The following is a 55,730-nucleotide window of genomic DNA, read 5'->3' as shown; positions in this document are numbered from 1 at the left end:
GCGCGGGCTTCTGGGCATCCGGCACGACTGGACCGGCCAGGACACGATCAACCGTCTCACGAACGTCGAAGCGGACCAGTCGTCGCAAGCGACCACATACCGGGCGGGCCTTCTCTACCTCTTCGACACCGGCATCGCGCCTTATGCGAGCTATGCGACATCCTTCGAGCCGGTGGTCGGGGTCAATGCAACCGGCACCGCGTTCGACCCGACCGAAGCGGAGCAGTTCGAGATCGGCATCAAATACGAGCCGACGTTCCTCGATGCGCTGTTCACAGTGTCGGCCTTCGACATCCGCCAGGAGAACGTCCTGACACCCGGTTCCGCGCCCGGCTTTAATATCCAGACGGGAGAGATCCGTTCGCGCGGCCTGGAGTTCGAGGCGCGCGGCAACGCCACCGACAATCTGGAGATCATCGCCGCGCTGACTCTTCTGGACACGGAGGTCACGCAGACCTCCGTGACGGATGCGCGGGGCAAACGCCCGCAGGCCGTGCCGAACCATTTCGGATCGCTCTGGGCGAACTACACATTCGACCGCACGGCCTTGGAAGGGTTGCAGTTCGGTGCCGGCCTGCGTTTCGTCGGGTCGAGTTTTGCCGACGATGCCAATCGGGTGAAAGCCGACGGATATACTCTGGTCGATCTCTCGATGCGCTACGATCTGGGAAGCGCGGATCCGAAGCTGGCGGGCACCATCGCGACGCTCGACGTGAAGAACCTCTTCGACGAAGACTACTATTCGAGCTGCTCCTTCAACATGTACTGTCAGTTCGGCAGCGAGCGGCAGATCCTCGGCGGGCTGCGGAAGATATGGTGAAGTGGGGCATGGGCATTGATCGTCGCGCCTTTTTAGCGGGCGCGGCTGCCGCCATCGCGGCACCGGAAGTGCGGGCGGCGGGCTCTTCGTTCACCGTCACCGACATGATCGGAAGGCATGTCGCCCTCGTCGGGCGGCCCTCCCGTATCGTGCTTTTGGAAGCGCGCGACGTCTTGACCATGGGCGTCATCCACCCGGAGCCGGCAAAGCTCATCGTGGGTTGGGCGGCGGTGGACCGGATCGATAGCGACGCGCTTCGACAGGCCTACGAACATCAGGCTGGTCACTCCATCGCGGTCGTCGGCAAGCTGGAGCCGGGCAGCGTATCCCTCGAAGCCGTGATCGCGCTTCAGCCGGACCTCGTGGTCGCAAGCGCCTATGCCGATGGCGGCGACGATCTTTTCGTCCAACGGCTGGAGTCGCTGGGCATTCCCGTCGTCTTCGGCAGCGCTGTGACCAATGGGGACGACAAGGGGCATGGCGACGACCTGTCGAACCTGATGCGGTTCTGGGGCCGCATCCTGGGACGTGAGGAGCAGGCGGAAGTCTATCTGTCCTTCTTCGCGGATCGGCTTTCCGCCGTGGGGCGGTGTCTCGAAGGCGCCGAACCGGTCAAGACCTATCTGGAGGTCCAGTCAACTTACGCGGATTGCTGCTGGGCAGCCGGCAAGATCGTCTGGGGCACCTTGCTGGCCCAAGGCGGCGGGCGCTCGCTTGACGCCGTGACCTCCCCATGGTTCCAGCAGATCTCCGCCGAGCAGCTGATCGCAGAGGCTCCCGGCCTCTACATCGCTTCGGGCGGCGGATTCTCGATCAAAATCCGCCCGGCCATTGCGCCGGGTCTTCCCGTCGAGACCGCAAGGCAAGGGCTCCGGCTCCTTGCCGAACGACCCGCGCTCTCGATCTTGGAGATGGTCCGGCAGAAGCGCGTGCACGGCATCTGGACCGGACTGGTCACGGTGCCGCCGCTGAACATCCTGTTCGTCGAACTGGTCGCGAAATGGGCCCACCCCGACCGATGTGCCCAAATCGATCCCGCCGGCACGTTGGCGGCTTTGAACGAGCGCTTCCTGACCATCGGGATCGAGACGCCATGCTGGGTCAGTCTGCGAGACGACCAGCTGTGACGCTCCGCGCTTCCAGCCATATCGCGTTTCCGCGTGTCGCCGTCTTCACCGACATACTCGTTGAGGCGCTGGCCGCGCACGACATGCAGGTGCGCCCCGACGAGAACGGCTTCGTCGCGACGTCACCCTTCGGCACGGCCTGGATGGTGCCCGGCGACGGGTCCCTGGACCTGCGGGTCGAGGCGGAGACCGCCGTCGGTCTCAATCGCGTTCGGCATTCACTGACAGGGCTGATCACCTTCAACGCGCGGTCCGAGACTCTCTCGATCGAATGGCAGGGCGATGTCGTCGGCCCGACGCTTCCCCCCGATCTCAGAGTTCTGACGGTGGCTAATGTCCGCGACGTCACGCCCCGCATGAGGCGCGTCTCCTTCACGGGCGAGGACCTATGGCGATTTGCTCCGCTGGATCAGTTGCATGCCCGTCTTCTGTTCTCGCCCAAGGATGCCGGCGATCCCGAATGGCCGCGGCTCGACGACGATGGCGGCATCCTCTGGCCCGGCGGGCGACAAACGATCGGCTCGCGTGTCTATACGATCCGAACCGTAGATCCCGTGGCCGGCACGATGGCCATCGACTTCGTCCTGCATCCCCACGGCGGCGGGCCTGGAATCGAATGGGTGCGGTCAGCCAGGGTTGGCGACATCGTCGGCATCCTCGGCCCCGCCGCCCATGGTCTAAGGCCCGCGTCCCATTACCTTCTAGCGGGCGACGAGACGGGGTTGCCGGGCATCGCGCGGATTCTGGAAGCGCTTCCTCCTCATGTCGGCGGCGTCGCGATGATCGAGGTCGAGGACGCGCAAGAGGAACAGACCCTTGCGGCACCCGGCGGCGTCGAGCTTCGCTGGCTGCATCGCAATGGCCGCTCTCCCGGAACGACGTCTTTGCTCGACGAGGCCGTGCGCGCCACGCCCGGGATGCCGCCTGATACGTTCGTATGGGCGGGTTGCGAGTTCCAGGCCTTTCGCGCCATCCGGTCCTACTTGCGCGAGATCGGCCTCCCCCGAGCTCAACAGGTTTGCTTCCCGCATTGGCGGGCCGGGATGAGCGAGGAGGACATCGTTGAAGTCGGCGCACAAGCGGTTGCGGAATAGATCAGGAAGATCGCCCGGGATACCCGCCGATTCGCAGAGCATGTGATGCAGATCCGTTTTAGGTATGCCTTCGATGAACCATCGATGCAGTTGGTTCAGGATCGTCGTTGATTTCCAGTCAAACTGTACCGCCGTGCTATGAACCATGCAAAAAAGACCATAGCGGCTATCGAGTTCGTTCGCGCCTATCTCCCTACATCCAGAGGCGGCTAAAGGAGGTTCGGAACCGTACGCTTAGCCCGCAACCGTCCCGATTGAGAACGGCTAGCAAGACGGCGCAAGCGTTCTCGTAAACGAGGGTGTTTTGAGAATGGCCGGGGCGAAAGCGGATGGACCGCTTCCGAGCGTCCGCTTCGTCTGCCGCCTGAGACCGAACGGGTTGGGAATTGGTAGGTCCGCTTTCGGTGTGCTGTAGCCTATTGCCGTCCTCCCACGCACCTTTCTCATCATATTCATCAGCGCCCGCGCTCCGCAATAATTTTTTCAGCTACGCGCCAGGCGTTCGCCATGATGGTCAGGGTAGGATTGGCGCCGGTGCCGGTCGGGAAGGGCGAGCCGTCGACGACGTAGAGATTGTCCACCTCGTGGGCCCGGCACCAGCGGTTGAGGACCGACAGGCTCGGATCGTCGCCCATACGGGCCGTCCCGTGCTGATGCGAGCAGTTGCCGGTCACGCGATCCGCATAGACCTTCGTGATCGACTTCGCGCCGCTGGCCTGCAGGATGTCGGCGCCGCGGTCGATCAGGTAGCGCCCCTGCGCCAGATCGTTGGCATGGGGCTTCAAGGTGACGCGCGCCACCGGAAGGCCCCAGGCGTCCCGCACCTCGTCGTCGAGATCGATGCGGTTGTCGTGCTGGGGCATGTCGTGCAGCACCATCGCGATCGCCAGGCTGTGGCTGAACTCTTCGCGGTCGATGCGCTTGGCCTCCGCGCCCCAGGACGGCGCGCCCGGCAGGCGCCAGTTGATCGGCAGCGGAATGCCGACGCCGGCCACCGCGATGTGCCCACCCGAGACGAAGCCGCGGGCGTCGTCGTGCTCGTAGTGCTCGAAGGTCGAGGCGCTGACATAGCCGCCGCCCGCCCAGGCATAGACAGGGTCCTCGTAGGTGCCGACGGCGGCGGAATATTCGTGGAAGGTGACGTTGCGCCCGACGAGATCGGAGCCGTTGGCGAGCCCGTTCGGAAAGCGTCCCGAGCGCGACAGGAGCATCAGCCGCGCCGTCTCCACCGCGCCGCAGGCGAGGATGAAGAGATCGGCCGCCTGCTCGAAGACCTCGCCATCGGCATCCTCGTAGACGGCGGCCCGGATGCGGCCGGCACCGTCGAGGACGAGTTCGCGCACGTAAGAGTCCGGGCGCAGGTCGTAGTGTCCCGTCGCCACGGCATCGGGCACGAACACGTTGAGCGCGGACGAGCGCGTGCCGGTGGGATCGCCGTGCTGCTGCGCGAAGGCGCTGACGACGGTCGCCCTGCGACCGTTGAAGGGCCGCGAGAGCGCGGCCTGCGGCGTCGGGAAGGCGTTCCAGCCGAGCGCCGAGCAACCCTCGTGGAACTTCTGGGCGTAGCGCGACATCGGCATGGGCGGACAGGGGTAGCCGCCGGAGCGCGGGCCCTCGTAGCGGTTGGCGCCCGCCTCGCCGGAGACGCCGAAGGCCCATTCGACCTTCTGGTAGTAGGGTTCGAGCTCGTCGTAGGTGATTGGCCAGTCGGCGAGCGAGGCGCCGGGCAGATCGCCCGCGACCGTGCGCAGCCGGAAGTCGTTCGGCGTGAAGCGCGGCAGCCAGCCCTGCCAGTGGACCGTGCCACCGCCGACCATCTGGGGCACCGGGCAGAAGAGATCGACGCGCGCCTCGTCGGCCGCGCTCTCGCGCCAGGTGCGCGGGTTGAGCATCGGGTCCGGCCAAAGATTGTAGCGGTTGATGTTGGCGAGCTCGTCGCCGCTGAAGCTCTCCTTCTGGCGCCACGGACCCTTCTCCAACGCGACGACGCGCACGCCCGCCTCGCAGAGGACCTTGGCGGCGGCGGCCCCGGAGGCGCCCGCGCCGATGACGACGACGTCAGTCCGTGTCGGCTTGTTCCTAGAGACCATCGTGGAACTCCTTCACCTTCTCCGCCTCGCCTTCGGCGAACCATTGCAGCGTCGTGTAGCGGCCCTCTTGCACCTCCTTCAGCGAGGCGGGGCCGGGAAAGCCGATGACCTTCCACCCCATCGCGTCACGGTTTCCGCCGTAGATCGGGTCGGCGTAGAAGCCCTGGCGGGTGTGGGTGACGAGAAGGGGAAAGAAGTCGAGATCGACCTCGGTCGAGGTCTGCTGAAGGGCCGGCTCCCCGAGCGGGCCGGCGAGGCCGTCGGAGACGGCGAGCGTCGTCGCGGCACCCGAGCCGTCCGCCTCGAGAGCCCTCAGGACGTCGTCCTGATCCGCGGGGGAGAGGTCCTGGAAGGGTGCGGCGAAACGCTGCCGCGCCCGCGCGTCGAGATCGCGGATGCCGTCGGCATACTTGCCGCGCATGATCTCGATGCGACGCATCCAGGCCTCGGCGAAACGGCCCTCCAGCACCTCGAAGCCGGAGCCGTCCGGCTTGGCGAAGATGAAGTCGAGGCCGGAGAGGTAGCGCTCCAGAAAGTCGATGCAGCCGGCCTCGCGGGCGCCGGGCGTCCCGTCGTCGGAGGGAATGATGCGGGCCATGGCGGCCTCGATCGTGGCGCGCTGGTGCGGGTCGAAGACGGTGTCGGTCATCGGCTTGTCCTTTGTTCTCAGCGCCGTCGCGCCTGGCTGATGGCGACCGCGAGAATGATGATCGCGCCGCGGGCGATGAGCTGCTGCGAGAATTCCAGCCCCATCAGCACGAGGCCGTTGTTGATGAGCCCGATCATCAGCGCGCCCATGATCGAGCCAACGACGGTGCCCGCGCCCCCGAAGAGGCTGGTGCCGCCGAGCACGGCGGCCGCGATGACCGAGAGTTCGTCGCCTTCGCCGAACTGGAACCGCCCGGACCGCAGGCGGCCGGCATAGAGCATTCCGGCAAGGGCCGCCGCGAGCGAGGAGATCAGGAGGACCTTGAACTTCACCGAGGACGTATCGATGCCGGAATAGCGCGCGGAGGTCTCGTTGCCGCCCGTCGCCAGCACCCGGCGCCCGAACGTCGTGCGGCGCAGGACGACATGGCCGAGGATGCCGGCCGCGGCGACCCAGAGAAGAAGGCTCGGAACGGGACCGAGATTGCCCGCGCCGAAGATCGAGATGTAGGGCTTCGAGAGGATCGGGATCGCGGCCGTGCCTGAGATCCACATCGCCACGCCCCGCGCGATGCCCATCATGGCGAGCGTCGTCAGGAAGGACGGGATGCCGACGGAGGTGGTGAGCCAGCCGTTCATCGCGCCGCAGACGAGGCCCGTCCCGAGCCCGTAGAGAATACCGCCGGGAATGCCGAACTGGTCGATCCCCATGGCGGTCGCGACCGAGGCGAGACCGGCCACCGCGCCGACGGACAGATCGATCTCGGCGGTACCGAGAACGAAGGTCATGGACACCGCGACGATCGCGATGATCGCGGTCTGGCGGATGATGTTGAGAAGGTTGTTCGGGTCGAGGAAGCCCTTGTCGCCGAGCGTCGCGGCGAAGATCAGGAAGATCGCCACGAAGCCGATGTAGATGATGTAGTCGCGCCAGTCGGCGAACCGTGAAGGTGCCGTCTTCGGCGCTTGGCTGGATTCGCTCATCGGGCCATCTCCCTCGGCGCTTGCGACCGGGTTTGTTGCATCAGGGTGTTCAGGGTCTGCTCGGCGTGGAGGAGCGCGTCGACCTCGCCCGCCTCGGTGCCGGGGTCGAGGTCGTGGCGCGAGACTTCGCTGACGATGCGCCCCTCGGACATGACGAGGATGCGGTCGCAGGCAGCGAGCAGTTCCTGGAGTTCGGAAGAGAGCACGAGGATCGCCTTGCCCGACCTGGCGAGATTCCGGATCAGCGTCACGATCTCGGATTTCGAGCCGATGTCGATGCCCGCAGTCGGCTCGTCGAGAATGAGGATGTCCGGCTCGGTGGCGAGCCATTTGGCGATGACGACCTTCTGCGCGTTGCCGCCGGAGAGCGAGCGCACCGGCGCCCGGCGGCCGTCCGTCTTGATGCGCAGGCGCTCGATCGACGCGTCGGCGAGCCGCGCGGCCTTGACCCCGTCCACGAGGCCGCCGCGCGACAGGCTCGCGAGGTTCGGCAGGGCGATGTTGCTCTCCACCGTGTGGAAGGCGACGAAGCCCTGGCGCGCCCGGTCTTCGGGCACGAGCGCGATGCCGGCGGCGATCGCGTCGGAGGGCTTGCCGATCGCGACGGCACGGCCGCCGACGCGGATCTCGCCGGCCTTCGACGGCGCGACGCCGGCGAGCACCCGAGCCAGCGACGAGCGCCCGCTCCCCAGAAGGCCCGCGATGCCGACGACCTCGCCGCGGTGGAGCGTCAGGTCGACGCCCGCGGGCTTGCCCTCGCCGACGAGGCCGCGCACCTCGAGCAGCGCCTCGCCGACCTCGGCGGTCTCGCGCACGACGTCGGAGAAGCCGCGCGAGCGCCGCCCGATGATGTGGGCGATCATCGAATCCAGCGTGAACTCGGCGAGCGGCGCCGTGACGATATGGCGCCCGTCACGCAGGACGGTCGCCCGGTCGGCGATGCGGAAGATCTCGTCCATCCGGTGCGAGACGTAGACGACGGCGACGCCCTCGGATTTCAGTTGGCGCACGTAGTCGAAGAGGCGCTCGACCTCGTTGCCCGAGAGAGCGGTGGTCGGCTCGTCGAGGACGAGGACCTTGCAGGGCGCGGAGGTCGCCTTGACGATCTCGGTCAACTGGCGATGGCCGGCGGGAATGTCGGAGACTTTGGCGAGGGGATCGACAGCGACGCCCATGCGCGCGAAAAGGCGGCGTGCCTCCTCCACCGCCGCGCGATCGTCGAGAAAGGCGCCGGACCGGATCTCGCGGTTGAGGAAGACGTTCTGCGCGACGGTGAGCGTCGGGACGAGGCTCATCTCCTGGAAGGCCATGGAGACGCCGAGCCGGCGGGCCGCCTCGGCCGAGAAGCTCGTCATCGCCACGCCGCCGATCTCCACCGTCCCGGCGCTCGGCGGCTGCACGCCGCGCAGGATCTTGAGGATGGTGGACTTGCCCGCGCCGTTCTCGCCGAGCAGCGCATGGACCTCGCCCGGCCGGACGTCGAGATCGACGCCGTCCAGCGCGCGCACGCCGCCGAAATGCTTGGACACGCCGCGCATGCGCACGGCATCGGGGATCGAGGACGAGGGGCTCATGGACGAGACCTTCCGGACGGATCGTGGCGACGGGGATGCGGGCGACAGGGATGCGACGGGGAGACCGTCGTCGGCATCGATCGAAATCTGGTCATCGTCCGTCAGGACGCGCGAAGTCTCGCAAGCGGTCGCGCCGATCGAAGCGCCCGCACCCCGAGCTTGTCGCGGACGCCGCGCCCTCTTCGAAGGAGGGGCGGCGCCGGCGGATGGGCCTACTCCATGCTCTGCTTAATCTTGTCGGTGACCGGCTTGTGGTAGACCTGGCTCCAGGCCTCGGCGAGATTGGCCTTTGTCACCGGCAGAGCGGGCAGCGCGACATAGGCCGGCGCCGGCTTGTTCAGGAGGCCGTAGCCGGCGAGCATGGCTTCGGTCACGCCCTGGTCGAAGGGCCGCTGGGCGGAAAGGCCCTTGATCGGGCCGTCGCCCGCCATGTTGATCGCCGCGTTCTCGCCGAGGTCGCAGTTGACGATCACGAGATCGTCGCGGCCGTTGTTCAGCGCGGCGTTGACGACGCCTTCGGCCGGCACGTCCCAGACCGCCCAGATGCCCTTGATGGAGGGGTTGGAGACAAGCAGCGCGCCCGCCGCCTTCTCGGCGTCGCCGGCGAAGTCCGGTCCGCCGATGCCCTGTTCGGCGACGACCTTGATGTCGGGATAGTTTTCGGCGAGCGTCTTCTTCACCGCGTCGTAGCGCTGCTTGGTCACGAAGAAGTCGGCCGCGTGGAAGACCAGTCCGACATCGCCCTTGCCGCCGAGCGCCTGGGCGAGGAGATGGGCGGTCGCGACGCCGTTGCCGTAATTGTCGGCCGAGACGGACGAGACGTAGTCGGTGCCCGCCTTGAAGCCGGCCGGCACGTTGTCCATGAAGACGAGCTTGGCGCCCGCCTCCCCCGCCGCCTTGTAGGCCGCCGCCGTCGCGGTCGGATCGGTCGGGATGGAGACGATGATGTTCGGCTTCTGCGCCATCACCGTCTCGATGTCGGCGACCTGCTTGTCGGGCTTGAAGCCGGCATCGGTTACGGCGACGACCGATATGCCCATCTTCTCGAACTGCGACTTGAGGCCCTCGATCTGCGCCTGGCTCCAGTCGTTGCCGGCATAGTGCATGACGATCGCGGCCTTGGCGTTCATGCCCTTGATCTCGGCGAGTTCCGCGTCCGTCAGCGAGACCGCCGAGGCGGGCTCGGGCTTCTCCCCGTTCGGGCCGACGCTGAGGACGGTCTTGCCGACGTCTGCCAGGGCCTGCGCCGGGTCGGCCGCATGGACGGACGGCACGACGGACAATGCCAGAGTGGCAGCCAGCGCCGTCGAGCGCAGAAGCAGGGTGATGCGCATAGGTAGTCTCCTCCCAGAATGAAATTGTCGGCCGGCCTCTTCGAGCCGGATTGTCAGGCCTTGGCGGCCTCTGCCCTCACGAAGTCGAGGCTCTCCCGCGCCCCGGCCGCCGGATCGGCCCATGCGTCCAGCTCGTTGCAGACCCAGCCCTCGTAGCCGATCTCCTTCAGCGCGCGGATCACCGCGCCATTGTCGCAGTCGCCCTCACCGACGGGCGTGAAGGCGAAAGGTTCGCGCTGCCAGCCCTTGAGATGGACGTAGGAAATCCGGGCGGCGTGCGCGCGCACGAGCGCGGCCGGGTCGCCGCCGGCGGCTGCGAGATGCGCCGTGTCCGGGCAGAAGCCGATCGCAGTCGTCTCGAAGATGCGCGCCACCTGATCCGGCGTCTCGACGATGGTGGAGAGATGGGGATGGTAGTGGGCGGCCAGCCCATGCCGCTCGGCCAGCGCCACGACCTTGTCGAGACCGGCCGCCAGGGCATCGTAGTCTCCGTCGCGAACGCCCGCCAGCCGCCTCGCTCCGCCGCCGACCACGAGATGCTCTGCACCGAGCGACCGGGCGGCCTTCGCCGCGCGCTCGATGCGGCCGAGTTCCTCGTCGAGAATGTCGGCGAAGATGAAATTGGCGCCGGAATAGACGGCGACGAGATCGAGACCGGTCGCGGACAGGATGCGGCGAACATCTTCGGATGGCTCGCCGGCATCGTCCAGCACGTTGCCGTCGAAGAACTCGATGCCCTCGTATCCGGCCGCCGCGATCTCGCGAGCGGCGCGCTCCATGTCGCCGAACGTGCGGTAGGCGAGCCGTCCGATCGAGGTCACGCCGACGGCATCGCCGCCGAGCGGACCCCAGCAATTGGCGTGATACGCCATTTTCCAAGCGGCCATACCGTCCCTCCCGACAGATGACGACACTTTTGGTGTCTTGCGCAATTGTTATGTCGATAAAATGCAGAAGTCAACTCCAATCTGTCGATGGGCATCAAAACGGGTTGCATGGCCTCCTCCGCCCCGGCATGTTGGCTCGTGAGAAGGAGTCACTCCCTTGCCGAACCAACGGGCCGCTATTGTATCCCCTCGACCTGTGGACGCACCGCCCCCCCTCGGAGCGGAACGCATGCGCGCTCTCGAAGCAGAACGTCAGAGTCTGGTGTCGATTCTCTCCATCCTACGCGCCAACGGCTCGGCGACCCGCCTCGATCTCGAACGGGAGGCGCATCTCGGCCGCGCCGTCGTCGCCGACCGGCTAGCGACCTTGTCCGGTTTCGGCCTCGTCGAGGAGGGCGGCACGGGACGCTCGATCGGCGGGCGCGCGCCCCGCCTCGTGCGATTTCGCGCCGAAGCCGGCCGCCTCCTCGTCGCCAATCTCGACGGCAGCACGATCGGCATCGGGCTCGCCGATCTCTCCGGCCGGCTCCTGATCGAGCATTACGAGGGTATCGAGACGAACCCGGCGGGTCATGTCCTGTTCGATCGCTTGGCGGCCTTGTTCCAGTGGGCGCTAGCCGACAGCCCCGCCCCCTTGTGGGGCTTTGCGCTCGGCGTGCCAGGCGCCGTCGATTTCGGAGCGGAAGCCGAGCTTGCGGTGCCTCGGTTCACCACCTTTCCGAGCTGGAACGAGGCGAGGCTCGTCGAGCGCCTCGCCTTGCGCTTTCACGCGTCCGCCTTCGTGCGAAGCGCCGTGCAGACCGCGACCCTCGGCGAGACGACCACCCTTGCGCCCGAACAGGGCGCACAAATGCTGTTCGTTCATCTTGGCACGAGCATCGAGGCGGGGATCGTGGCGGACGGGCGCCTCCTGCGCGGCGCGCAGGGGATTGCGGGGCAGATAGGCCATGTCTACGCCGGCAACGAGCACATGCTTGTCTGCGGCTGCGGGAATGTCGGATGCCTGCAAACCGTCGCGGGCTGTACGGCCGTTGCCGCGGAGGGGCGACGCGCCGCCGAGGACGGCCGCAGCCCTGCGCTCGCCGCCACGCTTGCGCGCACCGGCGCCGTGGAGATCGCGGACATCGGCACCGCAGCACGCCTCGGCGATCCTTTTTCGGCCGATCTTCTGGCAAAGGCGGGACAGGCGATCGGAACGGTCCTCGCCAGCCTCGTCAATCTCTTGAATCCTGCAACCCTCGTGGTCGGCGGGGACCTCGCCGAGACCGGCGATATTTGCCTCGCCGCCATTCGCGAGGGCGTTTACCGTCACGCCCATCCCCTGGCGAGTCGGGACCTGACGATCGCGCGCTCGCGCATGGGCCGCTCGGCCGGCCTCGTCGGCGCGGCCTCGATCGTGGCGCGGGAGCTCTTCGCTCCCGGCTTTGTGGAGGACTGGATCACGACCGGAACGCCGCTTCTCCATCCGCGAACGATCGTCTCTCTGGCGCAATCGAAGCGTTCGGTCGATGGCGACTCATGAGCCGAGATGCTGCAAGATCGAACCCGACGCTTCAAACGACCGAGGTGACGAGGCTGGAGGCGAACCGCTCATGACGCACATGGAGGAGGCCGTCGTCCCCGCGGAAACTGGCCTCGGCCCCCATGGCGAGCGTCCCGCCGGTTCCGAGCTCGCGCGGCTCACGCCGGAGGTCTGCGCCGAGGCGGCGATGTGCGGGTTCAGGATTGCGGTGCTCCTGCACACCCAGGCCTCGGACTGGTCGCAGCGCCAGATCGCCGGCATCGGGACGCGCTTGGCGCAAGCGGAGGCGCATCTGGCCGACATCATCGATTGCGACTATCGGCCGGACTTGCAGGTCGCGGCCGTCGAGCGGCTGATCACGGCACGCCCGGACGCGGTGATTGCTATTCCCGTTGGCGGCACGGCCGTCGCGGATGCGTTTCGCCGTCTGTCCGCCGCCGGCATCCGCCTCGTCCTCCTCGACAACGTCCCCTCCGGCCTCCTGCCGGACCGCGACTATGTGAGCGCCATCTCCGCCGACAACTTCCGCCTCGGGCAGATCGCCGCGCAACTGCTGGCCCCCCATATGCCGCGCGAAGGCCGCGTCTGCGTCGCCGCCTACAATGTCGACTACTTCGCGACGGCCCAGCGCGACATCGCCTTCTGCAAATGGATGCGGCGAGAGCGCCCGGACATCCACCTCGACCACATCAAGTTCGAAGCACCCGGCCGGGCCGGCGAAGCCGTGTCCGCCTATCTTGAATGCGGCACCGTACCGGACGGTTTTTTCATCGTCTGGGACGAGCCGGCTGTTGCGGCTTTGCCGGTCCTGGCCACCTGCCGACCGACGCCGTCGATGACGACCGTGGATCTCGGCAGCGCCGCAGCGCGAGCCCTCATCGAAGGCCGGCTTCTGCGCGGTGTCGCAGCGCAGCGTCCTTTCGAACAAGGGCTCACCGCAGCATCAGCGGCGATCCTGTCGCTGACGGGCCGATCCGTGCCTCCGTGGATCGTCATTCCCGGACTTGCCGTTACGAAGGAGAATGTCGCAGCCGTCTACCGCGACGTTGGCGGCACCCCGAGCGCTCCGCCCCGGCTGCGCGAATAATAAGTCCCATCGCTTCGAGAAAGGTCTGATCTAAGCCTGCCTGCCGCTGTCCGGCATCACCGTGTCCGGTAAGATCTGGAACATCATCGTGGACGGCTTCAACGCGATGGGAAGCATGGGTTACGGTTGAACCTATTCATCCCACCCGCTCGCGCGAAAGCTGGTGTCGCTAATTTCGAACTGATCGACGATCTCGACTTTGTCCACAACGCCAAAGATTTTGAAGCTTGATTCCGAGGGCCTTCAGGATGCGCTTGGCAATCTCAAGATGGGCGGCAAGGTGGAGTTGCTTTGCATTAGTGAAGAGCGTTTTGGTTATGCGACGGCCGGCTATGTTGCAAAGATTCTTCGGGTGCTGGAACGTTAGAAAATCCGTCCAGACCGAGACCTGTCCGCATTCGATTGAGCCAGTTGTTGTAGGTCCAACCAATCCGTAGAGCCAAGTTTTAGACGCAGTTGCCGGTCGATGGCTGGAAGCAGTAGCACAGGTTTCTACACGCCAAAAACTTTGTAACAGAGCCGTCTGAGATCGTGCGGATGTTTGGATGGTCAGTTTCGCTTGATGGACGACAGTCTCGCCGGCGGATCGGAAGCGCGATTCATTCGACGGCTGTTCCAGGTGTCCGGCGCTTGAAATTGGAACAAAAGGGATCTCTGCTGAGGATCATGCAGCATCACGGCCTGACGCTGGAGCGCCATACCGCCCGGCGGCCTGGCCGAACGCATGCTCGAAATCTGCCGACTGAACAATGGGCGAGATAAGCTCTGGTGTTCAGTGCATCGACAAGCGGTATGTCACCCTATTGGCTGCATTCGAGCCTATCGATGCAATCGGGCATCCTTCCGAACGTGCTCTCATCGCGACGGAGAACTCTCTGCGCCGGCCGCTAAAACATGCCGTGTCACAGCTGTCACCACAAGGTCCGGTCGCTCTCGGAAGGGAGAATGACCGCAATCGGCAATGATGATGGCCTTCGCTGAGGAGACAAGGGCCTCGATCCGCCTCATCTGGTCGATGCTAAAATAGGTGTCGTCCTGACCATGAAACAACAAGGTCGGAGCGCGAACCGCTTGGAGGCTGCCCTCGATCGACCAGTCCCGGAAGTGCGGGTTCAGCCAGATCCCGGCCCAGTTCCAGAAGACGGCGTCTGGATTATCATGGTGCCGTGCGAGTCGTTCGCGTAGATCGCCAGTGTCGAACCGCTCGCGCATCCGTTCGATCGCTTGGAGCGCACCAGGCTCCACCGTCACGTGTGGTGCTTCCAGAACGAGGCTTTTAACGCGCTCGGGAGCGCTCGCGGCGACGAGGAGGGCGATCGCAGTGCCGTCGCTGTGTCCGTAAAGATGCGCTTCATCAATGCCCAAAGCATGCATGAGCGCGAGGGTCTGGTCTGCGGCCCGTTCGAGAAAGTCCGTGCCCGGCGGTTCGGGCAACGGGTCGGATCGTCCGAAGCCCTGACGGGACCAGACGATCACGGGATGACCCGTCGCCGCCGCGAGGCGCTCGGGAAACGTGTCCCAGAGTGAGAGGGAACCAAGCGCCTCGTGGAGAAGCAGGATCGGCGTCCCGGCGCCCGCAACCTTGCGCAGTTCGATCCGGGCGCCGTCGATCCGGATGAACTTGACGTCCCGAACCATGGGTCTTCGCTCCATCCAACCATGGCTCCGGTAGATCACGGGACCGCTACAGCCGTTCCAGATTGCCCCGCGTCTCCTGCGTAAGGAAGGCGCCGAGAAGATAGACGAGCGTGACGGCGACCGTGAAGATGGCCAGGGTCGTCGGAATTCCGGACGGACCGCCCGCCGCGAGGGACACGAAGGTAGGCAGAATGCCGCCGAGCGCGAAGCCGATGTTCCAGGACAAGCCCGTCCCGGTCGCGCGGATCGCGGTTGGAAAGCGCTCGTTCAGATAGATCAGGAGCGGGCCGTAGCTGGCATTGGCCAGGAACGACAGAGCAAAACCACAGAGGGCGATCGTCCAGAGCCCTGTGGCGCCTCCCATGAGAAGGAAGAGCAGCGGGAACGCTACGAGCCGAACGATCCCCATCCCGATGAAGGCCGGGCGGCGGCCGACGCGCTGGCTGAGTTCACCCCCGCCGCAGGCGCCCAATGCGGCACCCAAATTGGCGAAGATCAGCATGAGCGACGCGGATGGTCCGGGAACCCCGTTCACGACGTTGTAGAAGGTGGGAAGATAGCCCGACGTCAGATAGTAGGCCGAGCCGCCGCCGAACGACAGAAGCAGGGTCAGCAGAAAGCCGTTGAGCTGCGGACGCGAGAACAGCGTCCTGACAGGAGAGGCCTCCCTTTGTGCGGTCGCCCTCGTCGAGGCCTTCCTTGCCTGCAGCTGCTTGAACAGCGGCGATTCCTCAAGGTTCCGGAAGATGACGAGGCCGATCACCGAGGTCAGGAGACCCGAAAAGAACATCACGCGCCAACCGGTTTCGGCGAAAGCGTCTCCGGGGAATAGAAGCGAGACAACGAAGAAGACGAGCGAGGCCAAGAGGCCGCCGACGGCCGAACCGCCGCCGCCGATCGCCCCGGACATGAACCCGCGCCAGCGCTCCGGGACCGTTTCCGTCCCGATCGTATGGGAGGACGCGACGACGCCGCCGACGAAGATGCCCTGTATGAGGCGGAAGAACAGAAACAGCGCAGTGGCGAGCCAGCCGATCTGCCCGACCGTGGGCAGGAGGCCGAAAATCGCGGTCGAGATGCCGACGCCCGTGACTGCGACCATCAGGGCCCGCTTGCGCCCGAAGCGATCGGCGTAGGAGCCGAAGATCGCCGAGCCGAGCGGGCGCACTAGAAGCGTGACCGCGAAGGATGCGTAGGCGCCCGCCAGCGACAGCATCGGCTGTTCCGACGGGAAGAACAGGCGCCCGACGATCGGCGCGACGTAGAGGAGGATGAAGAGGTCGAAGAGGTCGAGACCCCAGCCGAACAGGGACGCCGAGGCGGCCGTGATGATCTGGCGCCGGGTGGGCGGCTCTGGTGCAAGCCGATCGGCCGGATCGTTCGTCGACATGATGGTTTCCTCCACGAAAGCCGGTCTTAGATGCCGGTGTTGATAAAATCGGACACGCCTCTGCCAGTCCGCTCCGGAGACCGGGACGGAGGCGCAGCACTGGTTCGCAATCGGTGGATCGAGGCCGAACGCGGGCCTCCGCCGCCTCAGGCGCCCCGGAAGGTCGGCTTGCGCTTGGCGTGGAAGGCTTCGACGCCCTCGCGGAAGTCCTCAGACATGCGAAGACGCGAGTAGTTTAGCCCCTCCAGCTCGATGGCGGTCGTCAGAAGCGCGTCGTCGCTGTCGTTGAGGAGCTTCTTGGCCGTGCGCTGGGCGAGCGGCGAGAAGCCGCGCAACTCGTCGACGAGCGCGGCGACGGCTGCCTCAAGCGCGTCGTCGGCATGGCATTCCGTGGCGATGCCCCAGTCAAGGGCCTGCTGTCCGGAAATGCGCCGGGAGCGCATCACGATATCCTTGGTGCGCGTGACACCGACGATCTTCTGCAGGCGCGCGGAGCCGCCTGATCCGGGGATCTGGCCGAGCTTCTGTTCGGGAAGGGCGTAGAGCGTCGTCTCGGAGGCCAGACGGAAGTCGCAGGCGAGCGACAGTTCGAAGCCTACCCCGAAGCAGTAGCCGCGGTTCATCGCGATCACCGGCTTGTCGCAGCGCGCCGGGGCCGCCACGTTCCAGGCGAGCTTGGAGACATGTTCGGGGCTGGCTTCGAGGAAGCCCCGGATGTCGCCGCCCGAGGAGAAGTGCTGGCCCGCGCCCGACAGGACGATCACGCGCACGCGCGGGTCCGCGTCGAGGGCTTCGAAGGCGAGGCGCAACTGGTCGCGCGCGGCCATCGACACGACGTTATAGGGGGCGCGTTCGAGCACGATGTCGGCGCGCTCGCCAGACGGGTCGATCGTCACCTTGAAGCCGTCGAGGGCGTGAAGCTGCGGATGGTCGAAGCGATGTGGTTCGCTCATGGTTCTGGATCCTTCCGGGGGAATGTTAGGCGCCGACGCGGGCGGGAGCGACGGCTTCGGGTTCGTAGTCCCCGGCCACTAGAAGGCGCCGCAGGAGCTTGCCGACGGGGCTCTTCGGAATGGCGTTGACGAAGACGTAGGCGCGTGGGCGCCGGAAATTCGCGAGGCCGGAGCGTTTGCAGTGCTCGTCGAGTTCGGTCTCGCTCACCGGGCCCGAACGCTTCACGAAGGCGGTGACGACCTTGCCCCAGCGCTCGTCGGGAAGGCCGACGACGGCCACCTCGTCGACGGCGGGATGGAGCGACAGGCAGCTCTCGATCTCGACCGGCGAGACGTTCTCGCCGCCGGTGATGATCATGTCGTCGGTTCGCCCGGTGACGAACAGGTCGCCGTCCTCGTCGAAGAAGCCGGTGTCCCCCGTGAAGTACCAGCCGTCGCGGATCGCCTTCGCGTCAGCCTCCGGCCTCTTCCAATAGCCCTCGAAGCTTTCGTCCCCCTTGAGGAGGACGGCGATCTCGCCCTCCTCGCGCGGTGCTGCGCGCCTGGAGGCGTCGCGCTCTCCAAGCGTCACGACCCGAACCATCTGGTTGATGCCAGCCCTGCCTGCCGATCCCGGCTTGTCGGCGGCCCTTTGGTCGATCGTGAACGTATAGACTTCGGACGAGCCGTAATGGTTGACGAAGAGGTCCGGCTGGAAGCTCTTGCCGAGGTGGCGCATGAGGCCATCGGTCATCGAGGCGCCCGCGAAGCCGAGCTTGGTAACGCTGCGGACGCGGTCGGGCGCAAAGGACGGATGGTGTACGATGTCGTGGTAGAGCGTCGGCACCAGATAGAGATTGGTGATCGCGTTCTCCTCGATCGCCCTCAGCGCGCCTTCCACGTCGAAGCGCGGAAGGCAGACGAACGCACCGCCGATCAGCGAGGTGGAGAGAAGCGAGCGGACGCCCATCGTGTGGTAGAGCGGCATGACGCCGAGCGTACGTTCGCCGTGCCGATAGAGGTTCTGGGCGACATGGGCGAGCGCACCGGCACGCTCGGCGTGATGGCGTCGCGGCACGCCCTTGGGGCGAGACGTGGTGCCCGAGGTGTAGAGCATCAGCGACCAGTCCCCGGCCGACGCGCGCGGCTCGAAGGCGTCGGCTCCCTCCGCCATGAGCCCGGCAACGCTTGCGCCGCGGTCCTTCGCCTCGATAGGCCACCGCATCACGTCCTTCGCCCGGACGCTGGCCTGCACGGCGTCGAGGGAGACCGGTTCGTAGACGAGGAGCCGTGCCTCGGAATCCTCCAGCGCATAGTCGACCTCGTCGGACTTGGCGCGCCAGTTGAGGGGGGTGATGACGAGGCCTGCGAACTGGCAGGCCCAATGGAGAGTCGCGTTCTCCCAGCGGTTCTGCAGAAGGGTCAGAACGCGCTCGCCCGGTCGAAGGCCTGCATCCGTCAGCCCCTGTGCCAGCGCGGCGATCCGTGCCAGCCATTCGGCGTAGGTCAGGCGCGTCGCGCCATCCACGATCGCCAGCGCATGCGGATCGCGCTCGACGCTCGCCAGAAAGCTCGTTCCCAGGTCAAGCATGCGTTTCCTCCCGTCGTGCTGGGTTGAGCCGATCTCGGGCGTCCAGAGCGGCCCGCATGATCGGCGCGTAGCCGGTACAGCGGCAAAGATGGCCCGACAGGTGATCGCGGATCTGCGCCTCGTCGGCGTCCGGACGGGCCCGGAAGAGAAGATCCAGGGTGATGAGAATGCCTGCCGTACAGAAGCCGCACTGGAGCCCGTGATGACGGCGGAACGCCTCCTGAAGCACCGACAGGCGTCCGGCCTCCGGCTCCAGCCCCTCGACCGTGCGGACCTGTTGGCCGTCCATCTGTCCCGCCAGAACGAGGCAGGCGCGGGCGGGTTCACCGTCGATCTCGACCGTGCATGCACCGCAGACGCCGTGCTCGCAGCCGACATGCGTGCCGGTCGCGCCCAGGCCATGGCGCAGAACGTCCGTCAGCAGGGTGCGCGGTTCCGCCCATGCCTCGACGGGTCGTCCGTTCAGGGTGAAGTGGACGGCATGACGTTCGGCCTTCGTCAGCTTCGGCATCTCATCGCCTCCTCGATGGCTTCGCGTCCGAGACGGCGCACGAGTTCGCGCCGGTAGCGCGGGGTGGCATGGAGATCCTCGCGGGCATCGAGCGCCCAGGCGAAGTCGTTCAGAGCATCCTCCAGATCGCCGCTCGCGGGATCGGGCATACTTCGGAGCGCCGGCACGTCGCCGACCCCGCCTACCGCCAGGCGAATGCCGCTCGGACCGGCCACCGCCGCGCAGGCCACCACGGCGTAGTCGCCATGGCGCCGCGCCACTTCACGGAAGCCAAAGCCTTCGCCCGCACGCCGCAGCGGAAAGGACACCGCTTCGATCATTTCGCCGGGCTGCAGCGCGGTCGCCATCATGCCGAGAAAGAAGTCGCGCGCCACGACGGTTCTGCGCGCCTTCTTCGTTCGCAGATGGATCTCGCCCTCCAAGGCGATCAGCGCGAGGGGGAGCTCGGCGCTGGGATCGGCATGCGCCAGCGAGCCGCACACCGTTCCGCGCGACCGCGTCTGCACATGTCCGATATAGGGGATGGCGGCGGCCAGTAGCGGGAGCCGGGTGTCGAGATCGGGCCAACGCGCCAGTTCGACCTGCCGGACGCCTGAGCCGACGCGCAGGACGCCTTTCGCGACGTCGAGTCCTCGTAGTTCCGCAACACCCATGATGTCGACGAGGACGCCGGGACGCGCCAGGCGCATGTTCAACATCGGCACGAAGCTCTGCCCGCCCGCCAGCACACGACCGTCCTCGCCCGACCGGGCCAGCGTTTCGAGCGCCTCGGCCAGCGTCTCGGCGCGAACGAAATCGAAGGGCGCCGGCTTCATGCGCCCCTCCCGAACCAGCCGCGCAGGCGCGACAGGATGCCGGTCGCCGATCCCCTTCCGCCGCCGGCGTGGCTGGCGAGCGACTTGAAGAACTGCCCGATCACGACGCGTGCCGCCCCGTCGAGCAGGCGACCGCCGACGGAAGCCACCTTGCCGCCGATCACGGCCTCGTAGGCGTAGTGGAGCGTGGTCTGGTTCGTCGCGGTTTCGACCAGCGTGATCCGTCCCGAGCCACGGCCGAAGCCGAGGGCGCCGTCGGTTCCTCCCGAAAGGGTGACGGCCTCGGGCTCGTTCAGATCAGTCAGTTCGATCTCGGCACGGTAGCGCCCCTTCACCGGACCGACGCCGAGCGTGACGTCGGCGAGAAAGCGCGTGGGCGACACCTTGCGCACGCCATGCGCGCCGGGGATCACCGCCTCGAGCGTTCGGGGATCGAGCAGCATGTCCCAGACGGCCTGCCGGGGCGCCGCGACGAGCGCCGAGCCTTCGCCCGTCAGCTTGCGCTCGCCGGGCTTGGCGGGCTCGCGAACCGTCTTGGGTGCGTCGCGAGACGGCTTCTCTTCGGATGCGAGACGGTCGGCGAGGCGCGCGGGAACGAGCGGAAGCGTTACGTCGTCGAAACCGCAGGCATCCGCCACCGCATTGGCGAGGCAGACGGGGGTCGACATGCAGTTACCCTCACCCACCCCCTTCGCCCCGAGGGGGGTGAAGGGCGACGGGCTTTCGTAATGGAGAATGATCGGCTCGGGGACTTCCATGACCGTCGGGATCAGGTAGTCGGCCAGCGTCCCGGACAGGAAGCTGCCGTCCGGACCGTAGGCATATTCCTCCAACAGCGCCGCGCCGACCGCATGGGCGAAACCACCCGTCACCTGCCCGGCCACCATGCCGGGATGCAGGATCCGGCCGCAATCGTGCATCGTCACGTATCGGTCGATGCGCACGGCGCCGGTGAGCCGGTCCACCTCGACGCCGCAGAAGTCGAAGATGAAGCCATGGCAGAGCGAGGAATTGACCAAGTCCTCGTCGTCTGGCGCGATCAACTGTTCCGGGGTCCAGAACACGGTCTCGCGGATCGTCTGATCGACGTCGTCGGGCAGCGTGCCCGGGGCCCAGTGCGCCGCGGCGGCGACGCGCGCGAAAGAGACGGCGTTCTGCGTGTTGCTGCGCGCATAGGCGCGACCGTCCGATAGCTCCACCTCGTCCGCCGTCACGTTTAGCTGGCCGGCGGCCACACGCTTCAGCTTCGCGGCAATCCGATCGGCCGCGAGCTTGGCAGCGCCCGCGACCGCGGGCGCGAAGCGGCTCGAATAATTGCCCGAGGCGATGGACCACGCGTCGCGTGCCGTGTCGACGTCGGCGAGGACCCGGATGGCGCCGGGATCGAGGCCCAGCACGTCGGCAACGACCTGAGCGAGCACGGTGCGGTGCCCCTGCCCCTGCGGCACGGAGGCGACCTTGACCGACACGGCGCCAAGCGGATCGATCGCAATCGTGGCGGTGGCCTGCGCGCCGCTCTTCGGCCCGGCCTTGCGGCGCGCGGCGGGAGACAGGACGGCGGTGATGTAGCCCATGTTGGAGACGCTCGGCTCGACCGCGGCCGTGTAGCCGATGCCGTAGAGCCGTCCTTGCTCGCGGGCCGCCCGGCGCGTTTCGAGAAGGTCGGCCAGCCCGCCCTCCTCGATCGCCCTTGCCATGGCCGCCTGGTAGTCGCCGCTGTCCAGCAGGGCACCGGTGGCGGTGCGGTAGGGAAAAGCACCGGCGGGAACAAGATTGCGGGAGATGACGTCGAGGGGATCGAGTTCGAGTTCGATCGCGATGCGCTGCATCAGCCGCTCAAGCGCAAAATACATCTGCGGGCCGCCAAACCCTCTGTTGAGGCCGGTCGGGGTCTTGTTGGTGAGGACGATCCGGTTGCGGATGGCGACATGGCGAATGGCGTAGGCGCCTGTCATGTTGCCGTGCATGCGGTAGAGCGTGGCCGGCTCAGGCGCACGTAGATGCGCACCACAGTCTTCGAGTTGGTCCCAGCGTAGCGCCGTGACCCGTCCGTCCGCCTCAACGGCTGCCTCCAGAGTGGTGACCCGGTTCGTGGCCGATACGGAGGCCGACAGGTGCTCGAGCCGGTCCTCGATCCACTTGACCGGCCGATTGGCGACGCGCGCGGCTAGAGCCATCAAAATGACGTAGGGAAACACACCCTGCTTGATGCCGAATGAGCCACCGGAATCGGGTGGCGTGCGCAGGCGCATCCGGTTGCCAGGCACTCCGAGGGCGCGAGCGATCACAGCATGGATTGAGAAGGGTCCCTGAAAATTGGCGGTGACGTCGTAGGCGTCCTCGCCGGGAGCGTAGGACGCGACAACGCCGTAGGTCTCGATCGGCGTGCCTGAGTTGCGGGGGTAGCTTATCGTGACGCCCACACGACGCGTGGCGTTCTCGAAGGCTGCAGCCGGTTCACCGTATTGAAACCGGCGCTCGTTGATGACATTGCCACCAAGCGTTGGGTGGAGCGTCGGCGCATCCATCTCGGTGGCGGCCTGCGGATCCACCACGGCGGCCAAGGTCTCGTATTCGACCTCGACGAGATCAGCCCCGTCCTCAGCAAGATAACGATCGGCCGCCACGATCACGGCCACCGGCTCGCCGACGTAGCGCACCCGGTCCATTGCAATCGGCCAAGCCTCGACGTCGGCCTTCACCCCGACGGTCATCGAGCGCGACAAGCGACGCACGTCTTCACCTGTGAGGACGCAGACGACGCCGGGCAGCGCGAGCGCCTTCGTCGAGTCAATGCGGCGCAGATTGGCGTGCGCGTGCGGCGAGCGCAAGATTGCCGCGTGCAGCGTGCCCACTGCGATCGGAAGATCGTCCACGTATTGGCCACGGCCCGTCAGCAGCGCCGCGTCCTCGACGCGCGGCACCGAACGACCCGTCCAGCCGCTCGATCGCGGTATGGCGGTCATGTCCTGGTCTCCTCCCGGAGCTCTCGACTGTCGAGAGCGCCAAACCAAAGAGCAGCCTAGGAGTGGCGTTCTCGCCTTGCGATCCCGCCGGGTATCAATGCTTACCGAGGTGTCTCAAGATCGCGCGTGCAGCGCGTTACCGCACGAAATACCGAGGGCGAGGAGCCTGCGTGATCGTGGAAGAAGCGAGAAAAATGCGAGGGAACGGAAAAACCGAGACTTTCGCCGATCACCGAAAGGCTGGCGTCGCTGTCAGACACCGCCCGGACGGCACGCTCTAGCCGGGCTGCGTTTAGATAAACCCTTGGCGAAACGCCGAAGGAGGCTTCGAACAGACGGTAGAATTGAGCGCGCGAGACGGTCGTGGCCGTGATCAGGTCGTCGATATGCCCCACCGCGCCTGGATCTTCGTCGATTCGGGCGGCGACGGCCCGGATCCGCCGGTCGACGCTCAGCCCCCGCCCCAGATCCCGCAGCGAGACGGCCGAGTCGCGCCATGGGGTGAAGCGCTCGATGACCGCAATCATCAAGTCGGACAGGAGGATTTCGTGCAGATGTTGGGCTTCCGGCTCGGAAACCATGGTACGGGCCATCGTGTCGGCAAGCGCGCGGATGCGAGGTGTAATTGTGCCGACCGCCTCGGCGAAGAAGCCTGGTCTGCCGCTTGCGGTCCAATTCGGTCTAAATTCTGCGAGCCACCGCGGCTCGATGTAGAGTGCTAAAATAATGGTCGGCGGGCGACGTGGATCATGCGCGTAGGCATGCGACTCCCAGGCATTGACGAGGACGGCGCTTTCGCTCGTCAACGGAACAAGATCGTCGCGGACCCAAAACTTGGTGTCCGCGCCTTCTACCTTTAGGAGCACGTGGCAATGCGGATGGGCATGACGCACAAGGGGACGATCCATATCCAGGAGCGCGACGCGACCGAATGTTCCCTGGGCAACTCTTAGGGCGTTCGACATAGGTCGATCATACGGCACTCCCGTTCGAAAAGCTTGGTTTCTTACTTGGCGAGTTGATTTTCTGAACTATCGGGCGAGTTCGTGTGTATCTTGCAAAGATGACGCCTCGAGGCGTGGATCGGATAGCATCTCCCAAACGTCGGCTTTCGGGGTCTCGGTCCGTCGCATAGGATGGTAACAAAGGGCACAAAGCGGTCCCTAACGATTGAGCCTAGCCGCGAGCAAAGCTACCCATCAGGTAGCGTCGCGGGTACTGCTCCGTCCCGCGCCCGTTGAATCGTCAGACGGCTGACCACGAATTCTCGAGCCAGCGCGGAGATCGAGGCCCCCTCCCCCAGGCGATCGCTTGGCTCTGTTGCAAAGATGCGAAGGCAGTGAGAGCCTGTAGCTCTGAAGACGGCGGACAGCGAGGGCTCGGGCATGAGTTTGGCGTTCAAGGGCCGGCACTTCGCTCCCGACATCATCCTCCTGTGCATGCGCTGGTACTGCCGCTACGCGCTGAGCTACCGCGACCTCGAGGAGATGATGGCCGAGCGCGGCCTATCGGTCGATCACACCACGATCTACCGCTGGGTCCAGCACTACGCCCCCGAGCTGGACCGCCGCGTCCAGTGGTGCCGGAACCGCAATAGCGGCAGCTGGTACGTCGATGAGACCTACGTGAAGGTCCGGGGTGAGTGGATGTACCTCTACCGCGCGATCGGCGATCGGGGCGAAACGCTGGACTTCCAGCTGTCGCAAAAACGGACGACAAAGGCGGCCAAACGCTTCCTCGTCAAGGCATTGAACCGGTCGCCGCATAACAGGCCTTCGGTGATTTCGACAGACAAGAACCCGGCCTACAACGAAGCGATCGCTTCACTACGGCGAGAAGGGCGGCTCGCGGCGACCTGTCAGCACCGGCAGATCAAATACCTGAACAATCGGCTCGAGTCCGATCATGGGAAGCTCAAACAGCGGATCCGACCTGTGCGTGGCTTTCAATCCCAGAAGACGGCTCACAACGCTATCCGCGGCTTCGAGACGATGCGGATGTTCCGGAAGGGGCAATTCCGCTCGATGGTCGACAGCCTCGCCGGCGGATCTGAGGCCCGCTTCATCGGACGGCTGTTTCAGGTGTTCGTCGCCTGAGATTGGAACAGAACGGGATCATTGCGGCCCGATGGGCTATTCGCAACAGAGCCCGACACGCTGGATTTGACGAGCATGTCGCCGACCTTGGGCATTCGTATGAGGGTCAATTGCCGAGTCGGCGTGCGATGGCGTCGGCTGCGGTTCGAATGTCGGCTCCAAGCTTATCCAGAGTATGGGTACTCGCCTGATTGCGGATGAGACTGACGGCGATGCCGGCGATAGCGCAGCCGGAATGGTCTTGGATCGACGCGCCCAGGCAGATCATGCCCTCGCGGACTTGCCCATCATCAATCGAGTAGCCGCGCCGACGCACGAGATCGAGTTCCTGGCGCAACTGATTGAGCGAGCCGACACCCAGCGGCGTCAAGGGCGCGGGCCAGTTCTTCGGGTCGGCGAACAAACGATCGAGGTCGCCAGCCGGCATTGCGGCCAGAAGCGCCTTGCCGGTCGCCGTGTAGGGCGCAGGCAGGCGCATTCCGATACGAAAGGTGAGGCCGAGCGGATCGCCGCTGTCCCGGCACGCGACATAGACCACCTCCCGTCCGTCCAGAATCGTCAAAGTGATCGTGTGAGCGTTGAGATTGGTTTCGCCGGTTAAATAGCGCTGGAATTCGCCGGTGAGATTGGTCTGACTAAGAAAGCCGCTCGCCCAGCGCATCAGTCTGGGCCCGAGCCGAAACCGCCCGTCGGCGCCACGAACCACCAGATTGAACTCCATCATGGTCGCGATAAGGCCATGGGCCGAGCTTTTCGGCAGGCCCAGTTCGCGCGCGATATCAACCGCCGCGAGCGGTTCCGACGTGCTTTCCAAGAGATCGAGCACCTCGATCGCGCGGCGAAGCGCCGGTGTGGCACCGGCCGTTCGGGGTTCGAACAACTCCGACATGGAATTGACATTTCCTATTGAGAGGAACAATCTCGGTTCATGGTACGGAACTTAGTTCAACTAAATGAACTAAGAGGCTTCGTTGGCAGGGGGTTCCTTTGGTTCAGCTTCGCTTCCCCGAGCTTCTGCGTGAATCTTGCCTGATCGATGGGATTTGGTCGACCGCCTCCAGCGGCGCAACGATCGGAATTCACGACCCGGCCGATGGTTCGTTGATCGCGCGCGTTCCCTCGCTCGCTGCGGCGGAGGTCGAGCAGGCGGTCGAGGCGGCGCGCCGGGCCTTCAAGTCGTGGTCGGGGCTCGCCGCGCAGGAGCGAGCCAAGATTCTGCGTCGCTGGTTCGAGCTGATCGTCGCCCATGCCGACGATCTCGCCGCGCTCATGACGGCCGAACAGGGCAAGCCGCTGGCTGAGGCGAGAGGCGAGGTTCTTTATGCCGCGTCCTTCATCGAGTGGTTTGCGGAAGAGGCCAAGCGTGTCTACGGCGAGGTCATTCCTGCACCGCAGGCCGACAAGCGGCTGGTGGTGTTGAAGCAGCCGGTCGGCGTATGCGCGGCCATCACGCCCTGGAACTTTCCTGCCGCCATGATCACCCGCAAGGCCGCCCCGGCCTTGGCAGCAGGCTGCGTCATGATCGTCAAGCCCGCCGAGCAGACGCCGTTGACCGCGCTGGCGCTGGGCGTTCTAGCGAAGGAGGCCGGCATTCCTGCCGGCGTTCTTCAGATCGTGACAGGCGAGGCGCGCACCGTCGGCGGTGTGCTGACTGGCAGCGACGTGGTGCGCAAGCTGTCCTTTACAGGCTCGACGGAGGTCGGGCGCACTTTGATGGCCGAGTGCGCGCCCACCATCAAGCGACTGTCCCTGGAACTCGGTGGCAACGCGCCCTTCATCGTCTTCGACGACGCCGATCTCGACGCCGCAGTGGAGGGGGCGATTGCCTCCAAATACCGCAATGCCGGCCAGACCTGCGTTTGCGCCAATCGGCTCTATGTCCAGGCTGGCGTGTTTGACGCCTTCGCCGAGAAGCTGGCAGCCAAGGTGGCGGCGCTTCCCGTCGGGCGCGGCACGGAGCCCGGCGTCCAGATCGGCCCTTTGATCGACGAGGCGGCGGTGGAGAAGGTCGAAAGCCATCTGGCGGATGCCCTCGCCAAGGGCGCTCGTCTTGTCACCGGCGGCCAGCGCCATGCGTTGGGCGGACTGTTTTTCGAGCCGACCGTGCTGGCAGGCGCGACATCCGACATGCGCCTCGCGCGCGAGGAAACCTTCGGCCCGGTCGCCCCGCTCTTCCGCTTCGAAACCGAGGAAGAGGTGATCGCGCTCGCGAACGACACCGAGTTCGGTCTTGCCTCCTACTTCTACACCGAGAACGCCAAGCGAGCGTGGCGCGTGGCCGAGGCGCTGGAATACGGCATGGTCGGCCACAACACGGGCCTGATCTCCAATGAGGTCGCCCCATTCGGCGGCGTCAAGCAGTCCGGCCTCGGGCGGGAAGGCTCCCATCACGGCATCGAGGAATATCTCGAGGTCAAATACTGGTGCTCGGCTCTGCGCTGAGACGCACCGGACCGGCATCGCTTGCTTCGGGCGCGCGCTCGTCTCAGCCCCAAACTAGCTGGGAAGGCGCTTGGCCTATGGTTGGGAGGTAGTTCATGACCATCGAGAGTTTCGAATTTCGCACCGTGCCGGCCATTCAGGTCGAATGGTCGGGCGCGCAGCGTCTTGGCCAGCGTCTGGCCGAGCGGTTCGCGGCGCGGCGCCTGCTGCTCGTCACCGACGCCGGGTTGGTGAAGGCTGGGCTCATCGCCCCGATCACGGCCGATCTTAAAGCCTCCGGCTTCACCGTCACGGTCTTCGACGCCGTGGTGGCCGATCCACCGGAGGCCGTTCTGCTCGACGCCGTGGCGCGCGCCAAAGCCGGGGGTTGCGACATCGTTGTGGGTCTTGGCGGCGGCTCCTCGCTGGACGTGGCCAAGCTCGCGGCCGTTCTTACCGTGTCCGAGCAGCCTTTGAGCGAACTCTACGGCATCGGCAAGGTCACGGGCTCGCGCCTGCCCTTGGTCCTGGTGCCGACCACGGCTGGCACGGGGTCGGAGGTCACGAACATCTCCATTCTGACCACCGGCGAGACCACCAAGATGGGCGTCGTCTCTCCCCAGCTCTACGCCGACTACGTGGTGCTTGACGGTGAGCTGACCGTGGGCCTGCCGGCGATCCATACGGCGGCCACCGGCATCGATGCCATGGTCCATGCGATCGAGGCCTATACGGGCCGGCACAAGAAGAACCCGCTTTCCGACGCCTTGGCGCGCGAAGCGCTGCGACTGCTGGGGACCAACCTCGTGGCGGCCTGCCGCGACGGCTCGAACCGCGAGGCGCGCGAGGCCATGCTGCTCGGCGCCATGCTGGCGGGCCAAGCCTTCGCCAACTCGCCGGTGGCGGCTGTCCATGCACTAGCCTACCCGCTGGGCGGCCACTACCACATCCCGCACGGGCTTTCTAACGCGCTGATGCTGGGGCCGGTGCTGCGCTTCAACGCCGCCGCGGCCGCGCCGCTCTATGCCGAGCTGGCCGACGTGATCGGCGTTCCGGGAACCGGAGATACGTTGACGCGCTCCGACGCCTTCGTCGCCGCGATGCAAGCCTTGATGGACGAGAGCGGCGCGCCACGCCGCCTGCGCGACGCAGGCGTTTCGCAAGACAGCCTGCCACGTCTGGCCACGGATGCGATGAAGCAGACGCGGCTTCTCGTGAACAATCCGGTCGAGGTCACGGAGGCCGACGCGCTGCGCCTCTACACCGAAGCCTTTTGACCCGCGGCCCGATCTCGACCAGGCCCAGCAGCTATCCAGAGGAGGAAACCAATGACGGACATCAGGCTTTATATGCTTCAGTCGGGAACTCTGAAGTGCAAGGTTCACAATATCAAGATGAACCAGGGCGACGGCGCGGATTATGAAATCCCCGTGCCCTTCTTCCTCATCACTCACCCCAAGGGACACACGATCATCGACGGCGGCAACGCCATCGAGGTGGCGAGCGACCCGCGCGGACATTGGGGCGGCATCTGCGACGTGTATTGGCCGGTGCTGGAGAAGGACCAGGGCTGCGTCGACCAGATCAAGTCGCTGGGCTTCGACCCGGCCGACGTGCGCTATGTCGCCCAGTCGCATCTCCATCTTGACCACACCGGCGCGATCGGGCGTTTTCCCAACGCCACCCATATCGTCCAGCGCACCGAATACGAATATGCCTTCACGCCGGATTGGTTCGCAGGGGGCGGCTACATCCGCAAGGATTTCGACAAGCCCGGTTTGAAATGGCAGTTCCTCAACGGCGAGGCGGACGATCATTACGACGTCTATGGCGATGGCACGCTCATCACGATCTTCTCGCCGGGCCACGCGCCGGGTCACCAGTCGTTCCTCGTGCGCTTGCCGCAGTCCAATCCCATGCTCCTGACGATCGACGCCGCCTATACGCTCGACCATTGGGACGAGAAGGCGCTGCCGGGCTTCCTGGCCTCCACGGTCGATACCGTTCGCTCCGTTCAGAAGCTGCGCGCGTTTGCCGAGAAGGTCGGCGCGACGGTCGTCACCGGTCACGACCCGGACGCTTGGCCGACCTTCAAGAAGGCACCCGACTACTACGCGTAAGGCCGCCTGGTTTCTATCCAAGACAAGCGATTGCCGCGTTGCCCTTCCTACGCGGCAATCATACGAAATTAACTCGTATGGATTCCGCAGGGGAGCGGGAGAGGCTCACACTCTCCCGCGCAACGTGGCCTCGCCATGTTCGCTAAGACCGAAATGGCGGCTTCCACTACGTTGCGGCGAAAAGCCGATCGTCTCTTTTCCACCCCGTCCGGTCTCGGGCGTTGGAGGGAGCGGACGCCCGGAAGTAGCCCATCTCCATTCGTTCGATGAGAGACGAAGCAGCAAAACGTGTGCCGGTTCCAGGCTCGGTCGCTTTCCAGTTCGGTCAACCATATAGCGCCCGATATATGCGCCATCTAAAGACCTGAAATCGCTTCGCTCGAAAGGTCGCTCGGATCCTCCACTTTATGCTCAATGGGTGCTCTATCCGTCGGGTTCTATCGCGGTTGGGGCTCCATCTCTCGCCCGCTGGATCGTCAATCGACTGACTGCGAACTCTCGAGCCAGCGCCGAGATCGAGGTCCCCTCCCCCAGGCGCTCGCGAACGACGCGCTTCTGCTCCGCCGACAGCTTGGCAGGGCGGCCGAGCACCTTGCCCTGCTCCGTCGCCCGGATCAGTCCGGCGTGCGTGCGCTCGATCAGGAGATCGCGTTCAAACTCGGCGACGGCGTTGATGACGCTCATGGTCATGCGGCCGGTCGAGCTCGTCAGGTCGACGCCGCCCAGCGCCAGGCAGTGAACCTTGACGCCCATCTCGGCGAGTAGCTCGACCGTGGCCCGCACGTCCATGGCGTTGCGCCCGAGACGGTCCATTTTCGTGACGACGAGGATGTCCCCCTCCTCCATCCGATCGAGGAGCTTGCGGAAGCCCTCGCGATCTTTGGCGGCGAGCGAACCGGAGACGGTTTCGGAAACGACCCGACGGACCTGGACCTCGAAACCAGCCGCCCGGATCTCGCCGATCTGGTTGTCGGTGGTTTGGCCGTTCGTGGAGACGCGAACGTAGGCAAAAAGTCGGGACATTCGGGCTCAAGCCTGCTCGGAAACGTGCCGAATTTATAGCGCATGCGCGATACCAGCGGTAGATAGTTTACGAGCAGCCGTGGCCGACCCTGCGCTAAACCGATCATTTGAGAGCATGTCACTCGGCTGCGGGAGGCCATGGAGCCTACACTTGACGTCTGGTAGGAGAGCGCGTGTGCTTCGGTCTATGCACCATTACGCCTTTCTGGCATAAAGTATGTCATTCTGCTTTGCAGTCATATAGCGCAGCTAAGGGTTCTCGCCATGCCGGCAGCCAAGGGCAAGATCGTCGAAGGCGGGCGGGTTATTCTGCCGGCAGCGTTTCGCAAGTCGATGGGGTTGCAGAAGGGCGATACCGTTCTGATGGAACTGCATGGCGAAGAGATTCGCATCCGCCCCGCCCGCTCTGCGTTGCGGCGTCTTCAGGAGAAGCTGCGTGACTATGCACCTGAATTGGGATCGGTGGCGGATGAGCTGATCGCCGAGCGGCGTCAGGAAGCGACGAAGGAGTAGCTGATGGCCTGCGTCCTCGATGCGTCCGCCGTTCTCTGTCTGCTCTTTTCCGAGAAAGGCTCCGACAAGGTCGAAGCCCGGCTCGGTGACGCCAGCATGTCCGTCGTCAACTACACCGAGGTTCTATCCAAGCTGATCGATCGGGGCCTGGGTGCAGACGAGGCGGTTCAGGATCTGTCCGATCTCGACATCGCGATCGTCCCCGTGGGTCAGGAGGTCGCCGAGGAGGCGGCCCGTCTGCGATCCCTGTCGAAGGACGTCGGCCTGTCGCTGGGGGATCGGTTCTGCCTCGCACTCGCCAAGAACCTGGGTGTGCCAGCCCTCACGAGCGATCGCGCCTGGAAGGAGATTGCGAAGGCCGCCGGCGTGAAGGTCGAGGTCATTCGCTGAAGCGGGTTATGAGGATGGAGGAAGACAAACCAATGGACGGTATCAGCCCTTCCTGACGGATCTCTTCGGCGTGCCCTCGCCCACCCCACGCGCGCTTGCTGAGACCCGTCGGCCCACGCCTTCGCGACGTGTCGTGGGAAGTGCTCCGGCTTAAAGGAAAGCCTTCGAACTGGACACCTTCTTGGTCGAGCGCTGGGAGCCGACCGGACAATATCATCGGCTCGTCGCTGCCCCAATAAAATTGCTGCTCCCCACAGGCCGAAAGGCCGTTGGGCGGGTTGTGCCTTTCAGCATATGAAGCGGAACCGTCGTGAAGGCCTTAATGGGCCTGACCGAGATAGAGGCTGGCGGCGCGCTCGTCGTCGAGAAGCGCACGGGCCGGTCCCTTCAACGCCACCCTGCCGATGTCGAGGATGTAGCCGACATCCGAGATCGCCAGAGCTTGTCGAGCGCGCTGCTCGATGAGAAGCACCGCCGTGCCCTCCCTGGCCAGCCCGGCGATGCGCCGGAAGCTGTCCTCGACGAGGGCGGGCGACAGCGCCGCCGTCGGCTCGTCGAGGACGACGAGCCGCGGGCGCGTCATCAGCGCGCGGGCGAAGGCGAGCTGCTGGCGCTCGCCGCCCGACAGGCTTCCCGCCCGCGCCTTGCGACGCTCGGCCAGCGCTGGGAACAGAGCGAAGAGTTCCGCAATCCGGGCCTTCCGATCCCGGACGCCCTCCACCACCTCGAGGTTCTCGGTGACGGTCAGCGGCGCGAAGACGTTGGCGACCTGCGGCACGTAGCCGACGCCGAGACTTGCGCGCTTCTCGGCGGGAATCGAGGCGAGAACGGCGCCCTCCAGAAGAATACGCCCGCCGACGCGTGGCAGCAGGCCGACCACGGCCTTGGCCAAGGTCGACTTTCCGGCGCCGTTGGTGCCGGCGATGGTGACGACCTGTCCGGCATCGACGGCGACGTCGATGCCGTTGAGGATGTCGACCTCGGAATAGCCCCCCGTGAGGGCCTCGATCGCGAGCAGGCTCATGACAGACCTCCGAGATAGGCTTCGCGCACGAGCGGATCGGCGAGCACCTTGGCCGGCGGGCCGCTGGCGATGAGCCGCCCGCGGTCCATCACGTGCAGCGTGGTGACGAGGCGCGAGAGGGCGCCGAGATCGTGTTCGATGACGAGGAAGCCGATGCCTTGCGCGTTGAGCTCGCGAACCCGCTCCGAAATCTCCTCGATCAGCACCGGATTGACCCCGGCGAAGGGCTCGTCGAGAAGGATGGTGCGCGCGCCCGTCATCAGGGCCCGGCCGAGTTCCACCAGCTTCTTCTGGCCGCCCGAGAGCTGGCCCGCCGAAACCTCGGCGACGCGCGCGAGGTTCAGGAAACCGAGAAGCCCGTCGACCTTCTCGCGCAGCGCGGCCTCCTCGCGCCGGACGCGGCCGGGGGCGAGGAACAGCGAACTGAGCGTCTCGCCGGCTTGGGCCGGCGCAGCGGCCATCAGGTTCTCGCGCACGCTGAGATGGGAGAACTCGCGCGGCACCTGGAAGGTGCGCACCAGCCCGCGCCGCGCCCGTTCGCTGGCCGACACGCGGTGCAGCGGCCGACCGTCGAACGAGACCTCGCCGGCATCGGCGTCGAGGAAGCCGGTGACGATCGAGAACAGCGTGGACTTGCCGGCGCCGTTGGGTCCGATCAGCCCCACGAGATCGCCGGCTGGCACGCTGAAGGTGACGTCGTCGGTGACGCGCACGGCACCGTAGGATTTGACGAGATGGCGGACGTCGAGACTCATCGCTTGGTGAAGTCTCCCATGAGGCCCTGCGGGCGGTAGAGGGTGAAGAGGACGAGGGCGAAGCCCACCGCGAAGATGCGGATCTCGGCCATCGCCGCGCCGGAGACGAAGGGCAGGACGTCCGGCAGGAAGCGGGAGCCTTCGAGGAGCAGCATGAGCACGAGCGTGCCGATCACCGCGCCGGAGATCTTGCCGGCGCCGCCGAGGATCATCGCCATCCAGATCTGGAAGGTGACGAGGGGGATGAACTGGTCGGGCGTGACGTAGCCGACGTAATGGGCATAGAAGCTGCCGCCGAGCGCCGAGAGGGCCGCGCCGACCATCAGCACCTGCGTCTTGAAGCGGGCGGGATCCTTGCCGAGGGCGCTCACCGCCTCCTCGTTGTCTCGGATCGCGCCGATGATGCGGCCGAAGGGCGAGCGCACGATGCGGCGCATGGCCAGCACCACCGCGAGATTGACCAGAAGCAGCGTGCCGAGCACGAGCAGCGGCTGGGCGGTGCGCGCCTCGGCGAAGGCGAAGAGGCGGGGAATGCCGGGAATGCCCTGCACGCCGGCCGTCAGCTCCCCCTCGCTGATGATCGCCACGCGCACCACCTCCGAGAAGCCGAGCGTGGCGATGGCGAAATAGTCGTCGCGGAGCCGCAGTGCGATGAGCCCGATCGGCCAGGCGGCGGCGACCGAAATTAGCATGCCCGCCGCGAAGCCCAGCAGGATGGGATAGCCCATCGTCGAGAGAATGGCGGAGGCATAGGCGCCGATGGCGAAGAAGCCGACGAGGCCGAAATTGGTGAGGCCGGTGAGCCCGTACTGAAGGTTGAGGCCGAGCGTCAACAGGGCGTAGATCGCGACGAAGATCGCGACGGCGAGGACATAGGCTTCCATCAGCGGGCTCCATCCTGGCGGCCGAACAGGCCGCGAGGTCTCACGAGAAGAACGAGCATGAGGACGGCGAAGGCGACCGCGATCTTGTAGGTGAAGCCGACGAACGGGGTGGCGAGCTCCTGCACCACGCCGAGCAGCACGCCCGCCACCACGGCGCCGAGCGGATGGCCGATGCCGCCGAGAACGGCCGCGGCGAAGGACGGCAGCAGCATGTTCCAGCCCATGTCGGGCGTCACCACCGTCTTCATGCCGAGAATGAGGCCGGCCATCGCCGACACGGCGCCGGCGAGCGCCCAGAGGGCGAGCATGACGCGCACGGGATCGATGCCGGAGACACGCGCGAGCGAGGGGTCGGCCGAGACGGCGCGCATGCGCCGGCCTATCGACGTCTTCTCGAGGATGAGGAAGACCGCGACGAGCGTGACGATCGTGACACCGGCGAGCTTCAGATCTGTCGGCTGGATCCGCATGTCGAAGAGCATCATCGGGCGCGTCAAAGGCATCCGGAACACCTGCGGCTGCTGCCCGTAGACGAGGCCGAGGCCGGCGCGGACCATGAAGCCGACGCCGATCGAGGCGAGCAGCGACATCACCGGGCGGCGGTCGGCGAGCTTGCGGAAGACGAGGAGGTAGAGCGCGACGTTGAGGAGAATGCCGGCGAGAAGCGCGCCGGCGCCCCCGAGGACCATCGAACCGGTCGCCCCCGCCGCGGCGAGCGCCGCATAGGCGCTGAGCGACATGACGTCGCCCGTCGCTGCGTTGGGAAAGCGGGCGACACCGAAGACGAGCGTGACGGCGAGCGCGCCGAGCCCGATCACCAGGCCGGACATCAGCCCGGACAGGAGCAGATCGAAGAAGCTGGTCATGGATCCCGCAGACAGGATGGAGGAGGCCGGAACGGCGGCGAGGGCGGACGCGTGCCGGCCGTCTGGCGACGGGCCGACACGCGCTTCGGGGGCGTCGTCAGATCTGGACGACGTACCGGCGCTGGAAGGCGTCGCCCTCGAAGAAGAAGGCGCCGAAATCCGGCGTCACGTCACCGAACGCGTCGAGATCGAGGACGGAGGAGGCGCCGTCGTAGTTGATCGACTTGCCGGCCTTCAGCGCGTCGCGGCCGGCCGCGAACGAGGTCACGACCTCGCCGTCCGGTCCTGAGACTTCGACGATCTTGGCATTGATCGCGGCGTTGTCGGCACCGGGGCCGGCGGCCTCGATGGCGAGTGCGAGCAGCACCGTCATGTCGTAGGTCATCGCCGCGTAGTTGTTGGCCGTGCCGGGCTCGCCCATCTCCTTGCGATAGAGCGCGTCGAAGGCGGCGAAGGCGGGCGAGCTTTCGTTGGCGACACTCTCGACCGTGATGACGTTGGCCATGACCTCGGGACCGAGCGTGGCGACCGTGTCGACGTTGAAGGCCCAGCGGGGAATGATGAACTTGTTCGTCGCGCCGCTCTGGAACCACTCGCGCAGGATGATCGCGGTGTCGGCAACGTAGGAGCCCATGACGATGACGTCCGGCTCGCCGTCGAGCACGCTCTGCAGTTCGGAGCGGTAGCTCGGCTGGTTCGGCTCGTAGACGACGACCTTCTCGACCGTGCCCCCGTCCGCCTTCCAGGCCTTGGCGAAGCCCTCGGTGTTGCCGATGCCGGAGGCGTTGTTGAAGGCCATCGTCGCCGGCTTCTTGAAGCCCTCGCGCTTGGCGATCTCGGCAAAGGCGCGGCCGAAGCGGTCGTTGGTCGCCTGGAACCGGTAGGAAAGATGCTTGGCGTTGGCCGGAGCCACCGAGAGCGCCGGGGCGCCCGAGGTGTTCATCAGAATGGCGCCGGCATCGTTGCACAGCGGAATCACCGCCAGCGAGACGCCCGACGACCAGGTGCCGAGGATCGCCTGAACCTCGTTGACCTCGAGGAGCTTCTTGGCAGCCAGCACCGCGGCCTGCGGCTGGGTCTGCGTGTCGTCCTGGAACACCGTGAGGGTGCGGCCGGCTGCGCCGCCGGCAGCGTTGATCTCGGCGGCGGCGGCCACGATCATCTTCTGCATGCCGGTGCCGAAGGTCGAGCCGGCCCCGGTGATCGGGCAAAGCGCCCCGATCCGGTACTCGGCGCCCTGTGCGAGCGCGGTCCGCGGCATCGCCGCCGCGAGCGTTCCGGCGGCCATCATCTGCAGGGCCTGACGTCTGTCGAGCTTCATGTCTGTCACCTTGTTCGGGAGGGATGAGAAGCGGCCGGCGCCGCGAGAATCAGAAGCGCTCGGACTGCTTGACGACCGCGCCGTCCTTGATGATGAGCGGCATGTGGCGGCCTTGGCCGGTCAGCAGCGAGAGGTCGGCCAACGGATCGCCGTCGACCACCACGAGATCGGCGAAGGCGCCGGGCGCGAGCGTGCCGACGAGACCCTCCATGCCGACGATCCGGGCGGCATCGCCGAGCGCCGAGCGGATCACGTCCATCGCCGGCAGGCGTTCGCCGCGCAGCACGAACTCGTCGGACTGGAAGGCATGCATCTCGCCCAGGAGATCGGAGCCGTAGCCCATCGTCACCCCCGCCTCGTGCAGGATGGTGAGCGCGTCCAGCCCGGCGCCCCGCACGTCCTCGATCTTGGCGACGGACTCGGGCGGCAGGCCGAGCCCGGCGCCGTCCTTGGCCAGACGATGGAAGGTGACGTTGGTCGGCACCACGAAGGCGCCCTTCTCTTTGATCAGCGCGGCCGTCTGCGCCGTCACGAGATTGCCGTGCTCGATCGACACGACGCCGCATTCGAGAGCTCGGCGGATCGCCTCGTCGGTGTAGAGATGCGCCGCGACATAGGTCTGCGCGTTGCCGGCCTCCTCCACCGCGGCCAGGATCTCGTCGCGCGAGAAGCCGAGGAAGGCGATCGGATCGGTCGGCGAGGAGACGCCGCCATTGGCCATCAGCTTGATGAACTGTGCGCCGGCCTTGATCTCCTCGCGGCAGGCCCGGCGCACCTCGTCGACGCCGTCGCAGACCCGGCCGAGCGTGCCCAGCCTGTCCTTGTAGTAGGCGACCGAGCGCGAATGGTTGCGGCCGCGATAGTCGGTGTGCCCGCCGGTCTGCGACAGCGCCTTGCCGCAGATCACGAGCCGCGGCCCCGCAATCGCGCCCTCCTCCACCGCTTGAACGAGGCCGTGGTCGGCGCCGCCGAGGTCGCGCACCGTGGTGAAGCCGCGCATCAGCATGGCGTTCATGATGCCGGCGGCGCGCAGCGCGACCAGCGAGTTGGGCAGTTCGGCGTTGGCGCCGAGATCGGGCGTCGAGGCGATGACGTGGACGTGGCAGTCGACGAGGCCGGGCATCAGCGTCCGGCCACCGAGATCGACGACCGTGGCGGTGCCGGAGGCGAGCGCCGAGCCGACCTCGCGCACGTAATGGCCCTCGACGAGGACATCGACGGCGTCGGAGGGGCGGTCCTGCGTTCCGTCGACGATGCGGGCGTTCTTCAGAAGAATGGCGGTCACGGGAAATCTTGTCCTGCGGTCTGGGAAGTGGGCTTTGCGGAGACGGGCGGCATGCCCTGATGCAGCAGCGTGCGAAGGCTCGCCTTCCAGAAGGCGAGAATCTCGCGGAAGTAGTCGGCGTCGTCGCGCACGATGGTCTGCTGCACCATGCCCCGAATAAGGCACATCGTGGCGTTCAGCATCACGCGGGCGCGGTCGGGACCGATGCCCTCCGGCTGGGCCAAGGTCGACCAGACCTCGTCAAGTGCGAGATGGAACTCCCTGACCACCGGGATCATTCGGGCTTTGAAGCCGGGGTTATGGCGCAGTTCCGGCAAATACTCGAGCGTCGTGTAGTAAAGGCCATCGGTCATCAGGTTCCACAGGTAGTCGACCACGAGATCAGAGGGATTGAGCCGATCGATCGAATCTTCGACGAAGGACTTCATCTCGACGATGACCAGCCGGAGTTGGAACTCCAGCGCCGAAGCGATCAGCTCCTCCTTCGACGTAAAATGATGCGTCAGCGCTCCTCGCGAGACCCCGGCTTCAAGCGAGATGTCCGGCGTCGTCAGTCGCGAGAACCCATGCCGCAGCAGAAGACGAATGGTCGCTTCCATGAGGAGGCGACGAGTGTCGGCACTTTTCTGATCTTGGGTTCGTTGCACGATCATTCTCCGATAAAAGAGAGAATGAACCCCTTATCAAAACATGCAAGCCTGTTTGTTTTGCTCCGGTGATCAAATTCCATTCACAGTCGGATTACGCCTGCAGCGCAGCATCTGATCGCCTTCATCTAGTGGATTAGGTAGAAGCCGCTATCAATTTGAACGGAGAACCTATTGAAGCCTGCCTCACTTGGGACCGCCGCCGGGGCCGTTGATCGCGGTGTTCGAAGGACGCAAAGTTCTGACCACCGACAAGCACGGCTTCGGCACCATCGTCATCGCGCTAAGCGGCGCTAAGGTCGTGGAGCCAACATGACGAGGTGAATCTCACGACTATCAGTTGCGATGCCGGGCCGCGTTGTCGCGCACTACCGCTCGACGTATTGGACCACGGCGCGTGCAGGAGGACTTTCATCCCTTCGAAGCCGATGGGTTTTCGCCCGACACTCTCGTTAACAATGCCTAAGACATACTCGGCTATCGGCGGCGCATGCAAGCATGCGTCTGTCGGCTAAGAGCATACGCGATGTCCTTGCCCGGATCCACGATCATCCGGCTCGCTGGATCGACGAACTCCTGCCCTGGAACGCCAGACCCGATGTCCCGACTTCCCCCGCGCCTGCGCAAGCTTGACCGCCTGCTTCTCAACCTACCCGACGACGACGGACCAATGCTCGTCAGCGAACTCGACGGCTACCTCGCCGGTCTCCTCGTTTGTCCCGACCTCGTCGTCCCGAGCCAGTGGCTGCCGCAGGTCTGGAGCCGTGACGATGACGAGGAAAGCCAACCCGTGTTAGATGACATGGGCCACGCCCAGGCGACAATCGGCGCAGTGATGGAGCACTACAATGTCGTCGCCAAGGGCCTCGCCGTCGCCAAGCCGACCTACACGCCGGTCCTCGACGAAGATCCGCGGTCCGACGAGGTCCTGTGGGAACTGTGGGCCGATGGCTTCGGCCGCGCTGTCGACTTGAAGCCGTCGAGCTGGTCCGCGATCGATGCCAGCGGAGACGAAGAGGCCCGCGTCGCCCTCGCCGGGCTTCTCCAACTCGTCGCCATCGCCCGCGACGAGGGCACCCTGCCGAAGGAAGCCGTCCACGCCTTCGACGACACCGCGCCCGATCTTATCCCGCGCTGGGTCCTCGCCCTCAACGCATGGCACCTCGCCAACGCCACCGGCGTCCACGCCCCGATCTCAAGCTTCGGCAAGGTCGGCCGCAACGACCCATGCCCCTGCAGTTCAGGCAAAAAGTACAAGAAATGCTGCGTCCTCAACTGAGCCCAGCGCTCACCGGACAGTTACCTTGATCCGCCCAGACCGCAGCAACCCAAGGCGATAGGTCGTATCGCTCCTCCAGATCGCTTTCGATCACGGACGGTGTGCCGACAGATCGCCCATTCACGTATGCGACCACTGCGGAAGGAATGCTCGCCGAGATGAGGTTCTCAGCTACCCGTTCTCGAATGTAACGGACCGGTTCCCTTGCTTCGCCACCAGGCATTCCAGATACGATGGGCAACCGCATCGCAGTGCTCCGCAGTTTCGCGAAGGTCGGCAATCTGCATCATCCCGCCCAATCGGCATCTCCACGGTGCGTCAGACCGACGTCATCAGATAGTGGCTGCTTGTCTTAAGTCTCACCCCAAAGCTTACAGGCAGGAATCTACCCAGAATGCAGAATATCAGCTCTGCCGAACCGGAATGGCTCACAGAATGCAGGACATCCATCCCAATCGTCAGTAGTGGCTTCGATAGTTCGTTCAAGAGTATTCTGCCACCAATGGCAAACAGGCTCGACGAACGCGAATACGGTATCTGGTAGCTATCAGATATCCTATTTGGATGCTGATTTATGCTGTTGGATAAGCAGCTCCGTTGCCTTTTCAAACGTCTCGCCAATCCCCCACCCTTTTAAGTCAGCGACCGCGACGAAGGCGTCGATGACCTCTTGTTTCGTCTTAATGTTGAATTGGACGTTTCGACCCGTTCGTCGACGGCGCTGCATTTTTGGCGTTTGAGCGGTCTCTTCATGAGGTTCACGGCTACGAAAACCAGCCGCTTCAGCCGCCTTCCTTGTGTCAGCAGCTTTGAGCTTATCGCTTGGGGCCTTCGGGTTTGTCCAAGTTAAAGGATCGAAACTGTCCAACTCATCGCCAAAACCTAGAGGGGCACGTTCCTTCATGGTCATTATGCAGCCGCTTTCGCAGCAACCGCCGCCTTTAGTCGGGCAATGATCTCACCGGAGAACTCACGAGCGTTCTGCATTGCCTTATCAAGATTGCTTGTCAGCGCAGGATCAAGCGTACTCAGTGTTCCGCCGTAGTCGAACAGGTCACGAAAAGCTGCGCGTTCAACGATAGCCGTCTTGAATATATCTATACCGCCAGCCTGAAGCTGTTGCGAAACATTTTTAAGAGCTCGCGACGTGATCGCAGCACTGGTCCGTGTCAGAACGACCGCATGCGTGATTTTGCGACGAGACATTTTCTCTTGGTTTCTTATCAGCTTAATGGTTTTGGCGCCCCCTCGCGCGTCCATTGATGAGCCTTGGATAGGTATGACGACGAGATCAGCCATGCCAATCGCGTTTGAGACCATCAGACTCGCCGTACCTTCGAGGTCCACGATGACGAACTGCGCCGTTAATTCGGCAGCCTCAATCAGGTCGACCACCGTGTCCTCGCTAACGTCGGAGATGATCGTGACGGTTTCAGGCTTGCCTGGAAGCTTTCCCCATTGAGAAATCCATCGCTCCGGGTCTGCGTCGATCACAGTTACCTGCGCTCCTTTTGAGGCGAGTTCGGTCGCAAGCAGCAGCGCTGAAGTGGTTTTCCCTGCCCCCCCTTTGGGGTTTGCAAATGCGATGACAGGCATCGTCGCCTCCTCGGAATGGTCACAAAACAAAAAGCATATAGACGATAACTGATAGCTACCAGCTAAAATTGACGTGTTGGATGGCTACACGTCGCACGCAGAGATTGGATATCCGATAGCTACCATATAAAAATCTTGGTAGCTACCAGATAGCATAAGTGGTCGATATGAATGCTGAGGCTTGCCCGTAGCTTTGCAATGAAGCCCAACATGGGATGGCGTTGCCTCCCTGAGTCACCTAGTCTCGCACCTAGGTGCATCCCGAGTGAGTCGTGTCATGCCTGAATTACGAAGCCGAGCCCAGGACAATGCCCGCATTCGTGCGCGTCGGCGCGCCGAGGGGCTGACACCGATTGAAGCGGTCCTTCATCAGGATGAGATCGCAGCTCTCGACAAGGTGAAACGCGAATGTGGGTTCGCTTCCCGGTCTGAGGTCATACGGGCGATCATCGCCCGGATAGACCTTGCTACTTTTGCACCTGCAGACGCCGCAGCGCTTCCTCAGCGCGCCGTCTGATGTGGGCACCGCTTAATCACCAGGAGACGCGATAACGCAAAGAAAAAGGCCCCGAAGCGGGAGCCGCCTGGAGCCTGTTTCAAAGGTACGTCGCTGTCCTTTGATTTAGCCTTCTCCGTCCTCATCGTCAAATGAAAACGCGGCTTCCCGCCACGGCCTTGCTTTGCCTCGCGCAAGGAAGGGACCATGACGGACGAACGATCCCGCACGCCTCGACGCGTGCCCGTGCCGACGCGCGCCCTGGAAACAGGCGCGGACGCCGGAACGGACCTCTTTGCCCTCGTGCAGGGCGTGTCCGAGGCTCCGCACCCGGACTTTGCGGCGCGCGCCGAGATCTGGCGCGAGCAACGCGCCGGGCTGATTTCGGTCGCCGAGGCGCAGCGCCGCTCGGCCGCGATCGGCGCCGTGCCGGCGAAGCCGTCATCCGGTGTAGCTCTGCAGGGCAGAGCGGGTGCGCCGCGGCCTCCCATCGCCCGGCCGCGCCATGAGCGCTCCTCGCCGAACGACAGCCGCCAGTATGCGCAAGCCATGGCGACCACGGCGGCGCGCGACGACCGCCTGACGCCGAACGCCAAGGCCTTCCTCCAGGTGCTCAGGGCGCGCTGCGGCAAGGGCCGCGTCACGAGCATCACCAAGGGCACCGCCGGCAACATCATGGCGCGCTCGACGCGCACCATCCGGCGTTACCTCGTCGACCTCGTGCGCTTCGGCTATGTCGAGCTGGAGATCCTGCGCTCAGGCCGCGGCATGCATCTCGGTCTCACCGTGAAGCTCACAGCCCTCGTCGCGCCGTTCTACGAGGAGGCGAGGGGGCTCGCCCGCTGGCTGGCCGAGACGCCGAAGGCGGAGTTTCGGCCGTTCGAGGCGGTCTTTGATCCCTTGAGACAAGGGGTGACACTTCTGTCATCCAAAAACCAAACCCAAATCATCTCTTCCTCCGCTGCGCTCGGATTTGCGGTCACAGGCCGCTTCGCGCCCCGTGGAGGGCTTTCGAGTAGGATAGGGGCAAGGATCGTGCCAACAATCTGACGCCGCTCAGCGGCCCTCCAGCGCGATCCTCGTCAACTTCGCCATCGGCTCGCACCCCATGATCGCCTTCGCTTGCCCGCTCTTCCCGGCCGTTCCCTTGTCGATCGGCGGTGGCTGGGACCGTGACGCTCTCACCCCAAGCGGACGCCATGGGTCTCACAAGGTGAGACGCCGCCACAGCGCCTCGGGCGAACCGGCCACGATCAGCGCGACCGTCAGTGCGATGAGCACCACGATCTGGAGCAGGAGGATGCCGATGAGCCTCGATCGGAACGGCTCCTTGCGCGTCTTGTGACGGATGGTCTGCTGGGCAATGACAGTTCCGATACTGCCGCCCAGAAAAGCCAGCCTGAGAAGCGTCGCCTCGGGAATGCGCCGGACACGGTTTTCCGCTTTGGCCTTGTCCATCACCATCGCGGCGTAGGCGACGAGGTTGATCGCAAGACCATAGACGAGGACCCCGATCATCGCCTGCTTCGACATCCGGTCCTTCTCCGTTCACTGGCTTCAGGATGACGGGGGACCGTTAAATGTCCGCGAAAGGCGGAACGCGGCGTTTCATGGGTGGGCGCTCTCACCCGTTTGGAGGGCTATCCTGCGGTGCCTCGGGCGCTCTCGTCCCCATGCCCCAGCTGCGAAGCGGCCAATGGCCATCGTCGCGACGGTCCTCCACTGTGAAGTGGAACTCCTTGAGCCGCTCGGCATCGAGGAAGGGTAGCATATCGGAGAACTGGACCCGCGTGACGTCGAGGGTCAGGTGCAGCGCCGGCAGCGCTCCGTTCGACGAGAGGGTGCCCGCATCCGGCCTGTCGGGTTTCAGCGGGTTGGGGACGAAAATCGCAAGGATACCGGGCCAGGCGAAGCTGCTCCCCGGTCCCGTGAGGCGCACGGGCATGATGGCATAGGTGAACTCGATGGACTGGCGAGGCGGTCCCGGCTGGAGCTCCTGCCCAAAATTGACGCTTGCCGCGCCCACGCTCTCGCCCTTCCACGAACCCGGCAGGATCGCTGGCAACAGCGGAGATCGTGAGGTACGCGTCTTGGCCATCCGTGGTCTTCAAGGTGCTGGTCTTTGGCCCACAGCCGAACACGCCTTCCATCTCGCCGTAGAAAACTGGAAAGCAGCACCGGGCGATATGAGCGTCGGGTCCGCCTTCTTGGAGACCAATCCTCGGATGTCTGGAAATGTACGCTATGCGTTTCAACTCGTTAGAAAGGGGAGTGAAATTCGATCAGCGTAGGATTTCAGAAAAGGGGAGGCGACGGGATTCGAACCCGTGAGATGCCGAGGCATCGGAGCCTACTCCGGAAGGAGCGAGCCGCCCGCAATCGACCGCTCTGCCACGCCTCGAGAAATCTCTGCGCCAATCCGGCGGTCGTCGCAAGCCAGGACACGCATTCGTCGGATCGTGAGCCCCCGACCAGCGGGTGAATTAGAATTATCAGTTCCGTTCTATAGCGGAGCAGCGCTCTGCGGAGGCTCGCAAAAGCGCTTTCGGCGTGAGAGAGTGAGAGTCAAACTGTACGCAACCATCAGACCGACGATCACGATAATGGGTCCATGACCATTTCCATGACTCAAGGTAGCGCCAGAAACAACCGGCCCAATGACACCGCCTAGCGTGTAGCTTGACGCGATCATTGCCATGCCCGTGCCGGACAACTCCGGTCGAAGCGTCGAACCTGCCTCGATCACCGCGAGGGTATTCAGTCCTCCGACGCACCCCCCCCATACAAAGAGGATAACAGCGATTGCCCACGGCAGGTTAATCAGGGTGATGATGGATGTCCCACCTATAATAATCAGGGCCACACATAAAAGCTGCGCAGCTCGAAAACTCCAGCGATCGGCGATCCAACCGAGTGGAGCTTGGAGTATGGTGCCGCCAAGACCAAATATGCTAAGTAGAGTAAGAGCGTTGGTTTCAGGATATTCGAAATTCAAGAGATAAAGAGGCATCAGGGATACCATAGACGTTTCAACGTATCCGGCAGCAAGCGCCGCAAGCAATGCCAGCGGTAGGATCCAAAATACCTGCTTAATTTGTCCAGAAATTCCACTGGCCTCATCAATGTCGCCTTCAGGCACGATGGAGCCTCGAAAAAAGCAAACTATCGACGCGATAAGGATGGCGCTATAAATCGCTACAGCTGCTGTCTCGTTGCCATTGCTCAGCATGGTTATGAAGGGACCGACCGCCAAACCCAGTCCCATCAAAGTCTCATGGATGCCGATCGCACGGCCGCGAGCCTTCTCGTGAACCGACTGAACGATCCAGGTGTCACAAACGACCCATCGAACGGTCAATCCAGCGCCCATCATGATGGCGGACAGACCTGAAACGATCGCGGAATTGGGAATCAAGAGAAGAAGCACAGCCACGACAGAAAGAGCTGATCCCAGTTGTGCAGCCAGTCGAACGCCAAACCGCGTCATCAGCTTTGGTACGAAGGGTGCCAGAAGCAGAACAACCAACCATTGCGATGCGAGAATGGCTCCGATGACCCACGAAGGGTAGCCAAAGCGTGACAATGCTAAGGCAAGTAGAGTTGGGAAACCCGCAATTTGGACTATCTGTGCTAACAGCGAACCCAAGTTAATGAAAACGATCCCAAAACTATCATCTTGCTTTTCGGAGATCCTGTCTGTTTTAGACCAAATCATAGCCGCAGCCCCTGCTCGTACTGCAACGATGATGAGAAGCCAAAAGGTGTGATAGTTTCCACCGATTGGTTCTCAATGTAACCTGTTTCAAAAAATTGTTCCCAAGCAGTGACGATGCGGGGTGCATATAGAAGCGGCATATGGTGAGCATACTGTTGTTTATGGTTCTCGGCGAAAGCAGGATCCTGATGGTTGGCGTTCCAAACGCTGTCATCATCTGATAATGAGACAGGGCATTTTTGAATATTTGTGATCGATATATAATTGCGGATTGTTGCACGAGCGAATATTTGCCACTGCTTAGATGCATATGCGAAAACCTCCCGGCGATCATCTGCACCAAGGTTCGAAACCTCTGATTTTTTCAAGCGCAGGGCAATGTCTCGGGTGAACATCGCAAACGCGTAGATATCGGAACTGAAATTGATGCAAGAAACTGGCGCTCCCATCATGGGATCATAAAGCGGATCGCTCTCATCCAGTGATCGGGGCACGAAGGCAACCGCGTCAAAGTCGTCGAAGCTGCGACTGACGCCTGTTACCGGGCAGTCGAGTTCAACCGTTTTGCCAAGACGGCCGCCATTTGCGAGGGCTTCGGGCGGCAAATCAGAGATCTCACGCATGAGTTCGGCACATTGCCGGAATTGGTCACTCGCTGATGCCTCGTGGCCGAGGGATACCTGTTCGGAGATCACGAAGAGGCCGGCAACTGTTTCGCGCCGTTGCAGCGCCAGTACGAAACGTTCGTAGGCTTCAGTCATGGATCGGGGATCATGGATTTCAGCGATGAAGTAGCGTCCCGAGGAAAACTCTCTTTTTCCCGGAACGCAGGGGATGTCCTTGCGCATCCAGGTCTTGAGGATATCCGCGTTGGAAGGAATTTGAATGTCGGCTTTGGAGGAGAATGGGCACGGCATTTCAAACCTCATTCGACCGAGTGCTGGATGAGGCAAAGCGCCCCTGCTCAGTCGCTAAAAGCCTGAGATCGAAATTTGTTTGACTCACACAAAGAAAATTCTGACGGCCTTTTGGGCTCTGTTCCTTGACAATGGCCTGCCCTATTTTGCAGCGGCTTACAAAACCGGAAAAGCAGAATTTGGGTCAGTCGTCAGCAACGAATGATTTTTTGTGTTCTTCTACTGGGCAATCCGGGTCGCACGCGCCTTCGTCGCACATTCTACAAAAACGGTAGCAGTATTTTTGATCAACCAATAAATTCTTTATCATTCTCTCTAGTATCGGCGAAGCATTCTTAAGCTCGTATTCGCTGATACCATGCAAGCATCTCTTTATCACTCGTTCTCTCGCCGCTAACGCGAGTGACCGTAATCGTTGCCCTTCGATAGTCAGCTCAAGAACGACGACTCTCTGGTCCAATCCGGATCTACGAACGACAAGACCATCATTTGCCAATCGGTCGATCAGACGGGCAACTCCACTAGGCGTGATCGCTAGTGCTTGCGCGACCTCACCAGCTGAAAGCCCTCCATTGGGACCAAGCATGATGATAGCTGCGGCAGTTTCCCCCGATGCTCCCACGACCTCGTTCACAGCCTTCTTGATCTCGTCACTCAAAACGAGAGAAAGCGCTCCAACGATGTTCGTTTCTCGGTCCATAAGTCCCTTCGGGCGTCGCGGTGCTCGTTGCGACGACACCATCCTAATGCAGGCCAATGCACGAAAATTATGGTGCCAACTAGGATCTCGAGAAAACATAATTCCGGCTTATCATACATGCCGGTTGAGAGGCGTAGCGAGACGCCGGCACCCCACTGCTTGATGGGACCCAAGCTTTGTATCTCCTGTGTGAAACGGAGATCGTCGGGACGGCTTTTTGCTCTTGGGATGGCCCGCATGCCTGTCTCTGGGTGATGTATGTAATACCCGCTCATCGGCAAACGGGTGCGGGGTTTGTGCTCCTGCAAGCGGTCCGTGACGCTGCAATCGAGCGCTCTATTGAGTTCCGCGCGCTGCATTCGAGCGTCCATCTAATGAACGGTCGAGGACACCTCTGCGTCGTACACCGCATCAACTCGGAACAGATCGGTCACGGACACGCCCAGAACGTCGGCCGCGCGTCGCAGAACCCGTACCGGGATGGGGCGAGTTCCATTTTCGTAGGCTTCTGCGTCGGCGCAGCTCACGCCGATGCGTTGTGCGAACGTCGCGAGAGGGATGTCTCGTGCCTGGCGAAGGCGCCGAAGGCATCGACCGAGATCGTGATCCAGGCGCTCAGGTGCTCGCATGGTCGCCCCTCTGGTGGATCTCCCTTGTGGCGGCGGTCCTAGTTGAAATCCGACGCATCGTGCAGCCCCTTGAACCGTCGATGGGTCCAGTACTGGACTTTCCGGACGAAGAAGGGCCGGACGCCCTTGAGCTTGAGGAAGATGGTGTTCGGCCCGAGGTGCATGACCTCTTCCGGGGTGAGGAGCTTGCCGCCGATCGAGCGCGATCGATCGGCGGTCTCCGCTCGCGTGGTATCGCCGGAGAGGTTGGAGACGTAGCGGGCGGTCAGCTCGTCGTTGGTGTTGAAGGTCTGGAAGACGCCGGCATTGGCGACGAAGGTGTGGGCGCCCTTGCCGTACAGCTCTTCGAGCTGGCCCCAGTTCTGGAGGAAGGCCCAGAGCTGAAGGCCATAGCCGGCCATGAGGCCGAAGGCGGTCTTGATGGCGGGCATGTCGCCCACGGAGGCGAACTCGTCGAGCAGGAACAGGACGGGAGCCTTGGGCTTCACGCGCGTCCGCTCGATGTCCTGAAGCGCGCGAGTGACGAGCAGGCGCACCCATCGCCCGTGCGAGGCCAGGCGCGACTGCGGCAGGACGATGAAGACGGAGGCGATCCCGGTCTTCAGGTCGCCGAACTCGAAGGACGAGGTCTTGAGGGAGGCGCGCAGCTGGGGGCTGTCGAGGAAGCTCGTCTGCTCCTGCGCGGTGGAGAGGATGGCGGCGGCCTCGCGGTCGTTCTTGGAGCGAAACACGTTGGCCGCAGCGGCAATGGCGCCATCGGCCTCCGTCATCTCGGCCATGATCTCCAGAAGCCCGGCGAACTTCTCCCTGGGATAGGTGAGGTAGTCGCGCAGCGTCACGAGGTTGCGTCGGTCCGGTATCTCGACGGCGGCCACCAGCATGATGAGACCGCGCAGCAGCGATCGGGCGCCGTCGTCGAAGTGCTGGTCGCGGGACTGAGGCGGCGTGACGACGAGGGCCGCCGCCAGCGTCGCGGCGTCGTCCACGAAGTCGGGATTGGCTGCATCCAGACCGGCCAACGGATTGAAGGACGCGTTGGCCTGACCGCTGACGTTAAAGGGGTCGAGGACGTGAACGTGTCCGAAGGTTTTGCGATGGCGCGCTGTGACCTGGACGTTCTCCCCCTTGGGGTCGATGACGATGACGCTGCGCTCGGCATGGAGCAGGTTCGGGATGATGACCGAGGCGCCCTTGCCCGATCGCGTCGGTGCGAGGGTCAGGAGGTGTTCGGGACCGTCGTAATGGAAGAAGCCGCGCTTGGCTGACGCGCCGACGAGAAGAGCGGTTCGCGATCCCCGCAGGAAGCGCTTCTGTTCGGCCTTGGTGGCGAAGCGTCCCGAGCCGTGTGAGGTCGACATCGGCGGCCGGGAGAAGGCGGTGATGATGTTGAAGCCGACGAACCAAAGAAACCCGGCGATCAGGAAGGGCGGGATGGCAAGCGCGATCCAGGCACCCTGACCGAACGCCCAGTACCGGTAGATCGGTATGAGCGGAATCTGGTACCGGCCTTCGACGATCGGCGCGATCCAGCCGAGAAAGTCATAGAGCCAGCGTCGATAGGGCTCGTTCAGCGCCTCCTGCATCTCGCGGCTTCGCCCGGACAGATAGACGAGGGCATACAGCGGAAGCAGAAAGTAGCTGAGCGTCGCGCCGATCATCGTCGGCTCGGTGCGCTTCTCCCAAAAGGTTTTCTCGGTCGTGTCCGACATGGATACGGCTTTCAGTTCGAGTGAGAACCGTGTCCGTCGTCGCTGCCGCTGCTTCCTTCCCGGCCATTTTCGTCGGAAGCCGATGGCGTTTCCGGATCGGATGACGCCGGTGCGGAACCGCCCGACCCATCTCCAGACGTGTTCACTGTGCGCGTGATGAATTCCGGAAACAGGTTCCTGTCCTCTTCGCGCGTCAGGAAGCCCGGCAGCTCGCCCTTCAGCCAGCTAGCCAGTCGCTGTCTGAATTCCGCGTCACGGTTCCCTTCCAGCTGCTGAAGCACGAGCGCGCCAAGAAGCACCTTGCGTCTCGTGTCCTTCGCCCGATCATGTTTCGTCAGCCTTGCTTTCAACGCCCGCTTACGCGCTTCCAGTTGTGCAATCCGCTCCTCGATCGACAGCTTCGCCAAGACTCACACCCCCTTTTTGAGAAACCCCTCCATCCTCCTTTACCCAACCGCTTTCGTTTCACAACACCGTTCTATCCTTTCAAATATCTCCTCAAATCTCATTCAAACTCCAGCCATCTTCCATCATGTCACCATTCCATATTCTCATCACTCCTCACCACCATCAGTTCCATATCCTTCTCCTCCCGCATCTCCCTTCCATCCCATCTTCCTCATACCCCTCAAACTCCATCCCAACCGTTCAAATTCAAACGCTGCAGATCGCAACAATCATTCGTCAGAATGTTGTAAGAGCGCACTTACGGCTTGCGGGACAAGCCGGTCTGCGGCACGTTGCCGACGATTGGGAAGTCGCTCGCGCCGCTTCCGCCGTTCCGTGGAGCCGCTTGACCATTGGCGATCTATCACTGCTCGATGAAGCCGATCTCGCGTTCCTCCGGACGTAGTGCCGTCGCAGCGGCAGCGTATCGATCCGGCGAGCGGCTGGTGAACGCATCAGATGGACGGGTTCACGACTTCCGATCCAAATCCGGCATCGAACATGCGGAGATCGTGTTGCCCGCTGGTGTCGATGCTGCATGGGCACTTGACCGGTCCGTGTTGTGGAATGCGGTGGAGCGATCGGAGAAGCGGGTGGACGCCCGAGTCGCCCGCGAGTTCGAGGTCGCGCTTCCGCACGAGCTAACACCGGAACAGCGGATCGATCTGGCGCGATCGTTCTCGCAGGATCTCGCGGACCGCTACGGCGCGGCGGTCGATTTCGCTATCCATTCGCCTTCGGGCGAAACCGACATTCGTAATCATCATGCGCACATCCTGATGACGACGAGGGAGGTCACGTCTTCCGGGCTCGGCGACAAGACACAGTTCGAGTGGCGCAATGCGCGGCTTCTGGCGGAAGGGTTGCCGACCTCGCACATGCAGCTTCGTGATCTGCGACAGGCGTGGGAGCACCACGCCAACGAGCATCTGGCCCGAGCTGGTCACCATGAGCGGATCGATCACCGCTCGCACGAAGCGCGCGGTCTGGAGATTGCGCCGACGCAGCACATGGGCGTGCATGCGACCGAGATGCAGCGGCGCGGCATGGACGTGTCGCGGGTTCGTCTCGAAGAGGACGCGGCCCGGCAGAACGTTCAGTCGATCCGTGAGAAGCCGGAGCAGGTTCTCGATCTCGTGACCGGCGAGAAGAGCGTGTTCGATCGGCATGACGTGGCGCGTGCGTTGCATCGTGCGATCGACGATCCCCAGGAGTTCCAGAACGCCTTTGCGCAGGTGATGGCGAGCGGTGAGCTGGTGGAGCTTCGCTGCGAGGCGCAGGACCGACACGGGCACGCCACCGAACTGGCACGCTATTCGACGCGTGAAATGATCGAGCTGGAAGCCGGCATGGTCGATCGCGCTGTTCGCATGGCGGAGAGCGGCGGGCACGGCGTCGAGGGGCGGCATGTCGAGCGCTCGTTCGCAGCGCGGACCTGGTTGGCCGAGGAGCAGCGAGAGGCGGTTCGTCATGTCACCGGCGAAGAGCGATGCGCGGCGGTGGTCGGGCTGGCGGGGGCGGGCAAGTCGACGATGCTGACGAGCGCGCGAGAGGCGTGGGAGGCACAGGGCTACCGCGTCCATGGCGCTGCGCTCGCTGGTAAGGCGGCGGAGGGGCTGGAGGAGAGTTCGGGGATTGCATCGCGTACGCTCGCCTCGTGGGAATATGGCTGGGCGAACGGACGTGGGCAGTTGAGCAAAGGCGATGTGTTCGTGATCGACGAGGCGGGCATGGTCTCGTCGCGCCAGCTCGCCCGCTTCATCGAGGAGACGGACCGCGCCGGGGCGAAGCTCGTGCTCGTCGGCGATCCGCAGCAGCTGCAGCCGATCCAGGCGGGCGCGGCCTTCCGGGCCGTCACCGAGCATATCGGCTTTGCCGAGCTGGAGGAGGTCCGCCGGCAGCGCGAAGGATGGCAGCGCGAGGCGAGCCATGACTTCGCGCGTTTGCGCGTCAGCGAGGGGCTGTCGGCCTATGAGGGGCATGGCGCCATCCGGTTCGAGGAAACACGCGAGGCGGCACGCGGCGCGATCGTCGCCGCGGTCATGCGGGACCACGACGCGAAGCCGGAGGCCTCGCAGCTCGTGCTGACCCATCGGCGCGCTGACGTGCGCGAGCTGAACGAGACGATCCGGGACGAGCGCCGAGAGCGCGGCGAGCTGGAGAATGAGCGCGCCTACCGGACGAACGACGGCGAGCGGGTCTTCGCGATCGGCGACCGGTTCCTGTTTCTGGAGAACGACCGGGATCTCGGGGTGAAGAACGGCATGCTGGGAACCGTCGGCGCGATCAGGGACGGCGAGATCGTCGTCCGGCTGGACGGGGCGCAGGGGCCGGGACAGGAGGCGCAGGATAAGGGGCGCGTCGTGACCGTGCCGGTCGCCGAGTACGACAAGTTCGACCACGGCTACGCGACGACGATCCACAAGAGCCAGGGGGCGACCGTGGACCGGTCCTACGTGCTGGCGTCGGGCGGCATGGACAGTCATCTCGCCTATGTCGCAATGACCCGTCACCGTGACGGCGTGCAGCTCCATGTCGGCCGCGACGACTTCGCCGACATGAAGGCACTCGTGACCGGGCTCAGCCACGCCAACACCAAGGAAACGACGCTGGACTACGCGACGCGTCGCGGGATCGAGGTCGAGGGGCGGCGCATGGAAAGCGCGGAGCGGCTGTTTGGGGGCGAGGGGCAGGCCATTCGCGTGCCGGACGCGGCCGAGCGGGAAGGCCCGAAGGAAAGCCACACGGCTCGCCTCGTGCGGGAGATGCGCGAAGACCGGGAAGCGGCTCGTGAGCCACCGCTGCCTGTTCCTACCAGCGAGCGCGTGTCGGTTGCCGATCGCATCGCCGCCCTCGAGGCGCGGGCACAGGAGCGGGTCGCCGCCGAGCGCACGGCGGGTGAGCGAGCGATGCCGGCGCCAGAGCGCGCGGAGGTGACAGGGCGGGATCAGGCGATGGGACGCGCGCAGGAAAGCGAAGGCGAGCGGCCGACCCTTGCCCAGCGTCTCGATGCGCTGAGAACGCGCGATGTAGGGCCCACCGAGGGGCGTAATGACGACAGGCCGAAGCTCAGCGTTACCGAGCGCATCGAGGCGCTTAGTGAGCGCGTGGAAGGCCCCAGGGAGCGCGAACCGTCACAGGAGCGGGAGACCGGCGCGGAGCCCGTTCGCAAGCGATCGATCGAAGAGCGCCTGGCGGAGTTGCAGGCTCGCCAGATCACGCCGGAAGAGCGGGAACGCAGTCGCGAGCAGGAGCGCGAGCGCGACAGGGATCGGGATCGCGGCGGGTACGAGCGGTAGCCGCTGATCGGCACGAGAGCAGTTCCGCCACGGCCGTCAGGTCCTGCGTACCGCACAATCCGTACGCTTGGCATATCGTGGATCTGCAACCTACGATGTCCCGTGTTCCAACGGAGGATGGCATGAACGAGGAACAGGGTCCGGGCTGGCAGCGCTGGGTGTCGAGCCGGCATCGGGCGAGCCGCGATCCGGCGACGGGCGAATGGCAGATCGAAAGCTGGCGCCTGCATGAGCGGTCGAACAGCGGGCCGATCACGGTACGCGCCTATGTGGAGGCTCTGCCGGAACGCATTTATCAGGATGGCCTGGAAGCGATCGCGGGTTCGCGTGGCAGCGACATGGCGGTGTTCGAGCTGGAGGACGCGGGAGAGGTGCATGTGTTCGCCATGCGATGCGTCCTGCTCGCCGGGCTGCCGGAAATTCTTGCCCTGCCCCTGACGCCGCGTGCCGAGCGTCAGGCGATCCGGGACGCGTTCCCCCTCTTTCGCGAAATCATGGATGCTCCGCGCTTCAGCTGGAACACGCCCGCCTATCGCATGGCCTGTCGGAACCTTGGTATCGATCCGGACGACGGACGTCCCGAATACCGACGGGAAGACGGTGCGCTGGTAGAGGCTCTTGAGAACTGGATCATCGATCCCGCCAGGTCGTGTGGCGAGGATCAGTTCTATGCCGGCCAGGTTCTGTAGCTAATCCGCACGGATCGGCAGCCGAGCCCCACGCTTCACGACCAAGTCCGCAGCCGACTGCCGCTCTACCGGCAGATCAACCTGCCGTTCCTCACGGAGATCGAGCGGCGGGTCGCCGCCTGAGCTGACGACGGGGGCGGCTGCGATCCGGGCCGCTCCTCCCTTCGCTATGGAGGGCTCCGGTCGGGGTGGCCCTTACGCTCACCACTCGTTGAAAACCCATCATGATGGGTTTATATGATCGCATGGTTACAGTGCTGCGTTCTCTCGGGCTATCAGTCCGGATCTACAAGGACGATCATCCGCCGGCTCATGTTCACGTCGTGGGCGACGGCATGGCGAAGATCGATCTTCTGGGGCCGGAAGGGCGTCCGATGATTGTCTGGACACGCGGCATGAACCGGGCCGAAGTCCGCCGGGCCTATGGGATCGTGGTCGAGAACCAGACGGTGCTGCTGGAGCGATGGAGGGAGATCCATGGTGTATGAACTCTCGGATGCCGAAATCGATGCCGCTCGTGAGCGTGGGGAAAAGCTCAGAACTGCGGCCCCTGAGGCAACAGCGGCCCGTTTCGATCCCAGCTCAGGTCGGCTCGTGATCGACTTTGCAAACGGTGCCACGTTCATGCTGCCGGCGCGTACGTTGCAGGATCTGGAGAACGCCACGGACGACGAACTGGCGAGCGTCGAGATCGAGCATGGCTATGCGCTCCGGTGGGACCGGTTGGACGTCGACTTCACCATTCCCGGCCTGATGGGGGGTGTGTTCGGAACGGCAGCGTACATCGCGGGGAAGGCAGGCCGGACGCGCTCGGTGGCAAAGGCCGCTGCCGCTCGTGAGAATGGCCGAAAGGGTGGTCGTCCCCGCAAGGCGACGTCGTGAGCCGTACAGATTGGCCTACCGGTACAAACCGTCGAACAGATCACCGATCGCGCGCCGCATGAGATAGGTGACACGCCGCCGTGTCAGATGGTGGGGCCGGTCGTGGATCATGTGGCAGCGTTGGCAGAGGGCTGCCAGATTGGAAGCCGCGTTGTCGGCGATATCGTGGTTCAGGTGGGCACAGGCGAGGCGAACGAGCGTCCAGCGGTGCCCGAAGGCTTCCGGAAGATCCGCCGGTGCCGGCAAATTGGTTCGAAGACGCCGTCCCTTACCGTCGCGCCACGTTACAAGGTCGGTGTCGAACCAGCGGCCGTCGCCGAGGACGCAGACGAGCTGGGCATGGGGACGTCCGCAATGCTCGCACGAGCCCTTGGCACGCCGGAACCGGATCGAGTGGGACAACTCTCGCCAATCGATGGGATAGAAGCCGCGTAGCTCCCGCTTGATCGGCATGGAAGCCTAGCTCTCTCTCCGCGTTGGACGCCGCGATGAGTCCTCCTGCGCCCGGCTTTTGCTTGATAATGCGATAGGGCGATCGTCGCGCGCTCGTGCGGGGGTCGGTGCGAGGCTTTGCGAATGTTGGCCAAGGTTCAGGTCCTTCAGAACCGTCACTGCGCTGGCTTCGATCTTCTCCCGCCGTCGCACAGGCAAAGCCGCGATCCGATCGAGCGAAGACCGAAAAGCCGATTTCTTCATTTCGTTCGCTCCTCGATCGTTCATTCCTTAGCTTCGCTACCGTCCTTGCCTTGCTACCGTGACACAGAGAATGACCGGCAACCCAGTCGCTCCATGGCCTAGCGGCGAGGTTTCAAGAGATACCGAGATGACGATCAGACCCAAGAATGCCTTCTATATCAAGCTCGGGCGAGGCGGAGGATGGGAGTCCGAGTGTTTCCAGAATGGCACCCTTCGTTTTGGATACTGGAGCGCACCCCGTTTTGACCGGACAGGTGGCATAGCCGATAAGGCATAGGCATCCGCCTATGAGTACGACTATGTCGAAAGCTCCTGATGGCC

Annotated in this window: 52 protein-coding genes, 1 tRNA gene and 1 pseudogene (1 of these 54 running past the window's edge); 19 read left to right on the top strand and 35 right to left on the bottom strand. The window is 64.3% G+C overall.

Annotated elements, in window-relative coordinates; translation table 11 throughout:
• The 3 genes in view from GGR04_RS20535 to GGR04_RS20525 are tightly spaced (each overlapping or abutting the next) and all read left to right on the top strand, a layout consistent with a single transcriptional unit that may run on beyond the window.
• On the top strand, positions 1-820 hold the 3' portion of the coding sequence (locus GGR04_RS20535; RefSeq protein ID WP_312857499.1) for a TonB-dependent siderophore receptor. Its footprint begins 1,235 nt before the window's first position; 820 of the gene's 2,055 nt are visible here — the last part of the coding sequence; its start codon lies off the left edge, out of view; the stop codon is at positions 818-820.
• Positions 814-1,947, top strand: a complete 1,134-nt coding sequence (locus tag GGR04_RS20530) for an ABC transporter substrate-binding protein (RefSeq protein WP_210291903.1) — start codon at positions 814-816, stop codon at positions 1,945-1,947. Before GGR04_RS20535 ends, GGR04_RS20530 begins: the two co-directional genes overlap by 7 nt.
• Complete coding sequence (locus GGR04_RS20525) at positions 1,914-3,041, top strand: siderophore-interacting protein (protein ID WP_183202042.1); 1,128 nt, start codon at positions 1,914-1,916, stop codon at positions 3,039-3,041. The genes GGR04_RS20530 and GGR04_RS20525 overlap by 34 nt, the downstream gene beginning before the upstream one ends.
• A 455-nt stretch (positions 3,042-3,496) precedes the next feature.
• Here GGR04_RS20525 and GGR04_RS20520 read toward each other — a convergent pair whose 3' ends face one another.
• The 6 genes from GGR04_RS20520 to GGR04_RS20495 all read right to left on the bottom strand — a co-directional run bounded on the left by GGR04_RS20520 (position 3,497) and on the right by GGR04_RS20495 (position 10,558).
• Positions 3,497-5,131: a GMC family oxidoreductase gene (locus GGR04_RS20520; protein WP_183202018.1), complete on the bottom strand. Its 1,635-nt coding sequence runs from the start codon at positions 5,129-5,131 to the stop codon at positions 3,497-3,499.
• Positions 5,121-5,780, bottom strand: a complete 660-nt coding sequence (locus GGR04_RS20515) for a gluconate 2-dehydrogenase subunit 3 family protein (protein ID WP_183202016.1) — start codon at positions 5,778-5,780, stop codon at positions 5,121-5,123. Before GGR04_RS20515 ends, GGR04_RS20520 begins: the two co-directional genes overlap by 11 nt.
• 17 nt (positions 5,781-5,797) lie before the next feature.
• A complete protein-coding gene (locus GGR04_RS20510) occupies positions 5,798-6,763 on the bottom strand; it encodes an ABC transporter permease (protein WP_183202013.1) in 966 nt (321 codons plus the stop codon).
• Positions 6,760-8,337: a sugar ABC transporter ATP-binding protein gene (locus tag GGR04_RS20505; protein WP_183202011.1), complete on the bottom strand. Its 1,578-nt coding sequence runs from the start codon at positions 8,335-8,337 to the stop codon at positions 6,760-6,762. The genes GGR04_RS20510 and GGR04_RS20505 overlap by 4 nt, the downstream gene beginning before the upstream one ends.
• Positions 8,338-8,549: 212 nt before the next feature.
• The gene (locus GGR04_RS20500) at positions 8,550-9,671 is read right to left on the bottom strand and encodes a substrate-binding domain-containing protein (protein WP_183202009.1); all 1,122 of its coding nucleotides are present in this window, start codon (positions 9,669-9,671) and stop codon (positions 8,550-8,552) included.
• Positions 9,672-9,724: 53 nt separating this feature from the next.
• Positions 9,725-10,558, bottom strand: coding sequence for a sugar phosphate isomerase/epimerase family protein (locus tag GGR04_RS20495; protein ID WP_183202007.1), 834 nt, complete (start codon positions 10,556-10,558; stop codon positions 9,725-9,727).
• 229 nt (positions 10,559-10,787) lie between these two features.
• Here GGR04_RS20495 and GGR04_RS20490 point away from each other — a divergent pair, with 229 nt between their 5' ends.
• The 3 genes from GGR04_RS20490 (at position 10,788) to GGR04_RS20480 (ending at position 13,534) form a co-directional block, all read left to right on the top strand.
• Positions 10,788-12,080: an ROK family protein gene (locus GGR04_RS20490; protein WP_183202005.1), complete on the top strand. Its 1,293-nt coding sequence runs from the start codon at positions 10,788-10,790 to the stop codon at positions 12,078-12,080.
• 79 nt (positions 12,081-12,159) lie between these two features.
• Positions 12,160-13,167, top strand: coding sequence for a substrate-binding domain-containing protein (locus GGR04_RS20485; protein ID WP_183202003.1), 1,008 nt, complete (start codon positions 12,160-12,162; stop codon positions 13,165-13,167).
• Between the two features lie 220 nt (positions 13,168-13,387).
• Complete coding sequence (locus tag GGR04_RS20480) at positions 13,388-13,534, top strand: hypothetical protein (protein ID WP_183202001.1); 147 nt, start codon at positions 13,388-13,390, stop codon at positions 13,532-13,534.
• 488 nt (positions 13,535-14,022) lie between these two features.
• On the opposite strand, the gene GGR04_RS20475 is transcribed toward GGR04_RS20480, so the two are convergent.
• From GGR04_RS20475 to GGR04_RS20440, 8 genes are all read right to left on the bottom strand, one after another.
• On the bottom strand, positions 14,023-14,805 hold the full coding sequence (locus tag GGR04_RS20475; protein WP_183201998.1) for an alpha/beta fold hydrolase: 783 nt from the start codon (positions 14,803-14,805) through the stop codon (positions 14,023-14,025).
• 46 nt (positions 14,806-14,851) lie between these two features.
• Positions 14,852-16,195, bottom strand: a complete 1,344-nt coding sequence (locus GGR04_RS20470) for an MFS transporter (protein WP_183201996.1) — start codon at positions 16,193-16,195, stop codon at positions 14,852-14,854.
• 146 nt (positions 16,196-16,341) lie between these two features.
• Positions 16,342-17,148, bottom strand: a complete 807-nt coding sequence (locus tag GGR04_RS20465) for an enoyl-CoA hydratase/isomerase family protein (RefSeq protein WP_183201994.1) — start codon at positions 17,146-17,148, stop codon at positions 16,342-16,344.
• A gap of 25 nt (positions 17,149-17,173) precedes the next feature.
• Positions 17,174-18,718: an AMP-binding protein gene (locus tag GGR04_RS20460; RefSeq protein ID WP_183201992.1), complete on the bottom strand. Its 1,545-nt coding sequence runs from the start codon at positions 18,716-18,718 to the stop codon at positions 17,174-17,176.
• Positions 18,711-19,229 (bottom strand): (2Fe-2S)-binding protein, encoded by a 519-nt coding sequence (locus GGR04_RS20455; RefSeq protein WP_183201990.1) that lies wholly within the window; start codon positions 19,227-19,229, stop codon positions 18,711-18,713. Before GGR04_RS20455 ends, GGR04_RS20460 begins: the two co-directional genes overlap by 8 nt.
• Positions 19,217-20,044, bottom strand: coding sequence for an FAD binding domain-containing protein (locus GGR04_RS20450; RefSeq protein ID WP_183201988.1), 828 nt, complete (start codon positions 20,042-20,044; stop codon positions 19,217-19,219). The genes GGR04_RS20455 and GGR04_RS20450 overlap by 13 nt, the downstream gene beginning before the upstream one ends.
• Positions 20,041-23,010, bottom strand: coding sequence for a xanthine dehydrogenase family protein molybdopterin-binding subunit (locus tag GGR04_RS20445; protein ID WP_183201986.1), 2,970 nt, complete (start codon positions 23,008-23,010; stop codon positions 20,041-20,043). The genes GGR04_RS20450 and GGR04_RS20445 overlap by 4 nt, the downstream gene beginning before the upstream one ends.
• Positions 23,011-23,111: 101 nt before the next feature.
• Positions 23,112-23,975 (bottom strand): helix-turn-helix transcriptional regulator, encoded by an 864-nt coding sequence (locus GGR04_RS20440; protein ID WP_183201984.1) that lies wholly within the window; start codon positions 23,973-23,975, stop codon positions 23,112-23,114.
• Between the two features lie 420 nt (positions 23,976-24,395).
• Between GGR04_RS20440 and GGR04_RS20435 the strand changes: the two genes are divergently transcribed.
• The gene (locus GGR04_RS20435) at positions 24,396-25,106 is read left to right on the top strand and encodes an IS6 family transposase (protein ID WP_183201982.1); all 711 of its coding nucleotides are present in this window, start codon (positions 24,396-24,398) and stop codon (positions 25,104-25,106) included.
• Positions 25,107-25,212: 106 nt separating this feature from the next.
• Here GGR04_RS20435 and GGR04_RS20430 read toward each other — a convergent pair whose 3' ends face one another.
• The gene (locus GGR04_RS20430; RefSeq protein ID WP_183201980.1) at positions 25,213-25,995 is read right to left on the bottom strand and encodes an IclR family transcriptional regulator; all 783 of its coding nucleotides are present in this window, start codon (positions 25,993-25,995) and stop codon (positions 25,213-25,215) included.
• A 98-nt stretch (positions 25,996-26,093) separates the two neighbouring features.
• On the opposite strand from GGR04_RS20430, the gene GGR04_RS20425 reads away from it, so the two are divergent.
• The 3 genes from GGR04_RS20425 to attM all read left to right on the top strand — a co-directional run bounded on the left by GGR04_RS20425 (position 26,094) and on the right by attM (position 29,647).
• The gene (locus GGR04_RS20425) at positions 26,094-27,548 is read left to right on the top strand and encodes an NAD-dependent succinate-semialdehyde dehydrogenase (protein WP_183201978.1); all 1,455 of its coding nucleotides are present in this window, start codon (positions 26,094-26,096) and stop codon (positions 27,546-27,548) included.
• 95 nt (positions 27,549-27,643) lie between these two features.
• Entirely contained in the window at positions 27,644-28,804 is a 1,161-nt protein-coding gene (locus tag GGR04_RS20420) for an iron-containing alcohol dehydrogenase (RefSeq protein ID WP_183201976.1), read from the top strand.
• 51 nt (positions 28,805-28,855) lie between these two features.
• Positions 28,856-29,647, top strand: coding sequence for an AttM family quorum-quenching N-acyl homoserine lactonase (gene attM, locus GGR04_RS20415; RefSeq protein WP_183201974.1), 792 nt, complete (start codon positions 28,856-28,858; stop codon positions 29,645-29,647).
• A gap of 423 nt (positions 29,648-30,070) precedes the next feature.
• Here attM and GGR04_RS20410 read toward each other — a convergent pair whose 3' ends face one another.
• The gene (locus tag GGR04_RS20410; RefSeq protein WP_183201973.1) at positions 30,071-30,670 is read right to left on the bottom strand and encodes a recombinase family protein; all 600 of its coding nucleotides are present in this window, start codon (positions 30,668-30,670) and stop codon (positions 30,071-30,073) included.
• Positions 30,671-30,934: 264 nt separating this feature from the next.
• Here GGR04_RS20410 and GGR04_RS20405 point away from each other — a divergent pair, with 264 nt between their 5' ends.
• Both GGR04_RS20405 and GGR04_RS20400 read left to right on the top strand, forming a co-directional pair.
• A complete protein-coding gene (locus tag GGR04_RS20405) occupies positions 30,935-31,183 on the top strand; it encodes an AbrB/MazE/SpoVT family DNA-binding domain-containing protein (protein ID WP_183201971.1) in 249 nt (82 codons plus the stop codon).
• Positions 31,184-31,186: 3 nt separating this feature from the next.
• Complete coding sequence (locus GGR04_RS20400) at positions 31,187-31,573, top strand: type II toxin-antitoxin system VapC family toxin (protein ID WP_183201968.1); 387 nt, start codon at positions 31,187-31,189, stop codon at positions 31,571-31,573.
• A gap of 319 nt (positions 31,574-31,892) precedes the next feature.
• Here the strand turns inward: GGR04_RS20400 and GGR04_RS20395 are convergent, their stop codons facing one another.
• From GGR04_RS20395 to GGR04_RS20365, 7 genes are all read right to left on the bottom strand, one after another.
• On the bottom strand, positions 31,893-32,597 hold the full coding sequence (locus tag GGR04_RS20395; RefSeq protein ID WP_183201966.1) for an ABC transporter ATP-binding protein: 705 nt from the start codon (positions 32,595-32,597) through the stop codon (positions 31,893-31,895).
• Complete coding sequence (locus GGR04_RS20390) at positions 32,594-33,352, bottom strand: ABC transporter ATP-binding protein (protein WP_183201964.1); 759 nt, start codon at positions 33,350-33,352, stop codon at positions 32,594-32,596. Before GGR04_RS20390 ends, GGR04_RS20395 begins: the two co-directional genes overlap by 4 nt.
• Positions 33,349-34,236 carry a branched-chain amino acid ABC transporter permease gene (locus tag GGR04_RS20385; RefSeq protein WP_183201963.1) on the bottom strand — a complete coding sequence of 296 codons (888 nt, stop codon included), beginning with the start codon at positions 34,234-34,236 and terminating at the stop codon, positions 33,349-33,351. Before GGR04_RS20385 ends, GGR04_RS20390 begins: the two co-directional genes overlap by 4 nt.
• Entirely contained in the window at positions 34,236-35,102 is an 867-nt protein-coding gene (locus GGR04_RS20380) for a branched-chain amino acid ABC transporter permease (protein WP_183201961.1), read from the bottom strand. The genes GGR04_RS20385 and GGR04_RS20380 overlap by 1 nt, the downstream gene beginning before the upstream one ends.
• Positions 35,103-35,199: 97 nt before the next feature.
• Positions 35,200-36,423: an ABC transporter substrate-binding protein gene (locus tag GGR04_RS20375; RefSeq protein WP_183201959.1), complete on the bottom strand. Its 1,224-nt coding sequence runs from the start codon at positions 36,421-36,423 to the stop codon at positions 35,200-35,202.
• 49 nt (positions 36,424-36,472) lie between these two features.
• The gene (locus GGR04_RS20370; RefSeq protein ID WP_183201957.1) at positions 36,473-37,708 is read right to left on the bottom strand and encodes a metal-dependent hydrolase family protein; all 1,236 of its coding nucleotides are present in this window, start codon (positions 37,706-37,708) and stop codon (positions 36,473-36,475) included.
• Positions 37,705-38,307: a TetR/AcrR family transcriptional regulator gene (locus GGR04_RS20365; protein WP_183201955.1), complete on the bottom strand. Its 603-nt coding sequence runs from the start codon at positions 38,305-38,307 to the stop codon at positions 37,705-37,707. The genes GGR04_RS20370 and GGR04_RS20365 overlap by 4 nt, the downstream gene beginning before the upstream one ends.
• Before the next feature lie 646 nt (positions 38,308-38,953).
• Between GGR04_RS20365 and GGR04_RS20360 the strand changes: the two genes are divergently transcribed.
• Positions 38,954-39,634, top strand: a complete 681-nt coding sequence (locus GGR04_RS20360) for a UPF0149 family protein (RefSeq protein ID WP_183201953.1) — start codon at positions 38,954-38,956, stop codon at positions 39,632-39,634.
• 556 nt (positions 39,635-40,190) lie between these two features.
• Here the strand turns inward: GGR04_RS20360 and GGR04_RS20355 are convergent.
• Together GGR04_RS20355 and GGR04_RS20350 are read right to left on the bottom strand one after the other, a co-directional pair.
• Positions 40,191-40,544, bottom strand: a complete 354-nt coding sequence (locus tag GGR04_RS20355; protein ID WP_183201952.1) for a stability/partitioning determinant — start codon at positions 40,542-40,544, stop codon at positions 40,191-40,193.
• Positions 40,544-41,230, bottom strand: coding sequence for a ParA family protein (locus tag GGR04_RS20350; protein WP_183201951.1), 687 nt, complete (start codon positions 41,228-41,230; stop codon positions 40,544-40,546). The genes GGR04_RS20355 and GGR04_RS20350 overlap by 1 nt, the downstream gene beginning before the upstream one ends.
• A 742-nt stretch (positions 41,231-41,972) precedes the next feature.
• Between GGR04_RS20350 and GGR04_RS20340 the strand changes: the two genes are divergently transcribed.
• Entirely contained in the window at positions 41,973-42,776 is an 804-nt protein-coding gene (locus GGR04_RS20340; RefSeq protein WP_312857498.1) for a helix-turn-helix domain-containing protein, read from the top strand.
• A gap of 156 nt (positions 42,777-42,932) precedes the next feature.
• Here the strand turns inward: GGR04_RS20340 and GGR04_RS20335 are convergent, their stop codons facing one another.
• From GGR04_RS20335 to GGR04_RS20310, 6 genes are all read right to left on the bottom strand, one after another.
• A complete protein-coding gene (locus GGR04_RS20335) occupies positions 42,933-43,259 on the bottom strand; it encodes a DUF1294 domain-containing protein (protein ID WP_183201947.1) in 327 nt (108 codons plus the stop codon).
• A gap of 91 nt (positions 43,260-43,350) precedes the next feature.
• Positions 43,351-43,824 carry a hypothetical protein gene (locus GGR04_RS20330; protein ID WP_246393468.1) on the bottom strand — a complete coding sequence of 158 codons (474 nt, stop codon included), beginning with the start codon at positions 43,822-43,824 and terminating at the stop codon, positions 43,351-43,353.
• A 206-nt stretch (positions 43,825-44,030) separates the two neighbouring features.
• Positions 44,031-44,126: transfer RNA gene (locus tag GGR04_RS20325), tRNA-OTHER, on the bottom strand.
• Between the two features lie 103 nt (positions 44,127-44,229).
• Positions 44,230-45,441 carry an MFS transporter gene (locus GGR04_RS20320; RefSeq protein ID WP_183201945.1) on the bottom strand — a complete coding sequence of 404 codons (1,212 nt, stop codon included), beginning with the start codon at positions 45,439-45,441 and terminating at the stop codon, positions 44,230-44,232.
• Positions 45,438-46,289: a hypothetical protein gene (locus GGR04_RS20315; protein ID WP_183201943.1), complete on the bottom strand. Its 852-nt coding sequence runs from the start codon at positions 46,287-46,289 to the stop codon at positions 45,438-45,440. Before GGR04_RS20315 ends, GGR04_RS20320 begins: the two co-directional genes overlap by 4 nt.
• A 253-nt stretch (positions 46,290-46,542) precedes the next feature.
• Positions 46,543-47,058: a MarR family winged helix-turn-helix transcriptional regulator gene (locus GGR04_RS20310; RefSeq protein ID WP_183201941.1), complete on the bottom strand. Its 516-nt coding sequence runs from the start codon at positions 47,056-47,058 to the stop codon at positions 46,543-46,545.
• 176 nt (positions 47,059-47,234) lie between these two features.
• On the opposite strand from GGR04_RS20310, the pseudogene GGR04_RS24630 reads away from it, so the two are divergent.
• Positions 47,235-47,393, top strand: a pseudogene (locus GGR04_RS24630) (GNAT family N-acetyltransferase); the annotation flags it as partial.
• A 36-nt stretch (positions 47,394-47,429) separates the two neighbouring features.
• Here the strand turns inward: GGR04_RS24630 and GGR04_RS24625 are convergent.
• Genes GGR04_RS24625 through GGR04_RS24480 form a run of 3 tightly spaced genes read right to left on the bottom strand, consistent with a single transcriptional unit; the run spans position 47,430 to position 49,803 of the window.
• Positions 47,430-47,687 carry a helix-turn-helix domain-containing protein gene (locus GGR04_RS24625; protein WP_183201939.1) on the bottom strand — a complete coding sequence of 86 codons (258 nt, stop codon included), beginning with the start codon at positions 47,685-47,687 and terminating at the stop codon, positions 47,430-47,432.
• A 38-nt stretch (positions 47,688-47,725) separates the two neighbouring features.
• On the bottom strand, positions 47,726-49,396 hold the full coding sequence (locus GGR04_RS20295) for a type IV secretory system conjugative DNA transfer family protein (protein ID WP_183201937.1): 1,671 nt from the start codon (positions 49,394-49,396) through the stop codon (positions 47,726-47,728).
• Positions 49,397-49,407: 11 nt separating this feature from the next.
• Positions 49,408-49,803, bottom strand: a complete 396-nt coding sequence (locus GGR04_RS24480; protein WP_312857497.1) for a mobilization protein — start codon at positions 49,801-49,803, stop codon at positions 49,408-49,410.
• A gap of 393 nt (positions 49,804-50,196) precedes the next feature.
• Between GGR04_RS24480 and traA the strand changes: the two genes are divergently transcribed.
• The 4 genes from traA (at position 50,197) to GGR04_RS20270 (ending at position 54,713) form a co-directional block, all read left to right on the top strand.
• A complete protein-coding gene (gene traA / locus GGR04_RS20285; RefSeq protein WP_183201935.1) occupies positions 50,197-53,142 on the top strand; it encodes a Ti-type conjugative transfer relaxase TraA in 2,946 nt (981 codons plus the stop codon).
• A gap of 122 nt (positions 53,143-53,264) precedes the next feature.
• A complete protein-coding gene (locus GGR04_RS20280) occupies positions 53,265-53,831 on the top strand; it encodes a hypothetical protein (protein ID WP_183201933.1) in 567 nt (188 codons plus the stop codon).
• A 224-nt stretch (positions 53,832-54,055) separates the two neighbouring features.
• Entirely contained in the window at positions 54,056-54,319 is a 264-nt protein-coding gene (locus GGR04_RS20275; RefSeq protein WP_246393466.1) for a DUF4160 domain-containing protein, read from the top strand.
• Entirely contained in the window at positions 54,309-54,713 is a 405-nt protein-coding gene (locus GGR04_RS20270) for a DUF2442 domain-containing protein (protein WP_210291902.1), read from the top strand. The genes GGR04_RS20275 and GGR04_RS20270 overlap by 11 nt, the downstream gene beginning before the upstream one ends.
• A gap of 15 nt (positions 54,714-54,728) precedes the next feature.
• Here the strand turns inward: GGR04_RS20270 and GGR04_RS20265 are convergent, their stop codons facing one another.
• Entirely contained in the window at positions 54,729-55,166 is a 438-nt protein-coding gene (locus GGR04_RS20265; protein ID WP_183201932.1) for a hypothetical protein, read from the bottom strand.
• Positions 55,167-55,730 lie beyond the last annotated feature (564 nt).

Source organism: Aureimonas pseudogalii (assembly GCF_014196835.1).
In the GTDB taxonomy this organism is placed as follows: domain Bacteria; phylum Pseudomonadota; class Alphaproteobacteria; order Rhizobiales; family Rhizobiaceae; genus Aureimonas; species Aureimonas pseudogalii.
This window is presented reverse-complemented; position numbering and strand designations above follow the sequence as displayed.

What these genes read in the sequence shown, in the direction of transcription:
- GGR04_RS20475 (WP_183201998.1), bottom strand. Translation starts at nt 14,805, where the DNA reads ATGGTTCGGGACGTCAAGTTCATCCGGATCGACGGCGCCCGGATCGAA.
- GGR04_RS20525 (WP_183202042.1), top strand. Translation starts at nt 1,914, where the DNA reads ATGCTGGGTCAGTCTGCGAGACGACCAGCTGTGACGCTCCGCGCTTCC.
- GGR04_RS20360 (WP_183201953.1), top strand. Translation starts at nt 38,954, where the DNA reads ATGTCCCGACTTCCCCCGCGCCTGCGCAAGCTTGACCGCCTGCTTCTC.
- GGR04_RS20310 (WP_183201941.1), bottom strand. Translation starts at nt 47,058, where the DNA reads ATGGACCGAGAAACGAACATCGTTGGAGCGCTTTCTCTCGTTTTGAGT.
- GGR04_RS20470 (WP_183201996.1), bottom strand. Translation starts at nt 16,195, where the DNA reads ATGTCGACGAACGATCCGGCCGATCGGCTTGCACCAGAGCCGCCCACC.
- GGR04_RS20335 (WP_183201947.1), bottom strand. Translation starts at nt 43,259, where the DNA reads ATGTCGAAGCAGGCGATGATCGGGGTCCTCGTCTATGGTCTTGCGATC.
- GGR04_RS20445 (WP_183201986.1), bottom strand. Translation starts at nt 23,010, where the DNA reads ATGACCGCCATACCGCGATCGAGCGGCTGGACGGGTCGTTCGGTGCCG.
- GGR04_RS20385 (WP_183201963.1), bottom strand. Translation starts at nt 34,236, where the DNA reads ATGGAAGCCTATGTCCTCGCCGTCGCGATCTTCGTCGCGATCTACGCC.
- GGR04_RS20355 (WP_183201952.1), bottom strand. Translation starts at nt 40,544, where the DNA reads ATGACCATGAAGGAACGTGCCCCTCTAGGTTTTGGCGATGAGTTGGAC.
- GGR04_RS20510 (WP_183202013.1), bottom strand. Translation starts at nt 6,763, where the DNA reads ATGAGCGAATCCAGCCAAGCGCCGAAGACGGCACCTTCACGGTTCGCC.
- GGR04_RS20500 (WP_183202009.1), bottom strand. Translation starts at nt 9,671, where the DNA reads ATGCGCATCACCCTGCTTCTGCGCTCGACGGCGCTGGCTGCCACTCTG.
- attM (WP_183201974.1), top strand. Translation starts at nt 28,856, where the DNA reads ATGACGGACATCAGGCTTTATATGCTTCAGTCGGGAACTCTGAAGTGC.
- GGR04_RS24625 (WP_183201939.1), bottom strand. Translation starts at nt 47,687, where the DNA reads ATGCGAGCACCTGAGCGCCTGGATCACGATCTCGGTCGATGCCTTCGG.
- GGR04_RS20280 (WP_183201933.1), top strand. Translation starts at nt 53,265, where the DNA reads ATGAACGAGGAACAGGGTCCGGGCTGGCAGCGCTGGGTGTCGAGCCGG.
- GGR04_RS20270 (WP_210291902.1), top strand. Translation starts at nt 54,309, where the DNA reads ATGGTGTATGAACTCTCGGATGCCGAAATCGATGCCGCTCGTGAGCGT.
- GGR04_RS20365 (WP_183201955.1), bottom strand. Translation starts at nt 38,307, where the DNA reads ATGGAAGCGACCATTCGTCTTCTGCTGCGGCATGGGTTCTCGCGACTG.
- GGR04_RS20505 (WP_183202011.1), bottom strand. Translation starts at nt 8,337, where the DNA reads ATGAGCCCCTCGTCCTCGATCCCCGATGCCGTGCGCATGCGCGGCGTG.
- GGR04_RS20275 (WP_246393466.1), top strand. Translation starts at nt 54,056, where the DNA reads ATGATGGGTTTATATGATCGCATGGTTACAGTGCTGCGTTCTCTCGGG.
- GGR04_RS20455 (WP_183201990.1), bottom strand. Translation starts at nt 19,229, where the DNA reads ATGCCGAAGCTGACGAAGGCCGAACGTCATGCCGTCCACTTCACCCTG.
- GGR04_RS20450 (WP_183201988.1), bottom strand. Translation starts at nt 20,044, where the DNA reads ATGAAGCCGGCGCCCTTCGATTTCGTTCGCGCCGAGACGCTGGCCGAG.
- GGR04_RS20530 (WP_210291903.1), top strand. Translation starts at nt 814, where the DNA reads ATGGTGAAGTGGGGCATGGGCATTGATCGTCGCGCCTTTTTAGCGGGC.
- GGR04_RS20395 (WP_183201966.1), bottom strand. Translation starts at nt 32,597, where the DNA reads ATGAGCCTGCTCGCGATCGAGGCCCTCACGGGGGGCTATTCCGAGGTC.
- GGR04_RS20485 (WP_183202003.1), top strand. Translation starts at nt 12,160, where the DNA reads ATGGAGGAGGCCGTCGTCCCCGCGGAAACTGGCCTCGGCCCCCATGGC.
- GGR04_RS20320 (WP_183201945.1), bottom strand. Translation starts at nt 45,441, where the DNA reads ATGATTTGGTCTAAAACAGACAGGATCTCCGAAAAGCAAGATGATAGT.
- GGR04_RS20405 (WP_183201971.1), top strand. Translation starts at nt 30,935, where the DNA reads ATGCCGGCAGCCAAGGGCAAGATCGTCGAAGGCGGGCGGGTTATTCTG.
- GGR04_RS20330 (WP_246393468.1), bottom strand. Translation starts at nt 43,824, where the DNA reads ATGGCCAAGACGCGTACCTCACGATCTCCGCTGTTGCCAGCGATCCTG.
- GGR04_RS20295 (WP_183201937.1), bottom strand. Translation starts at nt 49,396, where the DNA reads ATGTCGGACACGACCGAGAAAACCTTTTGGGAGAAGCGCACCGAGCCG.
- GGR04_RS20520 (WP_183202018.1), bottom strand. Translation starts at nt 5,131, where the DNA reads ATGGTCTCTAGGAACAAGCCGACACGGACTGACGTCGTCGTCATCGGC.
- GGR04_RS20390 (WP_183201964.1), bottom strand. Translation starts at nt 33,352, where the DNA reads ATGAGTCTCGACGTCCGCCATCTCGTCAAATCCTACGGTGCCGTGCGC.
- GGR04_RS20375 (WP_183201959.1), bottom strand. Translation starts at nt 36,423, where the DNA reads ATGAAGCTCGACAGACGTCAGGCCCTGCAGATGATGGCCGCCGGAACG.
- GGR04_RS20495 (WP_183202007.1), bottom strand. Translation starts at nt 10,558, where the DNA reads ATGGCCGCTTGGAAAATGGCGTATCACGCCAATTGCTGGGGTCCGCTC.
- GGR04_RS20440 (WP_183201984.1), bottom strand. Translation starts at nt 23,975, where the DNA reads ATGTCGAACGCCCTAAGAGTTGCCCAGGGAACATTCGGTCGCGTCGCG.
- GGR04_RS20350 (WP_183201951.1), bottom strand. Translation starts at nt 41,230, where the DNA reads ATGCCTGTCATCGCATTTGCAAACCCCAAAGGGGGGGCAGGGAAAACC.
- GGR04_RS20400 (WP_183201968.1), top strand. Translation starts at nt 31,187, where the DNA reads ATGGCCTGCGTCCTCGATGCGTCCGCCGTTCTCTGTCTGCTCTTTTCC.
- GGR04_RS20410 (WP_183201973.1), bottom strand. Translation starts at nt 30,670, where the DNA reads ATGTCCCGACTTTTTGCCTACGTTCGCGTCTCCACGAACGGCCAAACC.
- GGR04_RS20315 (WP_183201943.1), bottom strand. Translation starts at nt 46,289, where the DNA reads ATGCGCAAGGACATCCCCTGCGTTCCGGGAAAAAGAGAGTTTTCCTCG.
- GGR04_RS20465 (WP_183201994.1), bottom strand. Translation starts at nt 17,148, where the DNA reads ATGAGCGAACCACATCGCTTCGACCATCCGCAGCTTCACGCCCTCGAC.
- GGR04_RS20430 (WP_183201980.1), bottom strand. Translation starts at nt 25,995, where the DNA reads ATGTCGGAGTTGTTCGAACCCCGAACGGCCGGTGCCACACCGGCGCTT.
- GGR04_RS20460 (WP_183201992.1), bottom strand. Translation starts at nt 18,718, where the DNA reads ATGCTTGACCTGGGAACGAGCTTTCTGGCGAGCGTCGAGCGCGATCCG.
- GGR04_RS20420 (WP_183201976.1), top strand. Translation starts at nt 27,644, where the DNA reads ATGACCATCGAGAGTTTCGAATTTCGCACCGTGCCGGCCATTCAGGTC.
- GGR04_RS20515 (WP_183202016.1), bottom strand. Translation starts at nt 5,780, where the DNA reads ATGACCGACACCGTCTTCGACCCGCACCAGCGCGCCACGATCGAGGCC.
- GGR04_RS20490 (WP_183202005.1), top strand. Translation starts at nt 10,788, where the DNA reads ATGCGCGCTCTCGAAGCAGAACGTCAGAGTCTGGTGTCGATTCTCTCC.
- GGR04_RS20435 (WP_183201982.1), top strand. Translation starts at nt 24,396, where the DNA reads ATGAGTTTGGCGTTCAAGGGCCGGCACTTCGCTCCCGACATCATCCTC.
- GGR04_RS20380 (WP_183201961.1), bottom strand. Translation starts at nt 35,102, where the DNA reads ATGACCAGCTTCTTCGATCTGCTCCTGTCCGGGCTGATGTCCGGCCTG.
- GGR04_RS20265 (WP_183201932.1), bottom strand. Translation starts at nt 55,166, where the DNA reads ATGCCGATCAAGCGGGAGCTACGCGGCTTCTATCCCATCGATTGGCGA.